The following is a 57671-nucleotide window of genomic DNA, read 5'->3' on the forward strand; positions in this document are numbered from 1 at the left end:
CACCACTTTACAACTTTTCTGATTGAAAAAAATATCGCGCAAATCACTCCTTTAGTGTAAGATGAAATTACCACACCCCATCTACGCAAAGGAGGTTCGCGCGATGAAGTCATTATACAGCAATCTCAACCTGATGTCTATGGTATCTGCCTTGAATGAGCATTTTGCGGCATACTTCCATGAAGCTACCCGCCCCATGCGTAGCCTGCTTTGTGGCATCGTACTTGCCATGCTTGCATTTGAATCCATCCCCTCGATACGCTGGATGCATAGAAGGTTCCATCTTTCGCTGATGCCAGGTTCTCTGAACAGCTACTATCGAGCCTTAAAGACATGCACGGTGGATGACTCTTCCTGGGTCAGTCATACTATCCGCAGGGCTCTGTCAGCCATACCTTCCGACTTGGCAGATGCGCCGCTGTTCCTGAGCGTTGACGATACCATCGTTGCCAAAGCTGGGCAGTGCTTTGATTTTGTCTCAAAGTTGTTCGACCATGCCATGCATACAGGCAGTGCCTACGTCAATGGCCATTGCTTCGTAAGTCTTATGCTCAGTGTTCCGGTAGACAAAGATATGAAGGGTGGATGCTCCGGCGGCATACATTATCTTCATGTGCCTGTCGTCTACTGTCTGTGGACAAAGGAGAAGACCAAACTTGAAATGGCTGCCGATGCCATAGATGCAGTAATGAGGGATCTTGAAGGCAAGCACATAGTCGTGCTCTGTGATAGCTGGTACCCGAAAAAGAAATTCATCAGCAGAATCCTTTCGCATGAGAACGCCGACATAATATGCAACGTACGGGTTGATACGGCCATTTACGATTTGCCACCAGCACGCACAGGGAAAAGAGGACGCCCCTGCAAGAGAGGTGCCCAGTTATCGCTGGATGACTTCGCTTGCACATACTCCAGGGGCAAGTTCAAGGTGGGGCATCGCTGTGTCAAGACCAAAATTTTGGGTGACATCACAGTACATGCATATGTGACAGTTTCTGAATCTGGTGCCAGGCGCTTATTTATCTGCACGGCAGAGCCATCCGAAATAAGGTTTGGGTGTGCCTCACATACTGATGACCCAAATACCACTGTCGGAGATACGGACAGGGAATTTCTGCCTTTGAGCCTTTATAGCATTCGTTGGAACATAGAGGTGGGTTACTACGAACACAAGACGTTCTGGTCATTGGGGCGGTACATGCTGCGCCGCAGATGTGGCATTGAGCGCCTGCTGAATTTGATTTGTATGGCTCATGCCTCCATGCGGCTGCTGCCGTATGTAGACACTCGATTTGCAAGGTTCAAGGAATGCAGCCCGCAAGAGGTACGAATGGCCATCAGCAAACAAATTCAGGATGAGCTATTTTTGAGCAGGTTAGCTGATGAGGCATCAAATACCATAAATTCAGCCGATGTTCTTAGCGTATTGCGTGATGTGGTCAAGCATTGGAATAATGCGGCTTAAAGTTGTAAACTGGTGATGATAGATAGGAGGGTGAGTTATCCTATAATATAGTTTTATAAGAATAGTATACTTATCAAGGAGTGAATATAATGGTCTTTGGTAAAATTAAAAAGAAGTTGGGGGATCTAAATGGCATTGAAATACCTCTTGAGATTATTAAAGGGGTTTTAGATGAAAACACATTAAGAGAAATAAGAGATGGTAAGATATATGTATCGGATGAAATCGTAAACAAAGAAATATCAAGAAGAGTCATGATGACGGAAGATAATAAGATATCTTCAATACAAGTTATATCTACCAAAGAAGGGAAGTTGAACATTACTGTTCGAATGAATGATGATAAAAAAATATTGTTCTATGGTGTTGTGAAGATGTTGTCTTTTAATAATGGTGTAGGCTTGCTTCGTTATAATGTAGAAAACCATGAAATGACAGGCAATGTTATGTTATCATGGATTTTTTCTAGTCTAACATTAGGGATTATGAAAAAAATTATCGGACTAAATGGGGTTCCTGATTCTGTTGATGTAAAAATGGATGGCAATGATGTTATGGTTGACTTTTCACGACTTTTAGTTGAATCTGATTTTGGTAAAGCTGAATTCAAAGGGATACATATAATTGATTTATTAGAAATCCAAAGTGCTACTTCAGTTGAGGGTGGAACGGAGATTATGGTACAATGGAAGGGAAAAGAAATTGCTAGGAAAAAATTAAAAACGTTGTGGGAAAATGAAAAATAGTGCGAATGGTTATTTGAGTGTGTGGTTTATTATACTTATACAATTGGCGAGGGATGTGAGGAATAAACATGAGTGAAAAACGGATAAATTATATTTGTGTCTATTGTGGAAAAAGAGCGAGAAGGCGTGTTTCACATGGTGAGCCATTAGAAGAAATATGCTCCAAAAGAGATGATAATGGTTTGCATGTATGGATTAACAGTCAAGAGGTTAACAAAGAGTGTCGTATTAAAATGCAGGAAGCTAAATACCCTATTGCGGAATATATGTATTACAAGGCAGGTTCTTATGTGGAAAATGCCAATTTGCAGAATATAGAGAAAGCTATATCATTATATCATAAGGCAGCTGAACTAGGACACGTGGAATCTATGTTTGCCTTGGGGAAAATCTTTAACTGCCATGGGGATAAGGGTAACATGGAAGAGTCATTTTTTTGGTATAAGAAATCTGCAGAGCAAGGTCTTGTGAAAGCTATGTTTGCTTTGGGGGGTATGTATGAAAATGGTATAGGCGTACAGCAAGATAAGGAAGAGGCAGAGCGTTGGTATGCCATGGGCGCTGATAAAGGAGATAATAATTGTAAATTAAAATTAGGCCGTATTTACGAACTTAATAATGAGAAAGAAAAGGCAAGAATTATATATGAAGAAATTGCGAGAAGCGTAGCTGTACCGCCGTTTTTCCTTCCTGTTTTGCTTTTTGGGCGTGCTGGTTTTCCCCTATACGGTTTTATGACTGATGTTATGAAATATACGGATGATAATAAGGCATCGGATATGGGACGACGTGCTTATGCGTATGAAAAGGGGATTGGTGGTGTAAAAAGAGATATGCAAAAATCCATAGAATGGTATAAAAAGGCGGCTCAGGCTGGAGACACGTATTCGTTGTTTTATCTAGGAAATATGTATTCTCAAGGAGATTATCATGATGATGAGAAGGCTTTTGAATGTTTTCGCAAAGCAGCAATAATTGGATGTCGTAAAAAACAAAATTAGTATATTGATATTAACAAGACAAAGATAGTAGGTTGCTTCCGCATCTTATATGGAACCAAGGATTATGCCAGGATGAATTGTGTTCTAAGTACCATTAAGAAGCACAGCCTGAATGTTTACAAATCGGTGGTGGCAATGATTAAGCAGCCAGGCTATATCCATTGGACACCAGCTGGTGAATAGTTACGGAAAAAACTAAAAACTTTGTGGAAGAAATGAAAAAGTGAGGATGGTAATTGAGGTGCAAAAATATGAGCCGGGAAAATGATGGATTTCCAGAAGATATAATAAATGATTATGGGAATCGTGTTGAAGCTGCCACGGTTGTAAAAAATAGATATTATCTCTTTGTTGATATGCGACCTGCTAGTGTTTTTGCAAGTACTGCGGCTAAATTTAAGAGTAAGATACAGGTTAAAGTTGATGGGGAAACTGTTGATGCTAAAAGTATTTTAATGCTTTGGTGTATAAGCAATCATTTGACTAGAGGAAAGTCTTTTACCATAATAGCTGAGGGGATAGATGCGGCGGAGGCAGTTGATAGTTTGCTTGAAATGGTTGCTTTTCGATTTGGTGAGGAATAACAATTTCATCATTTGAAGTGGAAAAAGTAATAGGAGAGGGGATGTTTTCAAATACGATTGGAGTGTATAGTTGTGGAATATACTTTTAACACATTCATCATAGGTAAATCCAATCGGTTAGCATATACGGCAGCTATGGAAGTTGTGGCCAATCTTGGTAATGTCTACAATCCTTTGTTCATATACGGCGGCGTAGGCACTGGGAAAACACATCTTTTGCATGCCATTGGTCATGATGTTTTGTCGAAAAATCCACAAATGTGTGTGTTATATGTTACCAGTGAAATGTTTGTCAGTGAGCTTATTGAGGCTGTGATGAAAGGTAGCCTGGATGACTTTAGGGCGAAGTATCATGAAGCGGATGTCCTTATGATAGATGATATCCAGTTTTTATCTGGAAAGGCATCGAGCCAGGAGGAACTTCTTTACTTACTTGATGTATTCAAGAGTGTCAACAAGCAGGTTGTTCTTTCGTCAGATAGGCTGCCTAAGAAAATACCAAAGATGAATGAGCATCTTCTAGCTAGAATTGAAGGTGGAATCATCGCTGACATACAACCACCAGATTTAGAAATGCGCATTGCTATCTTGCGTAAAGTTGCACAGGCGGACGGCATAGTCATACCTGATGATGTGATAAATTACATCGCTGAAAATATCAAGAGCAATATTTACAAATTAAAAGGTGCTTTGTCCCGTGTTGCGCTATATGCTTCTGCCTCTGCTGAACCGATTACGGAGGAAACTGCAATTGAGGCCTTGAAAAATATTTACATTGAAGAAGAGAGATGAACAGGCAGGTGATAGAAAACGCAAGTCTACGACATATACAACTTGATTCGCTCCCCGGAAATACGTGACTATTTCCGCAAGACCTGGCAGATGGGGATAAGGGAGCAGGTGCAGTTGGTATCTCTCAGTTATGAGGATATCCGGGAAAAGGTGAAAATTCTGCGCTGGGTGGCGGATAATGTTCCTGGGAGTGCTGAAGATAAGAAACTGGCCAGAGGTGTGGCGGAGTATCTGGAGTTTTGCTATGATGCCGCTACAAAGCCTGTTGATGGCAACACAGGGGATAATGAGGAGTGGGATATCTATTCAGCTATGATTCATGGCCAGCAGGTCACTTATCGTATCGAGGGGGATGAAGATTGGCTGCTGGCCCAGGGCTTTGCCCAAGATACTTTGGATATGGTGAATTACTGGGTACATTCCAGCATGTTCGACCATCATTTCACCCTGCCTTTTGAGAGGGGGAGCAGGCTGCGGCTTCAGACGCCTGACATGGAAGAGCCGTATGTGGGACTCTTTGACCCGTATTATATGGATTTTGAGCACCGCTTTCATTATTGTTCCTGTGAGAATCATATGTATCTTTGCCAGGAGGATTCTTTTCCAGTGGAGAAGTCATGGGATAATGTGCCAGAGGCGGAACGGGTGAAGAGCAATTATCTGATTATATCCTATCATATGGTGTGGGATAGTGGATTCTCACTTTTTGACTGGCTGGAACGAGCATAGTGAAATTCGTTTTTTATTTTTAGGTCGCATGTCCTTTCTATTTTCTTGACAATCCCATAGAATAATATCAAACAATTAAAACAAAGACAGAGGGGATTGCATGAGACAGTTGGGAAAGGCTATTCTTGGTATCAATCAGACGGATTTCGTAGTGGCGGGCGTTTCGGCGCTGGCTTGCCTGGGGACTTTGGCAGGGATGCCGGTGTGGGCGCTTTTCATTGGCTGGGCTTGGTATCTTGCCATTGGGGCAAATAAAACGGCCATCAGGGAAGGTTCTGTCACCTGCGTGGCGGCGGCAGTCCTGGCCCTGACGGCTGTGGTTCTGACGGATGCGTTCGCTGTGTTCATGCCCGGGATGCAGGCTTCCATGCTGGCGGTGTTCCTGATGATCATGGCCTTGATGGTAGCCCTGAAGCTGCCCTGTATCAAGCATTCACTGGTGGGTTTCAATTCCTTTTCCTGCATCTTTGCAGGCTATTACCTGGGCGCTTTTCCCGCTCAGTCTGACTATATTTTGAACCTGGTTGTTGCTTTCGTCTACATCACCGGCGCCAACATCCTGGGCCTTTTTGTAGGCTGGGCCAGCCAGCAACTGGCAGGTTTTTCCTTCCGCAGGCGTGACCAGCAGGGGGATTTGGAAATATCGTAAAAACAGCCCGCCAAGGCTTTGCGTAGCCTTGGCGGGCCATTTTTATCCTTTTATGTTGTTCTTACACCAGCCCGTGTGCCAGCATGACGTTGGCCACCTTCAGGAAGGCGGTGATGTTGGCGCCAGCTACGAGATCGTCGGGATCTGCGTATGCTTCAGCGTTCTTCTTGGACTGTTCGTAGATGTTCTTCATGATGCCCTGGAGGCGGCCGTCAACTTCTTCGAAGGTCCACTGGAGACGTTCGGAGTTCTGGGCCATTTCAAGGGCGGAGACTGCCACGCCGCCGGCGTTGGCTGCCTTGGCGGGGGCGAAGAGGACGCCGTGGCTCTGGAAGTAATCGATGGCTTCGATGACGGAAGGCATGTTGGCGCCTTCGCCTACGGCCTTGACCCCGTTCTCCACCAGGATCTTGGCGGATTCCAGGCTGATTTCGCCCTGGGTAGCGCAGGGGAGAGCCACATCGCACTTCACTGTCCAGACACCGGAGCAGCCTTCATGGTACTCGGCCTCGGGATGAGTCTCCACATACTCTTTGATGCGGCCGCGGCGCACCTGCTTGATTTCCTTCACAGCATCCAGGTCGATGCCGTTCTTGTCGTATACATAGCCGTTGGAGTCGGAGCAGGTGACGACCTTGGCGCCGAAGGACTGGGCCTTCTCGATGGCATAAGTGGCCACATTGCCGGAGCCGGAGACCACCAGCACCTTGTCCTTCAGGTCGATACCCTTGGCATCCAGCATGTTCTTCACGAAGTAGAGAAGACCATAGCCCGTAGCCTCGGGACGGGCCAGGCTGCCCCAGTAGTCCACGCGCTTGCCCGTGAGGACGCCTGCGTCGTAGGAGTTCCTGATGCGCTTGTACTGGCCGAAGAGATAGCCTACCTCGCGGCCGCCTACGCCGATATCACCTGCCGGTACATCCACATCCGGTCCGATATGGCGGTAAAGCTCAGTCATGAAGCTCTGGCAGAAGCGCATGACCTCTGCATCGCTCTTGCCGTGGGGGTCAAAGTCGGAGCCGCCCTTGGCACCGCCGATGGGCAGGCCCGTGAGGGCGTTCTTGTAAACCTGTTCGAAGGCCAGGAATTTCAGGATATCCAGGTTCACGCTGGGGTGGAAGCGCAGACCGCCCTTATAGGGGCCGATGGCAGAGGACATCTGCACGCGGAAGCCGCGGTTGATCTGTATCTCGCCCTTGTCATCTGTCCAGGGAACGCGGAAGGAAATGACGCGCTCCGGTTCTACCATGCGCTCGAGGATTTTGTTTGCCTGGTATTCGGGATGCTGCGAGAGCACCGGTTCAACGGATTCCAGGACTTTGCCTGCGGTGTGAAGGAACTGGGGCTGGTCAGGGTCACGCTTTGCCACCAGGTCCAAGACTTCTTTGACGTACGCTTTGCTGTCTGCCATTTGGATCTCTCCTTTGCCTGCGGCCTGCTGCCGTTTTTGTAATTTGACGGCATCTTTGGCCGGTTTACAATGTTATATATGTTTCACAAGTTACAGTATACTATATTATCAGAGAATTGTATACAGGGGAGGTGAAAGTATTCACAGGATAAATATCCTATCAGATGTGTCATGTTTCTTATTGATAAAGTTTATAATCAATCTTTTAATATTATTGTTGCAAAATTAGGAGGGTGCAGGTATAATACTAATATAGGACTATGTACCTATTTGAGTTGGTCAACCAAAGGAAATCAAGCAATGGAGTGAGCGCAAGTTCTAAGGAAAGTGGGGGATTACTATGGGCATGAGCATCAGCAATGTTCCAAGCTTCCCTGAGCTTAACAAGCAGGTAAGTGTTACAGGGCAGCAAAAAGCCGCAGAGGGGTTTGCCAAGGCGAGTTCTTATTATGAGTCTTCGAACCTGGGCAATGACACCAAGGTGGGTACGGGAGCTATTTCCCGGGAGAGCCGTACTATTGTGAGCATCGGTGAGCAAAAGACCGCCGAAATCATGGACAGGGCGAAAGCTATCTATTCGGTATCCAATTTTGGCAATCAGACCAAGATAGGTACCAGCAAATTCCAGCAAGGCAACAAGCAGACTACTGCGATTGGTGAACATCAGACCTCGAAGATTATGGATAAGACTCGTTCCTATTACGAGGTTTCTAACTTTGGCAATGAGACCAAGGTTGGCAAGAGCAGATTCCAGCAGCAGATTCGCCAGGATTACAACCAGGGCATGCAGAACATGGGCAAGGGCATGAGTGCTGCACGCAAGAACGGCAGTACCGGCTCGAATCTTGGCAACAGCACTAAGCTGGGCAGCAGCGCTTTTCAGCAGGTGAATGCCCAGATCAAGCAGCACAATGCACATGCGGCTTATGCCGCTCAGAAGAAGGCTGCCGGATCATCTATGGAAGTAGCAGCATAATTGTGTATGTAGACCGCACAGGTTTTGAAGAGACTGTGCGGTCTTTTCGTTTGCTTAAAAAGGAAAAGAGGGGGCGGATATAGAATAATTGCAACTTGATAGGTAATGGGGAGGTGTGCTCATGGCAGAAAAGTCCGGCTTTGACATAGAGGAATCCGGGCTTCTTTGGTTGAATACTCTTGTAAAAGAAAATAATGAAGTAGCCGAGCCTGTGGGGGATGCTGCGGAAGAAAGGACGGTAAATATGAGCAAGAGCAGCCGCAAGCTGAATAAAAAGAAGGAAAAGGCCAATAAGATGGAAAACAGCCACAGGGATGCGGGGCTGCGGGAGCAGATGAAGGAACAGATGGAGGCCGGTGAATACTCCGAGGCACTGGGCTCGTTGGCAGAACTTGTCAAGGATAACAGCTATGACCCGGATCTTCTGTATGACGGGGCCTACTGCTATTTTATGGTGGGGGATTACGAAAGGTCTGCCAAATGGGTGGATATGGTGATGGATCTGGCTCCTTACCATATCCCTGCCCGTATTCTGCTGGCCCGTCTCTGCATTCTCAATGAGCGTGAGGAAGGAGCTCTTTCTCTGTCAGATGTTCTTCTGGCCAGCAACAGGGAAATGCTTACGGAAGAACAGTCTAAGGATTTGAATGATATTTTGGAATATTATTATAGGTGCGAGCCTGAGCGCATCAGGGCTGAATATCCCCATGTGGCAGCTTTCGTGGCAGGAGAGTCCGAAGAAAAAACAACTGTAGCGGAGAAAACGGCTCCGGCAGTGGCGTCTGAAGCTCCTGAGTCGTCTGTGTTGCAGGAAGTATCGGCTTGTGAGGTTCCTGCACCGGCAGTACCAGTGACAGATATTGAAGCAGAGCTGAAGGCCATTGCGGAAAAGCCTGTGCCGCTGCAGGCGAAAATCCACCTTTACAATGTCTTTGCAGGCGGATATTTCTACCAGAAAAATTATGGAGAGGCACGCCGTTTCCTTGAGGAAGCCTTGAAGATTGATCCGCTGGACGGAGAAAGCCTGCGTAATATGGCTGTGCTCTGCCATGAGCAGGGGGAGAAGGAAAAGGCTCAGGAGTTTGCTTCCAGGCTTCTCCAGACGGATTTCCTGTTGCTGACTGTCCTGTGCTGAGGTTTTTATTATGAGTCTTATTGCAGTAGTTTCCATGGTCCGCAACGAAGCGGATGTAATAGAAAGTTTTGTGCGCCACAATCTGGGCTGGGCGGATAAGCTTTATGTGGCTGTGCACGAGAGCAGCGACGAGACCCTGTCCATCCTGCAGGCCCTCCAGCAGGATGGCTTGCCCATTGTCCTTTCTGAGGTGAAGGGAGCGGCCCAGCTCCAGTCCGAAGTGGTGACAGCGCTGATGCGGCAGGCGGTGGCTGAGGGGGCAGGCTTTGTGGTGCCCCTTGATGCTGATGAATTCCTGCTGCCGGATGGAAGCGGCAATGCAGGACAGAGCGTAGGCAATTATTGCCGCTCGGTCTTTGCCGCCATGGACGAGGGGAAGGTCTATGCCATCCCCTGGGTCAGGTATGTGCCCAGAAGCGGCCAGGGTTTCCTGCTGTCCCGGCGTGCTTACCGGGAGAAGTGGCCCGACAGCCTCACCAAGACCGTGTTGGGAGCCGGGGCGGTGAAGGAAGCCCAGCTGGAGATTTCCCAAGGGAGCCATCGGGCTCTGCTGCCCGGCAATGAGGGGGATAGGCAGGCCGTGGTGCCGGAGGTGGTAAAAGGAATCCACATCGCTCATTATCCCTGGCGCAGTGAGGAACAGGCTGCCAAGAAAGCCGCCGTGGGCTGGCTGGGGAATGTGGCCAAGTACACCCGCTACACCCGCACCGCCCATCAGTGGCGGGAGGGATACAGAGAGCTGATGAAGGGCAGGAGCCTGCAGCCTGAAACCCTCAGACAGCCGGTGAAGGCGCCCCGGCTGCCCGGCAGTGATGTGGTGAGGCTTTGCTATACGCCGGACTATGACAAGGAAAGCCTGCTGGAAGTTGTCATGCTGGCAGCAGAGCAGCTGGCAGAGGAATGTGCAGAACTCAGAGCCAGGCTCTTTGCCCAGCCTGTCAGCATTGTCATGCAGTACAGGGGAAATCTTGAGCTTTTTGCCAGGACCATGGCATCTGCCCTGTCTGACGACTATCCTTTCAAGGAATACATTGTGCTGGCTCCGGAAATTTCGCCAGAGGGAGAAGCTGCGCTGGTGGAGCTTTTGGAGCAGCAGCCAGTGGAGTGCATTTCCCTGTTGTCAGGGCCTGAGGCCTGGGAACTTCTGCCTGAGGGAATGAAGGGGGAGTTTGTGCAGTGGCTGCCTGAGGGCTTCATTATGCTGCCTGACAGGCTTATCAAGATGGTCTCTGCCCTTTCTGCCCAGGAAGAACTGAGCCTGATGGTGTCGGCGGTGGAGGAGGGGGAGTACCTCTCAGACAAGATCATGCGGCAGGAAGTTTTCGATATTGACACAGGCAAGGAAATCTTTATGCCCGGTGATGGCAGCCAGGCGGCCCAGAGCATCTGGGATGCCCGCCAGTGCTTTCCCGGGGGGCTGGCCGCCGCCATCTTCCGCAGGCGGCAGCTGGAGGCGCTGAAGTGGCCTCCAGGGAAGGAATGGCAGGAATATGAGGGCAGGGAGCTTTTGGCTTCCCTTTTGGCAGGTCATGCTTACGGCTACATAGCGGAACCGCTGCTTAGGGTTGAAAGATAGAAAAATTTTGCCGGGCAGCAGGTTTTTTTCCTTGCTTGTGGAATAAGAACAAAAGGAATTTATCAAGGGAAATGGACCCGAAGGGCATAATCAACAATATTCATGATTGAGGAGGAATATCTATGGCTGAGGAATTCAAGCAAAATGAGGAGGTAACCAACAAGCTGGCTGCTTCTATCGAGGAAATTGCAACATCCACACAGACGGTCTATGAGGCTGTTGAGCAGGTGGCGAAAAGCGCCAGCGCCCTCGCCAAGGCCGGGCAGGAGTCCGTGGAGCAGGCGAAATTCCTGCAGGAGAAGAATGCTGACACTATCAAGGTCATCGACTTCATCACGAATATTGCTGGTCAGACCAACCTTCTGGGCCTCAATGCCGCCATCGAGGCAGCCCGTGCCGGTGAGCAGGGCCGCGGCTTCGCTGTGGTGGCTGAGGAAGTGAGAAAGCTTGCCGAGCAGTCCCGTGAGGCAACTGAGAAAATCCAGTCCACTCTGACTGAAATGAACAAGGCAGTTGAAGGTATCTCCAAGTCCATTGAGAACACCGGCTCCATCAGTGAGGAGCAGGCTGCTTCCACTGAGGAAATCACGGCCAACCTCTCCCGCGTCACCAAGGCGGCAGAGGAACTCAAGCGCTATGTGGAGTCCTTGAAATAATAACAGACACAAAAGCAGGGCAGTCCCTCGGGGGGCTGCCCTTTTAGCGTCTGTATTGCAGGTATGATTTTAAGGTTCGTTTTTCCACACAGCTCTGAGACGGGCCTGCTGCTCACGGTTCAGGGTAATCTTGCCGTGGAGCAGGGCGAGGTCACCGTCATCCCGCATCTTGGTGACGCAGCGGTTGACGGTTTTGACGCTGGTGCCGATGTCGTCGGCTATCTGCTGGCGGCTGGTGTGGAGGATGAAGAGGTCTGTCTCGATATCGCCCAGGCGCTTGGCCAGGTATTCCTCGAAGCGCTCCTGGCTGGGCTGGAATTTTACCCGGCCAGCCTCGTTGGAAGTGGGGTACATCTTGGCAGCCAGCAGCTTTGCCACTGCTACGGCAAAGTCATTGTCGGTTTTCATCCAGTGCAGGAAGGTGTCAGCTGTCAGTGACAATACCTGGCACTCAGTGATGGCCTCATTAGTGGCGGCAAAGTGTTCCTGTTCTGCCAGGACTTCCAGATCTCCAATCATATCCGGCACTTCCAAAGAGGCGAATGTATAGCGCTGGCCGCTTTCAAATTCATTGCTGACCCGGAGCTTGCCTGCTGTCAGGATGTATACATGGTCGGCCTTTTCACCTTTCCTCACCACCACATCCCCTGGCTGGAAGGTGCGTTTGGTGGTATGCTGCCGGATATTTTCCGGTATATGATCCAGCATATAGTCCAGTTTCATATTTGTAGCCCTTTCTGTTGACAATAATCCTATGAGGAAATTATAACACATCGGTTATGCCTTGTGTAGCTACATAAATCTGAATATTTAATTTTGAAAGTAATTGGGACATTAACGGACGGATGTCCTTTTTTTGTGCGGAAGAAAGGAATAGAATATGGGAGCAATATGGATAAAAGACTCAGGGAGGCGTTAGCCATGGATAAGCTCTTTGGCGGAGCACTGAAAGACAAGAAAATTTTGCAGAGGGAAATACTGGCAGGCATTACCGCCTTTTTTGCCATTTCTTACATCATCATCGTCAACCCGTTGATTCTGGCAGATGCCGGCATCCCTGTGGGGATGAGCGTCTTTGCCACCATCTTTTCTTCGGTGATTGGCTGCCTCATCATGGCCTTTGTGGCAGATGCACCCATCATTCTCACCCCGGGTATGGGCATCAACGCCTTTTTCACCTATACGGTCTGCGCCCACATGGGACTTAGCTGGCAGGAAGCCATTGCCATTTCCCTGGTGTCCGGCCTTATCTTTGCCTATGTGGCCTGCACCAGATGGGCAAAGCGGCTTTCGGAGGCGGTGCCTCCTTCCATCAAATGTGCCATCACCGCAGGCATTGGCCTGTTCCTGGTGGAAATCGGGCTGGAGAAAGCGGAGCTTATCCGTCGCGGCAGCAGCTCCATCATCGAGCTGGGCAGCCTGACTAATCCTGTGGCTCTGCTTTCCATCTTCGGACTGGTGCTGAGCCTGGCCCTTTATCTCAGAAATGTGATGGGCAGCTTCTTCATCGCTATTATTGTTACCAGCGTAGTTGGCAATATCCTGGGCATTGGCATTGGCGCGCCTTTGGAAATCAGCGTGAGAGGGCTGGTGGATTATCCCTATATGCTGCTTCAGGCGGATTTCAGCCATATCCTGAGCATTCCTTTCCTGCTGTCTGTGTTTTCCATGTCCATGATCATGATCTTTGAGACCATGGGGCTCCTGCAGGGAATCTTGCCAGAGAAAGAGAAGTTCGGCAGGACTTACAAGGGGTCGGCTTTCACTACGCTCATTTCCAGTGTGCTGGGCACCAGCCCCACAGTGGCGGCGGCGGAAAGTGCCGCAGGCATTGCCAGCGGCGGGCGCACCGGGCTGATGGCTCTGGTGAGCGCTCTGCTTTTCAGCGTGTCAGTCTTCCTCATACCCTTCCTTTCCTATGTACCCCAGGCGGCCATTGCCCCGGTGATCATCATCACTGGCGCCATGATGATGCAGCAGCTGCAGTTCGTGGAGTTGCAGGATTTTGCTGAGTGGTTCCCGGCCTTTCTCATTGTGGTGCTGATTCCCCTGTCCGGCAGCATTTCCACGGGCCTGGCCTTTGGTTTCACTGCCTATCCCCTGCTGAAGCTGATGGATGGCAGCAGGAGGGAAGTATCCTCTTTGGGCTTCGGCCTGGGGGTCCTGTTCCTGATGAACCTGGTATTCCAGGCAGGGTTCTGATATAGCTTTCCCAAAAATCATCATATATACAAAAACACGTTGCTAGAATTGGCAACGTGTTTTTGCATGAGTGAGAGGGGGGCAATAGCCACCCTTTCAGAGGGAGGCGGCAGCCCGAAGGGCTGACGGAGGAAGTCTTCAGCTGAGTCTTCCTATAATCTGCAGCACAAAGTAGGTCACGCCCCCGGCAATCAGCGGTCCTACGGCCACTCCGTGGAAGAAGATGACCCCTGCCATAGTGCCGATGATGAGGGCCGGAATCACATCAGGAGTGCTCTTGAGTAACTCCACACCGCTACCCCCGGCCAGCGCCGCCAGGAGGCCTGCCACAATAGCTATGATGCCCGCATGGGTGCGGAAGGCGTCAATCATGGTGTGGATGGTGATGGTGCCGTTGGCAATGGGCACCAGTATGGCAGCGGTGAGGATGATGATGCCCCAGTTGAGGCCCTGGGTGCCCAGGGCTTCGAGGGCTGGGGTGAGGCCAAGCACCTTCAGCAGCAGCACAATGCCCGTCGCATAGACTACGGTCATATTGTGTCCGAAATAACTAAGCAGCAGGACAGCGATGAGGGTGATATATTCTATGTACATTTCTTTACCTCCTTGAATACGGTACGAAGATTATTGTATCATATTTTAAGGGAAACTTATTGCAAACCTTGCCTGACAAATAGAGGAACTTTAGCTGGTCTTGGCGAATGAAAAAACAGATAGGTGTACTATTTTGGGGGAAGTAGGCGATAAGATGGACAATAAACCGGTAATGCTCATTGTTGATGATGTGAATATCAACCGTACCGTGCTGGCCCAGTTCTTTCACGATGAATTCCGCATTGTAGAGGCGGAGGATGGCAAGGAAGCCTTGAAGATGCTGGAGCAGGAGGCGGCCCATATTGTCCTGGTGGATTTGATGATGCCGGTGATGGGCGGCCTGGAGTTCATGGGCGTGCTCAAGAGCAATGACCAGTATAAGGGAGTGCCCGTGGTGGCCATGACCACCAACGGCGACCAGGATGGCCAGACCTGGGCGGTGGAGCTGGGGGCGGCTGATTTTATCACCAAGCCTTTCAACCCCGCTATTGTCAGGAGCCGCATCAAGAATGTCATGGGCTCATCGGAGAACGAGTGGCGCCGGGTGGCCCAGCTGGCGGCAGACAAGCAGCTGGCTGAGGTGGCAAGTTATGTGGACAATGACAGTCTCACGGGGCTTTATAACAGGGAAGCCTTCTACAGAAAGGCCTCCCGCCTTATCAGGGACAATGTTGATGTCAAGTATGAGATCATCTATCTGGATGTGTACTGCTTCAAGGTCATCAATGATCTGTTCACCATGGAGACTGGCAATCTGGTCCTGAAGACAGCCGCTTACTATTTCAATGTGCTGACGAGCAGCGGAGGTCTCTGCGGCCGGGTGGAATCTGACCACTTCGTGCTCTGCGTGCCCAAGGGGCAGGTGCGTATTGAGCATTTGCTGGAAGGCATTGACAGCACAGTGGTGTCTTTGGGCATCAGCCACAATATCGTCTTCTATGCGGGCATCTATGAGGTGGAAAACACCTATATGGCAGTGGACCAGATGTGCGACAGGGCACGCCTGGCCATGAATACGGTGAAGGGCAGCTACCTGCACCGCTATGCTTACTATGATGAAAAGCTCAAGCAGCTCATGCTGGAAGAGCAGATGATTGTGCGGGATATGGAATTTGCCCTGCAGGAAAGGCAGTTCAGCATTTACTTACAGCCTGTGTACAATGCTGAAACAGGGAAAATCGTCAGCGCCGAAGCGCTGGTGCGCTGGCAGCACCCCTCCCAGGGGCTGATTTCCCCGGGCAGGTTCATTCCTGTCTTTGAACGCAATGGCTTTATCGTGCGCCTGGACCGCTATGTCTGGGAAATGGTCTGCGATTTCATGGCTGAGCTCAGGGATGCTACGGGGCTTTTGCTGCCGGTTTCCGTCAACGTTTCCCGGCTGAATCTCTACAATCTTGATTTGCTGGACTTCCTGATGGGACTTATCAGGAAGCACAATCTTTCCCCTGAGTACCTGCATCTGGAAATTACGGAGGAGGCCTATACCCAGGATTCCTATCAGCTCATAGAGGAAGTGGAGCTTTTCCGCCAGAACGGCTTCAAGGTTTCCCTGGATGATTTTGGCAAGGGCTATTCTCCCCTCAGCATGCTGAAGGAATTGCCGGTGGACACGCTGAAGCTGGACATGGGCTTTGCCAGGCGGGGAGCGCAGGCTGCCCGCGGCGCACGCATCATGGGCGGCCTGGTGGAAACGGCGAAGGACCTGGGGCTGAGGGTGGTAGTTGAAGGTGTGGAAACGAAGGAGGACCTGGAATTTGTCACCGGCATGGGGGCAAACCTCATCCAGGGATATTATTACGCCAAGCCCATGCCCCGGGAGAATTTTGTGGAGCTCTGCACCAAGGATTTCCTGGGAACAGATAAAATCTAGTTAGAATTTTTGATTACAGTGGTGAAGAAATTGAGTGAAAAGAAACTGCAAGCCTTTATTTTCGACATGGATGGTGTCATTATCGACAGCGAGCCTGTTCACAGCAGGGTGAAGATGGACACTTTCCGCCATTTTGGGCTGGATTTTGACGAGGCCCGGCTGAAGGATTATATGGGAGGCACCAGCGGCCTGATTTTCCGTGATGTGGTGGCAGAGAGCGGCCGTACGGACATTACTCCGGAAATGCTGACTGATTACAAGCATGAGCATTATCTTGAGGTGCTGAAAAGCGGCGGCATTGGACCAGTGGCCGGCACCAGGGAACTGATCCGCGCCCTGCACGAGGCGGGGGTGCCGCTGGGGCTGGCCACCTCCTCACACCCTCCGGTGATGAATACGATACTGGATAATTTTGATATCAGGAAGTATTTCACTTCCGTCATCTCTGGGGGAGAGCTGCCGGAGAGCAAGCCAAATCCCGCCATTTATCTGATTTCGGCAGAGCGGCTGGGAGCAGCGCCTGAGAGCTGCTGCGTGCTGGAAGATACGGCCAACGGTATCCTGGCTGCCAAGCGGGCGGGGATGTACTGCATCGCCTTCCACAATCCTAATTCCGGGGAGCAGGATTTGAGCCTTGCCGACCGGGTGGTGGAGAGCATAGAGGAGATAAAGGTGCCGGAGCTTCTGGCATACTTTGCAACTTGACTTGAAAAGATGGGATAGCTAGAATATGGAATGGGGGTAACTGTAGTGGAAAATCTGGAAAAGAAATTCACGGTATGGCTTCTGACCCGCAAATTTGCCCGCAATCTGGAGGAGGCCCAGGCCTTTGCCAAGGCTGTCGTGGAGGGGAACTGTTCTGAGGAAATAGCCTCACAGATGGCTGAGTCCAACAGGAGCAATATGGATGTGATGATGGAGATTGGCAAGGTTACCCCGGAAAAGATCGTGCCCTTCATGCAGGGGAAGCTTGAGCTTGCCCAAAAGTGCATCGTCTTTTGGGAGGAACACGTGAAGGACACCAATGCTATCTTTTTTCGTCGGAAGTATGAGGAAAATTACGGCAGTTACGATTAAGAAGGGAAGACAGAGGGAATGCAGGTAGTGGTGCTGGCCAGCGGCAGCAAAGGCAATGCGGTGATGGTGGAAATGGATGAGGTGAAGATCCTCATAGATGCCGGCATCAGCGCCACCCGCATCAGGAAGGGGCTGGCCTCCTTTGGCATCGGGCCTGAGGAACTTTCCGGCATTCTCATCACCCATGAACACCGTGATCATATAGCAGGGCTCACCACCCTGAGCAAGTGGTATCACTTGCCCATCTTTGCGCGGCGGGGCACCCTCGCCGCCCTTTCCTGTGCTGTAACGGTGCCCCGGGAGCTCCTGCATCCCGTGGCAGGGGATTTCGTTCTTGAGGGGCTGAAGGTAGAGAGTTTTGCCACCTCCCATGATGCGGCTGAATCTGTGGGCTGGCGCATCGGTGGCTCGGAGCAGTTTGTGCTGGCTACGGATTTGGGCTTTGTCACCAGCAATGTCCAGCAGGCGCTGGAGGGGGCGGATATCCTCGTGCTGGAGGCTAACTACGACCCCGATATGCTGCAGGATGGCTCCTATCCCTGGCCTCTCAAGCGGAGAATCATGTCCAACCGCGGGCATCTTGCCAATGCTGATGCTGCCTGGGCCCTGGCCAGATTGAAGGATCGTCCGGGACAAGTGGTGCTGGCCCATCTTTCTGAGGAAAATAACAGGCCGGAAATGGCGGAGGAAACCGTGAGGAAAATCCTGCACCGCCAGGGCATCGACCTGCCCCTCTCTGTAGCCAGCCAGACAGAGCCCCTGGTTCTGAGCACGGAGAATGTAATGTATCAGTGTTCTTAAAGAAAGATTATAAAGTTGATTCTTGCATTTATTTTTCAGAAATTAGATTTAAGATACAGACAGGAAAGCTTGATAAGAGAAACTATTTTTCCTGGCTATGTTTATAACTCGGAAGAAGATGTCCCCCTCTATAGGTGGGGGGAGGCTAATGTCATAACAGGCGGCGAGCTAATATCTCCCGCCTCGTTGAAAGGCCAATTGGAGATTTTGCCTTCGGCAAAATTTGAACAATGGCCTTATAAAGTGGAGGGATTCTCATGCAATCACTGATGTCACTTTTGAACCATAAGAAGAAAGCTGCTGTCGTAGCTTCTGTGCTGGCGCTGTCGGCTCTGACCTTTTCCGGGTGCGATGCCAGCAAGGAGGGCTCCGGGGCAGCTGCCAGTTCCGGCACGGCCGCAGCAGTCCAGACTGAGAACGCCCCTGCTGCCAAGGCAGATACAGCAGGCCTTTCTGCTGCCCGCAACACTCCTGCTGTGCGCGCCGCCAAGGTAGTAGGCCCGTCCGTGGTGGGTATCACTAATAAGGCAGTGGTCAGGGACTGGTTCAATAATCCCGTGGAAACCGAGGGGGCGGGTTCCGGCGTGATCTTCCGGGCTGACGGCTATATCGTCACCAACAACCATGTGATCAGCGGGGCCAAGGAAATCATTGTCTCCCTGGCAGATGGCCGCAGCCTCAAGGGCAAGCTCATCGGTGCCGATGAGGTGACAGACCTGGCCGTGGTGAAGGTGGAGGCAAGTGATCTGCCGGTAGCTGCCTTTGGCGATTCTGATGAGATCGTGGTGGGTGAGCCTGCCATTGCCATCGGCAACCCCCTGGGGCTGGAATTCCAGGGCAGTGTCACCAGCGGTGTCATCAGCGCCTTGAACAGGACTCTGGATATCAGCGACAAGCGGGTGAAGCTCCTGCAGACTGATGCAGCCATCAATCCCGGCAACTCTGGCGGCGCTCTGGTGAACGCTGACGGCCAGGTCATAGGCATCAACAGCGCAAAAGTGGCAGCCAACGGCGTAGAGGGCATGGGCTTCTCCATTCCCAGCAATACTGTCCAGGCTATCATCAAGGAACTGATGGAAAAGGGTTATGTGGCCCGTCCCTATCTTGGCGTCACCATCTTCGACCCCAATACTGCTGCCCGCTATGGCTATCAGCTGAACATTGACAAGGGCGTCTACATCTTCCGCCTGACCCTGGGCGGCCCCGCTGATAAGGCCGGCCTCCAGCGCGGGGACATCATATTGAAGATTGATGACAAGGAAGTGAATTCCGTCTCTGAGCTGCGCCAGCAGGTAGGCGAGCACAAGGTGGGCGACAGCGTGAAGATCACCTTTGACCGCAACGGCAGCACCCACACCGCTGATATCGTTCTGGAAGAGATGCCCCAGGAGGATAGATGAAGATAAATATAGTTTGCGCGGGCAAGCTCAAGGAAAAATACCTGACGGCAGGCATAAGCGAGTTCCTGAAGCGCCTGAAGCCCATGGCCCAGGTGGAAATCCTGGAAATACACGAGGAAAAGATGCCTGATAATCCTTCTGAGGCAGAGAAAGAACAGGTGCTCCATAAAGAAGGGGAAAAACTCCTGAAGCTGGTGCCATCTGGTTCGTACCTCTTCGTGCTGGATGTGTACGGGGAGGAGCTGTCCTCTGAGGAGCTGGCGGCCAAAATCGACAAGCTGGGCCTCAGCGGCAAGAGCAATCTGACCTTCCTGATCGGCGGTGCCTTTGGCCTTTCGCAGGAAGTGCGGCAGGCTGCGGATATGAAGCTCTCCTTCTCCCGCATGACCTTCACCCATCAGATGGTGAGGCTCCTGCTGGTGGAGCAGATTTACCGGGCCTTCAAGATCAACCGCGGCGAAAAGTATCACTGGTAAATGAAGTCCTGTCCCTGTGCAGAAAATGCGTGGGGACAGGGCTTTTTTGCCGGGCAAAATTGAGTTTGCACTATCCCTGTGATAATATTAGGATATATATATATATAGAACGGGGCGGTGATTGAGTGAACGGGGATTTTATCCGGGAGCACAGGCTCCTTTGGCTGATTATGGCGGCATCTTTTCTCACGCCTTTTACGGGCAGCGCCCTGTCCCTTTCTCTGCCGGATATAGGCAGGCAGTATGGTCAGGGACCTGAGTCACTGTCCTGGGTACTGGGGAGTTTCCTCATTTCCGCCTTTGTGTTCCTGCTGCCCATGGGGCGGCTGGCAGAGAGGTGGGGGAAGGCCCGATTGTTTATGCTGGGAGCGGGGATTTTCGCACTGACTTCCTTCACCTGTGTTTTTGCCGACTCCCTCTCTTTCCTCATCGGGGTGCGGGTAGTGCAGGGCATGGGTTCGGCCATGAACTTTGCCACCAACAATGCCTTGCTGATGCTGGCTTATCCTAAGGAAAAGCGGGGGAGCGCCATGGGCTGGATGATTGCCATGGTATATGTAGGGCTGTCCCTGGGCCCCGTGGTGGGGGGCGGCCTCAACCACTATCTGGGCTGGCAGAGCATCTTTGTCTTCATCGGCTTCATAGCCTTGGGCGTTTTCCTGGCGGCGCCTGTAGTGCTCAAGGAGGTGCCGGGAGCCGACGAGCGGGGAGACAGGGCTGGGCTGCTGCCTTTGGAAGCTTTCAAGGAACGCACCTTCACTTATTCTTCCCTGGCGGCACTGCTCAACTATATGGCTACTTTTGCCGTAGGCTTCCTGCTGTCTTTCTATTTGCAGGATATCCTGGGCTATCCTTCCCATGAGTCGGGGCTTTTCCTGCTGTTGCAGCCCGTGATGATGGCGCTTTTGTCTCCGGCCATGGGGGCATTATCCGACAGGATCCATCCCCAGACCTTGGCGGCTTGGGGCATGGCTCTGATTGCTGCCGGCTTGCTGGGGTTGGGGGCGTTGGTGCACTTCGGAGGCTTCTACGGACTCTTTCCCTGCCTGCTGCTGCTGGGAGTGGGCTTTGCCCTCTTTGCGGCACCCAACAACAACGCCATCATGGGCAGCGTGCCGAAGAAATTTTACAGCTTCGCTTCCTCCTGGCTGGGCATGGTGAGGCTTTTGGGCCAGGTGGTCAGCATCCTCATCGTGACGGCCCTGTTGTCTCTGGGCCATGGCAGTCTGGCAGGAGCAGAGCTCCTGTCCCTGAATATGCAGATATCTTTTGGAGTGCTGAGCTTTATCTGTCTGATGGGGGTATGGGCGGCCCGGGTGCGCTGAGGTGAAAGAGAAAGGAATAAGCGATGACGAAATCGAATCTCACTACCCTCTGCTATCTGGAAAAAGACGGCAAGTATCTGATGATGCACAGGGTGAAGAAGGAAAATGACATAAACAAGGATAAATGGGTGGGCATCGGCGGTCACTTTGAGGCTGACGAGTCCCCAGAGGAATGCCTTTTGCGGGAGGCCCGGGAGGAAACGGGCCTCACCCTTGCGAATTATAAACTAAGGGGCATTGTCACCTTTATCTCCGACAGGTGGCAGACGGAGTATATGTTTCTCTATACCGCAACCGAGTGGGAAGGTAAGTTATCGGAATGCAATGAGGGGACATTGGAGTGGATTGCCAAGGATAAGGTCTACGACCTGCCACTTTGGGAAGGAGACAAGATCTTCTTCCGTCTGCTGGAAGAGGAGCACCCTTATTTTTCACTGAAACTCAGGTATGTGGGAGAGGAACTGGTGGAAGCAGTACTGGATGGGGAGAAATTAAAGTAGGGCACGCTTTTTCTTTCCTCCTGCAATGTGATATGATATATATGTGAAATTATTCGTACAAAGGGATGCACGGCGTGGATTTTTTCTTTGAGGTGTTTGCGAATCTGATATTCTTGCTGGGGGTGGATTTGGTTGTGTTTTTGGTTGAGAATTATGAATGGATTATAGGAGGGGCCATGGCCATGGCGGCGGCTTCCTATGGCTATAAGCGCTACAAGCTGGGAAAGGACAAGGCGCCTGCTTTTGATTTGACGGCTCTGTCCGAGGAACAGCAGGCCCTGGCTGCGGAGCTTTTTGACAAGGCGGTGGCAGATTATAACGCTATCGAAGCCTTGCGGGATACGCTGAAGGACGAGGCCCTGGGCACCCAGCTGGCCACCATGCAGGTGACGGCTTACCGCCTCTTGAAATATCTGGAGGAGAACCCCATGAAGGTGATTCCTGCCAGGCGGTTTGTGGACTACTATCAGGACAGGGCCCTGACGCTCACAAAGCAGTTTTGCGACCTTGAGAAAACCGGCCTTGAAACAGCCCAGGTTATGGAAACCAAGCAGAAGGTGCGCCAGACCCTCATGACCTTTGACGAGGCCTATGAGGCAGAGTTCGAGAAGGTCCTGTCCGACCAGCTGATGGATATGGAAGCGGAGCTGGCGGTGCTCAGGCAGAACATGAAGGCCGAGGGCATACAGGATGTGGAGGGGGAGGTTATCTCCTCCGAGACGCTTTCGGCCATGGACGCGGCCAGAGCTGAGGCCAATGCAGGAAACCTGCCCGAGAAGCGGGAGCGCCCTGTGAACCGGGCAGGTCGTGGCAAGGCACGGCTCAGGAAGCGCGAGGATATTGAAAGGGAAAGAGCTGTAGCCAAATCCATGCGCATGCCTGAGGCTGTGAGGGGCGAGGTCATCAAACAGAAGGTCATCAATGCGGGACTGGCTGCTGTCCTGGGGACAGTAGGTGCTCATAAATTCTACCAGGGCAAGACTTTCCAGGGTGTCATGTATGCTGTTTTTTGCTGGACGGCCCTGCCCACGCTGATCAGCTGGGTGGAGGCTATCCGCTACGCGGTGATGCCCATGGATGATTTCTATAAGCAGTATTTTAGGGATTGACTATTAAGGTTGGCAGGGAAGAGGAGGCTTTATCATGGCAGAGATAAATCTTGATGATTTGCTGAAGGCAAAAAAGGCCCAGGAAGGGGCGGCATCTGCCGAAACGGGCAAGGAAATGGTGACGGTTGAGCAGGTGACTGCGGCCGTGGAGACCATCAGCCCAGAGGAGCGGGCCCAGATTGTGAAGATCAAGGACGAGCTGGACCTGACGGATTCCACGGCGGTGCTTTCCTATGGTGCGCCTGCCCAGAAGCGCATTGCAGAGTTTTCCAACAATGTGCTGTCCCAGGTGCGTACCAAGGACAGCGGCCAGGTAGGAGAGCTCCTGCAGGGACTGGTGGCCCAGGTGAAGGGCTACAATCCTGAAGGCGGCTCATCATCTGGCAGTTTCCTGAAGAAGATTCCTATTGTGGGCAGCCTGGTGGAAAAGGCTGAGGATGTGAAGGAAGGCTATACCAAGCTCTCCGTGCAGGTGGACCGCATTCAGGGGGGGCTGGAACAGGCCAAGCTGAAGATGATGAAGGATATCGCTCTTTTCGACAACCTCTATGAGCAGAATTTGGAGTATTTCAAGAACCTCCAGCTTTATATCCAGGCTGGTGAGGAAAAGCTCAAGGAGATGCAGGAAGTGACCTTGCCCAAGCTCCGGGCCCAGGCCCAGGCCAGCGGCGACCCCATGGCAGTGCAGGTGGTGGCAGATTTCGAGGGCAGCGTCCAGCGCTTTGAAAAGAAGGTCCATGACCTGAAGGTCAGCAAGACCATTGCCATTCAGACCGCACCCCAGATCCGCCTGATCCAGAACAATGACAAGGCTCTGGTGGACAGGGTGCAGACGGCTATTTACAACACCATTCCCCTGTGGAAGAACCAGATGGTCATTGCCCTGGGGCTCAAGGCCCAGCAGGATACCCTGCGGCTGCAGCAGGCGGTTACCAATACTACCAACGAACTTCTGAAGCGCAATGCAGAACTTCTGAAGCAGAATACGGTGGAAGTAGCCAAGGAAAATGAACGCAGCATCGTGGATGTTGAAACCGTGCGCGAGGTGAACGACAAGCTCATCTCCACCATCGAGGAAACCCTGCGCATTCAGCAGGAGGGACGTCAGAAGCGTGCCGCTGCCGAGCAGGAGCTGGTGCAGATTGAGGGCAGGCTGAGAGATACGCTTTTGAAGCACAGCGGACGCACGGAGTGAATTTGGGGGCATTTAAGCAATGAAGATGGATAGGCATAAGGCCCAAAGGAATATTGGTTTGTTGGGCCTTGCCATGCTGGGGGTACTGGCCCTGGTAGTTTTCCGCTATGCCTGGCTCCAATTGGTGCAGGGCAGTGAACTTTCCGAACGCATGAAGGCCCAGGTGGGGCAGAGCTATCTGGCCCAGTCCACCCGGGGGGCTATCCTGGACAGGAGCGGCAGGGAACTGGCTGTGAGCACCATGACCAAGTCCCTCTATGTGGACCCCAATCATGTGAAGGAACCGGAGGTGCTGGCCAGCGAGCTGGCACCCCTGATTGGCCTCTCTGAGCAGCAGATCCTGGATGATATTGCTGAGGGGGGCGGCTTCCAGTGGGTGAAGCATCACCTGGCGCAGGATGAGTACGAGGCTGTGCGCCACCTTATGAAGGAAAAAGAGTATACGGACTGCCTGAACTTCGTTGATGAAGCAAAACGATATTATCCCAATGATGTGCTGGCAGCCAATGTGCTGGGTTTTGTTGGTACTGAAGACAAGGGCCTGGACGGGGTGGAACAGGCCTTGGACGGACTGCTCAAAGGAGAAGTGGAGGAGGAATACCTTCAGACAGACCGCAGCTCACGTCCCATACTTAGTTCTATCTTCAGCCGTCAGAAGCGCTACAAGGGGGACTATTGCAAGACTGTTACCCTGACCATTGACAGCTCCATTCAGTTCATGGTGGAGCAGGAGCTGGACAGGGCTATGGCAGAAAATGGCCCTCAGGCCATCACCTGCATAGTCATGGACCCCAAGAATGGGGAAGTGCTGGCTATGGCGGGACGCCCCTCTTACAATCCCAACAAGTTCTGGGATTATTCGCCGGAGAGCTGGAAGAACCGGGCTGTGTCCTTCATCTATGAGCCGGGCTCTACCTTCAAGGCCATGGTGGCTGGGGCGGCCCTGCAGGAAAATGTAGTGAGCCCCAACCAGGTCTTCGTGGACCCGGGCTATGTCATGGTGTCCGGACGCCGCATTCAGAACTGGAGCGGTGAGAGCTTTGGTACCGTCACCTTCACCGATGTGGTGAAGCAGTCCCTGAATACGGGCTTTGCCCAGGTGGGGCTGTCTTTGGGGGCGGAAAAGCTTACGGATTATGCCAAGCGCTTCGGCTTTGGCGAGCAGACGGGCATTGACCTGCCCGGCGAGGAGTACGGCATACTCTTCAATCCAGATGACATGAGGGATTCTGATATCGCCACCATGTCCATCGGCCAGAGTATTGCTGTGACTCCCCTGCAGCTGGTGACAGCCATGTCGGCGGTGGCCAATGACGGGGTGCTCTTGAAGCCCTATATCGTCAAGGAGATTCGCAATGCCGATGGCTCCGTGTATCTGGAGAATCAGCGCACGGAGGTGCGGCGGGTCATTGAGTCCTCCACGGACAAGACTCTCATGGGCCTCCTGGAGCAGGTGGTTGCCACCGGCGGCGGTCACAAGGCGGCAGTGAAGGGCTACCGCATTGCGGGCAAGACCGGTACTGCCCAGAAGATCCGGGAGGACGGGGCCGGCTATATGGATGGGCGTTATATCGCTTCCTTCTGCGGCTTTGCCCCTGTGGAAGACCCCCAGGTGACTGTGTTGGTAATCATCGACGACCCCACTTTGGGCAGTTACTATGGCGGCCAGATTGCAGCCCCTGTGGCGGGCAGGATTTTTGCCCAGCTCATGCGTTATCTGCACATCGAACCTACCAGCGAAACCCTGCTGGATGTGGAGACTGTTCCCCATGCTCAGGAGCGTCCCAAGCCAAAGAAGGTCTTCCAGGGTGAGGTGCCCAACGGCAAGGTGGTCGTGCCTGACTTCATAGGGCTGAGTCTCCGTGAGGCTGCCCGCAAGGCGGCAGAAAGCGGCCTCACTTTTGAGGGAGAAGGTTCTGGTGTGGCTGCATATCAGAGCATAGAGCCCAATACGCTGGTGGATGCAGGTACGGCGATTACCGTACACTTCCAGCCCTAAATCATATCAAGCAGGATTTTTTCCTTTTGTGTTGTATAAATAACACATAGAAGCGAGGTGCATGTATATATGTCAGATTGTATTTTTTGCAAAATAGCTGCCAAGGAGATTCCCTCCACCGTGGTCTATGAAGATGAGCAGGTAGTGGCTTTCAAGGATTTGGAGCCTCAGGCGCCGGTGCATGTGCTGGTGATTCCCAAGAAGCATGTGGAAAGCGTGGCGGCGCTCAAGGCAGAGGACAAGGAGCTGGCAGCTCATATCCTGGTGGATGTGATCCCGCAGCTGGCCCAGGAACTGGGGGTAGCTGAGAAGGGCTTCCGGGTGGTGGCCAATACGGGTGACGAAGGCGGGCAGACCGTGAAGCATCTGCATTTCCATTTGCTGGGAGGACGCTCCATGCAGTGGCCGCCGGGCTGATTCTGTCCTGAAGGCATTTGATGGGGCGTGAAAGTTTCCATCTTTCCCAGAATGACATGTTGACATGGGGCAAGACCCTTACTGTATGTCGAGGCCTTGGCCTCGACGAAACGCTAAAAGGAGATTTTGTCTGTTGACAAAATCTGAACAATGGCGTTATAATATCATGGTGTGATTGTGAAAATCATGATTATACAGTACGAAACTCCCAAGTCAAGTGGAGGGGGGGAAAATAGATGGCAAACGAAATCAAAGTTGGTAAAAACGAATCAATCGATAGTGCTCTCCGCCGCTTCAAGCGTATGTCCCAGAAGGCTGGTACTCTGGCTGAAGTAAGGAAACGTGAACATTACGAGAAACCGAGCGTTCGCCGCAAGAAGAAGTCTGAGGCAGCTCGTAAGCGCAAGTTCAGATAATGAATGAGCGAGGCGTCTGTGAGTCTATGGATTCACAGGCGTCTTTTTTTACAAGTAAGTGCCCTCAAGGGCTTTAGATATAAAGGAGGCGGCATACATGAGCCAGCGTCCCAAGGACCCGCAGCGGTCCCAGGAGGATTACTGGGACTCCCTGTGGGATAAGATGATACTGAAAGATCAGCTCACCACGAATCAGGGCTATGTGAGTGCCACGCCCCAGGAAGGTCTGGTGGGCAAGACCGGCAAGACTACCACGGATCTCAGACCTGCGGGCACTGCCTGGATAGAGGGGCGGCCTGTGGATGTGGTGGCCGAAGGGGTTTTCCTGAAAAAGGGGGAGATGGTCAGGGTAATCGCCGTGGAAGGCATGAGAGTTGTGGTTCGCAGGATTGATGAGAACTGATAGCATGCTAAGGCGTTCGGGGCACAGGCATAGCAACGCTCCACTCGGTATTTTACCAAGGAATCTAAGTTCATCTGCGCCCTTGAGGGCTTGATTCACTAAGATTCTTGGAAAAATCCCGAACGTTCCGCTTATGCTATGCCTGTACCCCTCACTTAATGGTTGAATACTAAGGAGGCATCATCATGGAAGCAATTTTTGGTTCTGGCATTTTGTTTCTGGTTGTACTGATTTTTGCGGGCATCTTCCTGCACTTCGTACCCATAGGGCTGTGGATTTCTGCTATGGCGGCTGATGTGCGGGTGAGTATCATCACGCTGGTGGGCATGGGCATGCGCCGGGTTACGCCCTCCAAGATTATCCTGCCCCTTATCAAAGCCAACAAGGCAGGTCTTGATGTGAATGTCAACCAGCTGGAGGCCCATTATCTTGCTGGCGGCAACGTGGACAAGGTGGTGGATGCCCTGATAGCTGCCCACCGCGCCCAGATTCCCCTGCCCTTCGAGCGCTCCGCTGCCATCGATCTGGCAGGCCGCAATGTGCTGGAAGCTGTGCAGATGAGCGTCAACCCCAAGGTCATTGAGACCCCCGTGGTTTCTGCTGTGGCCAAGAACGGCATTGAGTTGAAGATCAAGGCCCGTGTCACTGTTCGGGCCAATATTGACCGGCTGGTGGGCGGTGCCGGTGAGCCTACCATCATTGCCCGCGTTGGCGAGGGTATTGTCACTACCGTGGGTTCTTCCGAGAGCCACAATGACGTGCTGGCTAACCCTGATGACATTTCCAAGACTGTGCTGGGCAAGGGGCTGGATGCAGGTACTGCCTTTGAGATCCTTTCCATTGATATTGCAGACGTGGATGTGGGACGCAATATCGGCGCCGAGTTGCAGACTGACCAGGCAGAGGCTGACAAGCGCATTGCCCAGGCCAAGGCTGAGGAGCGCCGTGCCATGGCTGTGGCCAAGGAGCAGGAAATGAAGGCCTATACCCAGGAGATGGAGGCCAAGGTGGTGGAAGCTCAGGCAGAGGTTCCTCATGCCATGGCAGATGCCCTGCGTCAGGGCCGTCTGGGTGTGATGGATTACTATAACCTCAATAATGTGCAGGCCGATACGGAGATGCGCAAGGCCATCAGCACTGCAGGGGAAGCCGGCCAGCTGACTGCGCCCAAAGCTCCCCGGGCACCTCAGGGAGAGGCGTAAGGAGGGATTCGCATGGATTCCTTTTGGTCAATACTCGTTCTGGTAGCCATCGTTGTCATCTCTGACCAGCTGGGGGGCAAGAAGAAAAAAGTCCCCCAAAGGCCTCTGCCCCAGCCGGGGCAGAGGCCGGGCAGGCAGAAACTGCCCATGCCCTGGCCGGATATCAAGCCGCCTGTGCCAGAGACACAGGAGCCTGAAATCTATGCTGAGCCGGAGCCTGAGCTGCCGGTGCTGAAGCAGCCTGTGCTCAGAAGGGCAGAGACTGCAGAGAGGGAGCAGGAGCACAGGACAGAAGAACGGCTGGCTCCGATTCAGGCTAAGACCTCTAATCTGGGCCTGACGCCAGAGCATGCCATTTCTGCCTTGGCCTGGTCAGAGATATTGGGCAAGCCCAAGGCTTATAAGAATGGCCCGTTTCGCAAGTAAGCACAATTAAGTGAAAGCACCCCTGGCGGGTGCTTTTTTGCTGGACTGAATTTGCACAATGTAGTAAACTTACTGGACACCTTCGGTGTCCACACGCCCTTACATGAATTCTAATCTCACGCCGCGCTCAGCTTGCGTTCAATAAGAATTCATAGTAAAATAATAGAATGTGTCAAGCAATTATGATTGTTGTAGGTGATGGATTTGCCAAACGCTATGTTTGATGTGATAAAAAAGGATTTGGAGGTACTGGAAGAGGAGCTTTTGCAGGCTGTTTCTTCTGAGGAGGAACTGGTCAATGAGGTGGGCACCCATCTGGTGACTTCCGGGGGCAAGCGGCTGCGGCCTGCTTTGTGCCTGCTGTCTGCCCGGGGGGGGAAGGAATTTGACCTCAAGCGCACTTTGCCCCTGGCGGTGGCTTTGGAGCTTATCCATACGGCTTCCCTGGTGCATGATGATGTGATAGATTCTTCCGATACCCGCAGAGGAGAGCCTACTGCCAATGCCAAGTGGGGCAATCAGGTGGCAATTTTGTCCGGTGACTATATTTTCGCCCGGGCTTTCAGCCTCATCGCTGCTGCCGGCTACAGCAACAGGGTATCTGTGCGTCTGGCAGAGCTGGTGTGCAATCTCAGTGTAGGTGAGATCATTCAGGACAATGCAGTGTACCAGGCCTCCCGGGGCTATGAGGATTACTTCTGCCGCATCCAGAAAAAGACAGCTGACTTCCTGGAAATCTGCTGTGATTTGGGCGCAGAAGTGGGCGGCCTTACCCCCGAGGAAGGGGCAAAGCTGGCTGAATATGGCCACTGCATAGGCATGGCTTTCCAGATCACGGATGACCTTCTGGATATCCTCCAGACGGAAGAAACCATGGGCAAGCCTGCGGGCAATGACATTCGCCAGGGTATTGTGACCCTGCCGGTAATCCGTGCCCTTGAGGTCAGTCCAGAGTCTGAAGTCCTGAGGCATATTGTCACTGACCCGGAAATGAGTGCTGAAGATGTGGAAAGGGCTCTGAAAATCGTCAAGGCCACTGATGGCATCGACAAGGCCAAGGAAAAGGCTGACGAATATCTGGAGCGGGCCAAGGCAGTGTTGCCAGACACCCTGCCCCAAGAAGTGAAGGAAGCATATATCATGGTGGCAGATTTTATCGGTGACCGTGATTACTGAGTAAGAGCAAATGGAGTGAGTGCAGATGTTTGGTATCGGCGTACCAGAACTTATTCTTATACTGATAGTGGGACTCATAGTCTTTGGTCCCGGCAAGCTGCCGGAAGCAGGTCGTGCCTTGGGCAAGGGATTGCGTGAGTTCAAGAAGGCTTCTAATGCCCTGACCCAGGCCCTGAATGCCGAGCCTGCGCCTCAGCAGAGCCAGCCTCCTGTGCAGAGTGCGTCAGCTCAGCCCGTAGCTTCCCAGCCTGCCCCGGCAGCAACTGAGCAGGCTGCTCCTGCCCAGACGGCAGAGGCTGAAAAGCCGGCTGTACCTACCTATCAGCCTCCTACTCAGGAGTCCGTACGGGAGCAGATTGCCGCCAGCCAGGCAGCAGCTCAGGAGAAAATTGATAAGGCGTAGATAAATCTAGCGAGTCTTCTCCGGAGGAGAAGGCTTTTTTGATAGACGAATGGAGAGATTGGCCAATGGAAAATAATAATCCAGCAGCTAAAGCCATGGAAAATTTTTTGGATAATGTGGGCCTTGATTTGACAAGCTTGGGCATGGAAAAGACGCCGGAGCGGGTTGCCAAAATGTATGGGCAGTTGTTCAGCGGACTGGGACCGGTAGAGCAGGAAGAATGGGGGGAGCTCTTTGAGTCTGATGCCGCAGGGCTGGTGGCGGTAAGGCACATCCCCTTCTACTCCATGTGCGAGCATCATCTGGTACCCTTCTTCGGGGAAGTGGATATTGTCTACCAGCCTCATAAGGGACTGGTGGCAGGCTTCAGCAAGTTCACCAAGGTGGTGGAGCACCTGTCCCGCCGTCCCCAGCTGCAGGAGCGTTTCACCCGGCAGATTGCCGGGGCTGTGGCCGAGGGAGTAGGCGCGGAAGGTGTGCTGGTTACGGTGGAAGCCCAGCAGCTCTGCATGATGATGCGGGGTGATCTGGCACCTGGTGCACGTACTGTCACCACAGAGTGCACCGGCAACTTCCTGAAGGACAAGGGGCTTTATCAGCAGGCCTGGCTGCTGCTGGGAGGAGAGAAGAAATAGGGGGCGTTCTGATGAAAAGAAGGACTTTGGTGGAAAGGCATTATGACCTGCGCAAGGGAAAAAAACTGGAACTAGGCAAGCGCACGCTCATCATGGGCATCCTGAACGTTACTCCCGATTCTTTTTCCGACGGAGGTAAGTGGGTGGCAGTGGAGGATGCTCTGGCCCATGCCCGTCAGATGGTTGCAGAAGGGGCAGATATTATTGATATCGGTGCCGAGTCCAGCCGTCCCGGCTTCGTGCCCATGCCTGCTGAGGAAGAGATAGCAAGGCTGGCTCCTTATCTGAAAGCTTTGTCTGCCGAGTGCAGGCTGCCCATTTCCGTCGATACCTTCAAGGCGGAGACTGCCGAGGCGGCGCTGGAAATGGGGGCGGATATCCTCAATGATATCTGGGGGCTTCAGTATATGGAAGAGCCCGGGGAAATGGCGAAAGTGGCGGCCCAGTATCAGGTGTCTGTCATCGCCATGCACAACCAGAAAGGCACGGATTACAATGCCTATGAAGGTGATGTTATAGCGGCGGAGCGTGATTTCTTCCGCCGTACTATAGGTATAGCCCAGGCAGCGGGACTGCCCAGGGAAATGCTGATTCTTGACCCCGGGGTAGGCTTTGGCAAGACGGTGGAGGATAACCTCATGGTCATGAACCGTCAGGAGGAACTGACGGAGATAGATGGTTTTGCCTATCCCTTGCTTTTGGGCACCAGCCGCAAGAGCGTGATTGGCAAGACCCTTGACCTGCCTGTGGACGAACGTTTGGAGGGAACTCTGGCCACTTCGGTGATAGGCGCCCTGAAGGGGGCGGATATTGTGCGTGTGCATGATGTGAAGGAAAATCTGCGGGCCATCAGAATGGCGGAGGCGATCATCAATGGATAAGATTGTGCTGACGGGGATGGAATTCATTGGCTATCATGGCTGCCTGCCGGAGGAGAGGCAGATGGGACAGCCCTTTATCGTGGATGCGGCGATGTACCTTTCCCTGCAGGAGGCGGGGCAAAGCGATGATTTGTCCAAGACTGTGAACTATGCCGCGGTCTTTGCCAAAGTGCAGGAAATCGTGGAGGGAGAGCCGATGAATCTCATCGAGACGGTGGCAGAGCGCATTGCTGCCGCTATCCTGCAGGACTTTTCCCTGGTGGAAAAGGTGGAGATCACCCTGCACAAGCCGGAAGCTCCCATCAAGGGCCTCTTCAAGGATGCGGCAGTGTCCATTGAAAGGTCACGGGCATGAGGAAGGTCTGCCTGAGCCTGGGAGCCAATCTGGGAGAGCGGGGCGAGACTATCCGTGAGGCCCTGCGCCGGCTGGCTTTGGCTGAGGGGACAGAACTCCTGCAGGTGGCGCCCTTTTATGAAACTGCTCCCTGGGGCAAGACTGACCAGCCGGGGTTCATCAATACCTGCGCGGAAGTCTGTACTGAGTTGGAGCCGTTGCAGTTCCTGCACTTTTGCCAAAAGATAGAGCGGGACCTGGGGCGGGTGCGTCATGAGCATTGGGGGGCCCGCACCATAGATATAGACATGCTCTGCATGGAGGGCGTGGAGTCCCGCACTGAGGAACTGTGCCTGCCGCACCCTTATCTGACAGAGCGGGCCTTTGTGCTGGTGCCCCTGGCAGATATCGTGCCTGAACTGGTGCTCAAGGGGCGTTCCGTGGGGGAGTGGCTGAAGCTTCTTCCCAGGGAAGGCCAGGAAGTTTCTCCCGCAGCAGAGTGCTCTGCGCCCTTTCCCTTGAAGCTTATTGCCTGCATTGATGAAGAGCGGGGCCTGGGCCGGGAGGGCAGGCTTCTTGTCAGCCTGCCTGAGGATATGGCCCGCTTCCGCCAGCTGACCATGGGTGGCGTGCTCATCATGGGCAGGAAGACCATGGAGTCACTGCCGGGGCCTTTGCCAGGCAGGAGGAATCTTGTGCTGTCCCGATCTTTGGCGGGGGTGGACAGGAACGGATTTGAACTGACAGGAAGCCTTGAAGACCTGTGGCATCGTCTGGGGGAACTGCAGCTGCAGGGGGAGAAAGAGTTCTGGTGCATAGGCGGGGCGGAGGTTTACCAGCTTTTGCTGCCATACACGGGAGAAGCTTATATAACCAGAGTAACGGGAACTTACGGAGCAGATGCTTTCCTGCCGGCCTTGGAGGGCTTTGTACTGAAAGGACAGGAGACAGGGGAAGGCTGTACCTTCGAGCATTATGTCAGGGAAAAGTATATATGGTAAACCTTTAATGAAACACAAGGTTGACGCTTTGCTTGCAGTTGGGTATAATCGAACTGTAAGCAAAGCGTTTTTTATATTCAGGGAAGACCTTTCTATGGGGGTATCGGGATGGAATCTACGAAGAAGATAACTATGGTGGCCATGTGCGTGGCCTTTTGCTGCATTTCAGCTTATATCACGTTTCCGCTGCCTTTCACGCCGGGAATGGTTACAGCGGTGACTCTGGCCTTCGGTGTCACCGCTTTCGTGCTGCCGCCCAAGGAAACGGCTCTGGCCATCTGCCTCTATCTGGCCCTGGGTGCCATAGGCATACCCGTCCTGCCGGGAGGAACGGCAGGGCTGGGCAGGATATTGGGACCCACGGGAGGCTTTTATCTGGCCTGGCCTGTGGCCTACTATCTGGTGAGCCTGCTGAAGGGCAGGAGCATCAGCTTCAAGCGCTACGCTGTGATGAATATCGTCATAGGCATTCCCCTCACCTACCTTGGCGGCCTCATATCCATGATGATGCTGATGGATGTTGATCTCATGGCCGGTCTGGCCATGGCAGTGCTGCCCTTTATTCCCGGGGACATAATGAAGTCTCTGGGGGCAGCTTTTTTAGGCGTGAAAGTCAACAAGATGTTGGCAAAGCAGGGCGGTTATACTGTTTCTGTGAATAGGAATTGAGAAGATACAAGCTTCATTGTGGCAAAAAATCAGACGCAATGAGGCTTTTTTGTGTTAAACGGTTACTCCCTATGGCAAAATAGGAGAAAATGCGTTATACTGATAAAGGTTATAGAATGATAACTTGCAGATATGTTGTTTTGTGTTATATAAGCTAAGGAGTGTTGAGCAAGATGAGTTTGAAGCTGAAGTCTGGCTTTACTTTCGACTATGATAACCTGTACGGTGAAGGCAAGGTCACCGAGGCTGATCTGAAGAGCTATGAGGAAGACCTGAAGAAGGCTCATGAGGCCATGAAGGTCATGCGCGAGAAGGGCTTTATCCGCGCTCATCTTTCCAAGGACGGCGAACCGGAGAAGGTCCTTTTCTCCCAGCTTCCGTACATCGAAGAGGGCCATCTCAACAGCCCCAGCTCCTTGAAGCACCTGCAGGAGCTCACTGACCATGTGAAGGACAATGTGGACTTCGTTGTTTCTCTGGGTATCGGCGGTTCCTTCCTGGGTGACAAGGTTATCTTTGATGTGCACTGCGGCGAGTTCTGGAATGAGCTGCCGAAGGAGGAGCGCAAGGGCTTCCCGAAGATCATTTTCAGCGGTCAGAATATCGACCCCCGCCGCACCGGCGACATCATCCACTATCTGGAGAACAGCGCCAAGGTCACCACTTCCCATGAGAAGCGCAACCTGAAGGTGCTCCTGCTGGTCATCTCCAAGTCCGGCGGCACCCTGGACACTATGTCCAACTTCATGGTCATCTACGATGCTCTGCAGAAGTTCGACAATATCGATGTGGAAGTGGTGGCTGTCACCGACCCCAACATGGAAAAGCAGACCCTGCTGAAGAAGCTGGCCATCGAGAAAGGCTGGCCTCAGTATGCAGTACCCGATGGGGTGGGCGGACGCTTCTCCATCTTCTGCGAGGTGGGCCTCACCCTGGCTGCCTGTGTGGGCTTCGACATCGAGAAGTTCCTGGAAGGCGCCCGTGATATGGACAAGGCCTGCCAGAACGAGGACCTGTGGCAGAACCCGGCTATGCTGAACGCTGCCCTGAAGTTCGCTGCTTCCGAGAAGCACGGCCGTGATATCGAGGTCATGATGCCTTATGGCGATTACCTGAAGTCTGTGTCCGAGTGGTACATCCAGCTGCTGGCTGAGTCCCTGGGCAAGCAGTTCAACAAGGATGGCAAGGAAGTGTGCTACGGCCGTACTCCGCTGGTGGCTGTGGGTACCACGGATATGCACTCTCAGACCCAGCAGCATCAGGAAGGCAAGCTGAACAAGGTGGTGCAGTTCATCCGCCTGGAAAACTGGGAGAAAGACCTGACCATCCCGGATATCTTCCCGGATGTGAAGAAGCTTTCTGATATCTCTGGCGTGACCATGGGCCAGGCTTTGGAAGTGGCCCGCAAGTCCAACGAGGATGCATTGGCTTCCAACAAGCGCTACAACGCTTGCTTCACTCTGCCTACTCTCAATGCCTATCATTTGGGCGAGCTTCTTTACATGCTGGCTATGAGTGTTGCTTACGAGGGCGAGCTTGCCAATGTGGACGCATTCGACCAGCCCGGTGTTGAGGCCTACAAGCGCATCATGGGCCCGAAACTGGCTGAGGTCAAGACTGCCAACCAGAAGGGCTAAGGCGCTTTAGGGGAGACTGAAAAGCTTCATTAGTGCAGAAATCTCAAGGGATGCCTCTAAGCTGCCAAAAGGCTTAGGGACATCCCTTTTCCTATGCAGGAAATGGAGGTGGGGCTTTGCAAGATTGGAAAAAATCCGGATTGGCAGCCCTGCTGCTGATGATAGTTTTGGCAGGAGGCATCTTTGCTTCGGAGCCTGAGGAAGAAGCGTCCCTGGCATTGCCGGAAAAGGCGGCACTTCCAGAGGAAAGGCCAGCCCACCAGGTCATAAGGGGCAGTGAGCAGGCGGCAGCCTCAGAGGGACTGAAAGACCCCTTTACGCTGACTCATGAGACACGGGCGGAAAGGAGCAAGGCTGCGGAAGAAAAAAAGCCTGCTGTGCCAAGGGGCGGGCAGGAGACAAAGTCTGCTGCGCTGCCGGCCCCTCCACCTGTGCCGGCACTCAAACCGCCGTCAGTGCAGGAACCGAAACTTACGGGGATAATTTCAGGAGCTTCGGGACAGTTGGCGCTGGTGGAGTATGGGGGCAAGTCACTGACTCTGGCTGCAGGCGAGGGAGCAGGAGGGCTGACGGTGACAGCAATTGAAGCCAGACGGGTGCTGGTAAGCACTCCCCAGGGAGAAAAATGGCTGGAATTGCCATGACAAAGAGGGATGATGAAATATGGGAAGACCATTATGGAGATTAATGCTGGGCCTATTGCTGGTTCTTTCCTTTTGGTCAAGCGACATGAAGGTGGTGTCCGCCTCACCTATGACCATACAGGCCACCGAGGGCAATGTCCGCTCCCTGCTGCTGGGGGCGGCCCGCATGGGCGGGCTTGACCTGGTGATGGATGATGCTGTAGGGGGTACGGTTACCCTCTGCATCACTGCCGAGCCGGAGGAAATCATCGAGCACATCGCTGCTGCCAAGGGATTGGTGCTCCTGAAGGAGCAGGGGGTCTACCTCATCACCCTGCCTGGCAGGGGCAGCCGCAGCATTCATGTTTATACCCTGCGCCATGCCGACCCCAGGGTAATTGCCCGCATGGCAAAAATCTCTTTGGAAGAAAAAGGAGAAACGGCAAGTATAGCGAATGATAAAAATGAAGGCAAAGGAAAAAGTAGGCAAATAGACCCGGAACCTAAGGCAAATGATGCAGAAGGGCTGAGGGTCATGGCAGACCCGGCTACTAATTCTGTCGTGCTTTACGGCACTCCTGCCGAGGCACGGGCCATGGAGGAAATCCTGAAACGCCTTGATGTGCCTGCCAGACAGGTTTCTCTTGAGGCTAAGATTGTGGCTATCTCCAAGGACGCCTCCAGGGATTTGGGGGTGGAATGGAGCTGGCAGTCCCATCGCCAGCCTCTTGAGCGCAGCTGGCGTCAGCGCTGGGAGCAGGAAAGCTATATCAAGGACCCCGGTGGCAGCACCATCCGCTACGGCATAGGACCGGGAGTTTTGGGGTATAATGTTTATCTTGATGCCAAGATAGATGCCCTGGTCACTTCGGGCAAGGCGAAACTATTGTCCCGTCCCAATATCACCACCCTGCAGGGCCATGAAGCGGTGATTGAGATTGGCGGGGAAGTGCCGGTGCCGGAGCAGACCACTGCCAACGACATCACCACCAATTCCATCAAATACCGCAAAGCAGGCATTATCCTGCGCTACACGCCGCGGGTCAATGATGATGGCGATATCACGGCCTCTGTGCATACGGAGGTCAGCTCCCCATTATACGTGGAGGATATAAAGGCCTACCGCTTCCAGACCCGCAGTGCTGATACCAATGTGCGCCTGAAGGACGGGGAGACCATGGTCATAGGGGGACTCATTGGCAGCGAGGAAGCCCAAAGGCTTTCCAAGATACCTTTCCTGGGAGATTTGCCCGTGTTGGGACATTTTTTCAGGCATACTTCCAGAAGTCATACAGAATCGGAGTTGCTGATTTTCCTCAAAGCCCGTATACTGGATGATAAGGATATGATAGTAACTGATGCAGAAAGAATAGAGGAAGAAGCAAATGGCAATAAGAGTATTGATAGCAGATGACCATACCCTGTTCCGCCAGGGCATCAAGCGGGTACTTAGTTTCGAGGACGATCTGGAAATCGTGGGCGAGGCTGAGGATGGCCAGGAGACACTGGCCCGCACCTTGGCCCTGCAGCCGGATGTGTTGCTGCTGGACATCAATATGCCCGGCACCACGGGCCTGGAGGTCACCAAGCAGCTGCTGGAGCTGGGCAGCAAGACCAAGATCATCGCCCTGACCATCCACGACAGCGACAACTACGTGCTGGAAATGCTGAAGAACGGCGCCCTTGGCTACCTGCTGAAGGACGTGGAGCCCAGCGTATTGGTGCGGGCCATCCACGTGGTGAACGAAGGCAATGCCTTCATCTATCCCCAGCTTTCCGAGCGTCTGTTTGGGGACGTGCCCGAAGGAGAGGATTTCGGCACGCTGGCCAAGGAGATGTGGGACGCCGGTCACAAGGAACGCATCACTGCCCGCGAGATGGATGTGCTCCACTGCATGGTGAAGGGCCTGTCCAACCAGGATATTGCCAAGGCTTTGGGCATTTCCGAAAAGACAGTGAAAAATCACCTGTCAGGCCTGTTCCACAAGCTGAAGGTCAAGGACAGGACCCAGGCGCTTATTTATGTGCTGAAGAATAAGATTGTGTCCCTGGATTAGGAGGGATAGTGAGGGCTGTTGCATGTTCAGAATGACATGCAGCAGCCTTTTTTGGGGCATTTTTGATGTGGTGAAAGTTGGGGGGCGGCAACGAAAAACATCAATTGGTGGCCTTAAATAATCTCAAAATTGCAAAAAAGAAGAAAAACTGATTTAAGGAAAAAAATGTTTCTACGATAATATAAATAGAGTGAAATAACATGTACGTTTGTGCGACATATAGAAATCAGGGCAGTCTATGGATGGGCGGCCTGGGGAGGTATGGAATATGGCGATGACAGTGATCAACAATCCTTCGGCCATGATGAGCTTGGGCGAGCTCAACAAAAATGTCTCCAAGTTGGGCAAGCAACTTGCCAAGGTTTCCAGTGGTCAGAAAGTAGTAGGTGCTGGGGACGGAGCCTCGGAGTATGCCATATCTGAAAAGATGCGGGTGCGGACTAGGGCCTTGGACAGGGATGAGGCCAATGTGCAGACGGGCATTTCCATGCTGAACGTAGCGGCAGGGGGGATTCAACAGCAGATAGAGATTATGAAGAACATCAAGGCCAAGGTCATTGATGCTGATAACGATAGCAATACTGATCTTGACAGAATTACCATACAGAAAGAGATTTCGCAAGGATTTGAGCATATCAATGATATTGCTTATGAAACGAATTACAATGGGAAATTGTTGCTGGTGGGCAGCAAAGAGATTGAGAGGGTTAATTCCTGGGAAGGCTTCAACCAGCCCAATTTTGTATTGGGGAGCGGCTTGGAACTGATAGAAGATGAGTATGATACGCTGGATGGTATTGAAGGCCCCTTTGGCGTTCTGCCAGCATTTGAATCCACAGACGCTACAGCAGAGCCTTTGCTGGGAAGTGAAACTAGCGTGAATATGACGGGCGGTGGAGCCGGGTATCGTGATGATCCGCAGACGGGCAGCCCTGCTACCTTCACCATGGATTTCAGCGGTTATGCTGACGCTGCTGCTGCAGAGGGAGTAGGCTTCTACACTACCAAGGATGGTAATGAGAATACTAAAGAGTATTATGTCCTCACCAGTGACCCGGGCAACAAGAATTACCGTCATGGTGATGTGAAGTATGAGAATGTGACGGAAATAGACATCAGCGGATGCACCACCTCCGAGCAGATAGCAGAAAGAGCGGCTGCGGCCGTCAAAGATTGGGGCGGCGTGGGGGACACATCCGTCAGCGGTGCAGTGGTCACGCTGACGATGAAGGAGCCGGGAACAGCTTCCAATAGCGCTACAGCCGGTGGTTGGTCACAGTTGGGAGGCACGGCGGAAAAATCCAATGGTGATGGTGTGGCGGCAACATCGGGGCGCAGTGGCGCTTTTGCTACTGGCTTGATAGATCCAGTATCGTCGCCGTTGAGAGACCAAGGGGTAGCGCCCACTTCCGGCAGATGGGTGGAAGCAGAAAAGCGCAGAGTGATCGATCCTGACACGGATATGGAAATATGGGAAACAGTTACAGAGGGGCATTATGTCGGCGGCTCAGCTGGCAGCTATGCGACTATTGGGCTGGATATTGGTACGGTGTCTCCCGGTTCCGGCATTCGCATAACAGGCCAAGAAGGGACTGCGACTGCCTATGTGCGTTTTGTGGCGGGGAGTGCCGGGCTGACTCGCGATGACACGGGGGTATACTACATCGGCATCAATGGCACAGCCGATAAAGAAGCGCTTTACAAGTGGAATAATGGTGCCAACACCAACCGCACGGGCGTTTTGTTTTCTCTGAGCAATGGTCACATGATTTTGGATGCCTCGTCAAAAGGCACCGAAATCCGTGTGTATGATGGTTTTTATGATGCTTCTGTTGATGGCGGCATTGACGATGATCTGATTAATAAAGCGACAGGTGAGATAAAGGCTACTCCGGCTCAGGCACCTACCTACACTGAGGTAGCATTTCAGCCCGTAAAATCCTATAATGGCACTGTAGTCCAAAATAATGACGGAGTAGATGCAGGGGATTATCATGACGGAGCCAGGGCATCTTATACTATAGACCTCTCAGCCTATGACAACACTGATGCTGATGCTTTGGAGTCTTTTATAGATGAGTTGAAGGGAAAGATCCTCAATGCTTCTTATTATGGCAGCTATGAATTCATTGACAAGAAGGAGCCGAGGGCATTTGATGCGATGAAGCACGCCTCTACCTATGGAACGGTAGATTTGAATGATTTGCGAACTGCTGTGAATGGTGGAGCCTCTATCGCCGATGCTTTTATCGGCATCATGGTAGGACAGAATGGCAGATGCTTCGAGGATACTGGCAATAAGGAATTGAAGATAAACGCATACTTGTCGGAAGAAGCTGGTAACAATGAAACAGTCAGCATAACGGAAGGTATCATGAGTGCCTATACCATTGATTTCAGTGAAGTGGGCAGGTCTATACCAGAAGACTATTATGACAAGGGTTTTAGGGTATATTGCGCAACCTGCCCCAATCAGTGGATGAACTTCATCTTCATGAATGGCAATGATGAAGAGTATGCCAATCGTCCCGAGAGCGGAGGGTCAGGGGCGGATTTCAAGTCCGCGTTGATTGATATTTCCAATGTGACTGATGTGGAATCGCTGGTGGAGGCTATTTACGCTCAAGGCGGCGATGCGTTGGAACACATGAAAAATAATCATTCACATTTCCTGCATTTTGCAGCAGATCCCCAGAAAGGGCTTTTGACGGTTTATGATGATCGTATGTTCAATCTGTGGGAAAGAGATAAAAACTACTACAAGGTACAGGGCTTTCACCTTTATCCCGATTTGCAGGAAAAGGGGGCCAAGCTGGCTGATGGCATTTACGATGATGTGGAACGTCTGACGCGTAAAGTCTATGTCAACGACCTCATCATACATCATACGGATAAGGCCAGCATGAACATTCACCTGCAAATCCCCCAGACTTCCATGGATCACATTTTTGGCTACAATATGAGGCTGAAAAGCTACAAGGACTACGATGTCCTAACTGTAGCCCACCGCGAGGAACTCCTGGGCAATCAGGCAGGTCGCATGTCCCGGGATGGCACACGTATGGTCACCAAAGATGAGCCGGGGCTACTGGATAAGGCGATACAATATCTGGCAGATGCCGCCACCATGGTTGGCGCCCAGACCAGTCGTCTGGAAACCACCCATGACAACATCATTGTCCAGCAGGAAAGCACTGCTGCTTCTGAATCAACTATCCGTGATGCGGATATGGCCAAGGAATTCACGGAATACACCAAGAGCAACATCCTTACACAGGCCGCCCAGTCAATGTTGGCTCAGGCCAACCAGAATAGCAGCAGTGTCTTGTCGCTGTTGCAGTAAACGAAACCACCTCCATCAGCTATTCCGTTTTGCGGGGCTGATGGAGGTGGCTTTTATATAGCATGCTTTTCTGGGAATTTGCGCATGGCATTGGATAGAAAATTTTTGGGCAGGGATTTTAAGGCAAATGTAGAATAGAATCGAAGGATAATGATGCAAAAGGAGATGATTCAATGGATGGCGAACTGAAGAACTGTCCCTACTGCAATCGGGTCTATCTGGATTTGGGAGAGGGATGCTGCCTGGAGTGCAAAGTAAAGCGGGAAGAACAGCGGCAGGTCGTACGGGATTATCTTTTTGAGCATGCCGATGCGGACTTGGTTTCCATTGCACGTGGCACAGGCCTTTCTTTGAGGACCTTGATACGCATGAGGAAAGAAGGCTTCCTCGAGAAAAACAGGGCTATACATACGCATACATGCAAGCGATGTGGCACCCATATAGATGATGGCCTCTACTGTACGCAATGCGTGGCCGCTTTTGCCAGAAAGCGCGTTGAGCTGGCCAATCGCAGGATGCTGGACAGTCTCCAAGGACTCCGTGGAGGGAGAAGGGAGGCTGACACGAAATTCCTGTCGAAGACATATGTAAAGTTCGTTGACCCTCTGGTGAAGGTCACAGGTCGTAGACGCAGACGAAATTTTGAAGGCATACTGCGGGAGTATGAAGAGCAGTATGGTGAGAGAAGACGGTGACGGTGCTTTAGCGCCGGGGGAGTTAGGCAACTAAAATTTACTGATATTGAACAGAAAAAGCTGATGCGTACTCAGGTGAGCATGCATCAGCCTTTTTTGCGTTGCATCAATTTTTTCCTATTTGCTGTAGTTTAACTACAAATTCCTGGGCGAAGTCGAGGACCTGTGCGCGGGTTTCGGGAGGGAAGGAAAGGAAGGTCAGCAGCAGATGCTGCTCCCTGTCAGAGAGGGAGAGCTCGTCAGCCAGCTGCCGGACGAGTTTTGGCGTCTGATCGATGAACATGTCCCCGGTTCCGTGACGCAGGTATTCTTCATTTATATGAAATTCGCTGACCAACTGCGATATGACACGCTCCGTGATGGGGCGTGTTTCTTTTTCGTACTGGCCGATGGTAGTTTGGCTTAGATTTATACGGGCACCGAAGTCTGTTTGGTTAAGGGCAAGTGCCTTGCGTATAGACTTTAGTCGTATTCCTTTGCTCATCATATCCCTCCTTTGTATAACAGTATAGGTTATAGCATAGTGAAATACAATAAAAGGAAAAAATACGTTGTAATGTAAAGTGAAAAACACTATAATATCGATGACAATTAGTATGTATTAGAGAAAATCACTATTTGAGAATAGCTTGCATACAATATGCATATACTTGATGTAATACGGCGATTATATGCCAAAAGAAAGGGCGGTTAAATGCGATAATTATAATAGGCACAGTGTAGAGGAGTGGATAAAGTGGGAATTTGTCGGGATGTTTTCTATAGACAGATCGGAGCCAAAATAGCATATTATCGCACATTGCACGGCTGGGAGCAGAACCAGCTGGCAGAGAAGGTGCATATCAGCCAGAGTACATTGAGCCGTATTGAGCGGGGGAAGTACGGCGACAACATATCTATCGCCCTGCTTTTGGATATCGCAGAGGGACTTGATATAGACCCGTCCCTGCTGACGACTTTTTCCAGCATGGAGAAAAGTATGTGGGCGTAGCAGGCGTATCCTGATGGGTGGCGATGAAAAATAAGAGGAAAGCCCAGGGAGGGGCGGCCAAGGAGGTAAGGAACATGGCTATGACGGTGGTTAATAATCCTTCGGCGAATATGACATTGGGGGAACTTAATAAAAATGTGTCTAAGTTAGGCAAGCAACTATCCAAGGTAGCCAGTGGTCTAAAAATCGTGAGCGCAGGAGACGGAACTGCGGACTATAGTATTTCAGAAAGAATGCAGGCGCAAATAAGGAGCCTGCGGCAGGATATTGACAATACGCGTACAGGACGCTCTATGCTGAAGGTGGCAGAGGGGGGGATCCAGGGGATCGTAGATGAACTGAGAGAAATGAAGCAGCTGGCTATTAATGCAGCTAATGATAGTAATACGGATGCGGACAGGGCTACCATACAGAAAGAATTCGATGAGAAGCTGAAGCAGATTGATGATATTGTGGCGACTACGCACTATAATGGGAAGTTGCTGCTTAACGGCGAATACGGGCGTGGGTGGAGTTATACAGCGATTGACAATGCCGTTATAGATGGCGGTGTCAGTACCGGAGTGATTGAACCTAGCGGCACTCCCGTTACGCTTACCAGTGGAAACCACACTATAACCGCTTCTGGGGTATATGAGCTCGCTGAAGGATTTACTGGTGATATTACCATAGCTGATGGATTGGCTGGAGTAAAAATCACGCAGGCTACTTCGGAGAAACTGAAAAATGTATATATAAATGGACCTGCTTCTGGTAAGGCGAACCTTTGGCTTGAAGATTTAAATATTGAATATGATAGCAAATCTCCTATGGACAGTTCTTTTCTAAAATTTTTCGGTAGTGATAACGTATTGTCAATTAAAGGCAAGAATATAGTAGGCCTGAGTCAACCTCAGGCTGCTGCTTCGGCTATGATACATATAGGCAACGGACTTACAATAGAAGGCACTGGTTCTTTGGACATGTGCTGTAATAACTTCCTTGCTGCTATGATTGGCACAAACCAAACGGAAAATAGTAACGCAAATCTGACTATCAACAGCGGCAATTACACATTAACTGCTATCGAAAAAATGGCCAATTTTGGTGCTGCAATCGGATCTGGAATCAGTGGTGGAATAGGTGATATTACAATAAATGGTGGTAATTTTGACATTTCTTGCTCTGGAGATGGAACTAATATAGGATCTGGCAGAAGAGGCTCAGCCGGCAATATAACCATAAAAAATGCCAGTATTAAAGGATTGGCTTCTGGTGGTGCGTGCATAGGTAGTGGTGGTGGTGCTGGGAAATCAAGTGTGGGAAATATCACTATTGAAGAGTCGCTTATAAATATAAATACCATCGATATAGGGGATAGGAATAATCCTTCTCTATATGGTGGAGCAGGTATCGGTAGCGGCAGAAGAAGGTCTGATGCTGGAAATATTACCATAAGAGATTCTATTGTTAATATATCTGCTGAACTTGGTGCTGGGATAGGAAGTGGTTACGACAGTCATGCAGGTGTTATTACTATTGAAAATATGACTGGCAATGTAACAAGCAATCAAGGTGAGGCTATTGGTAGGGGGGTGCTGGGGTCTGTTGATGGAGTAAATGTGAGAACTAAATATAAGCCTCTCATAGTTCACACTGGAACCAAAGCCAATCAGCGTATTAACTGTTATATCGAAAATCTTGATACTAAAGCGCTTTTCAAAGTGAAGACTGATGAGGCGTTGGAAAAAGTAGCTAGTGTCAGAACCCGTGCCTCAGCCCAACGCCTGTTGGGGAGCCTCACTGACCCCAGCGTTGATGGCCCTCTGGACAAGGCTATCAACTACGCCCTTAATGAAATGACGCAGGTAGGCTCCTATATCAATCGCTTGGAGCAGACGGAGGATACCCTCACCATCAGCCATGAGAACACCACCAGTTCCGAGAGTACCATCCGTGATGCGGACATGGCAAAGGAAATGATGGAATACACCAAGAGCAACGTCCTCACCCAGGCCGCCCAGTCCATGCTGGCCCAGGCCAATCAGAATAGCAGCAGCGTCTTGTCGCTGCTGCAATAAACGAAACCACCTCCATCAGTTGTCCTTTAGCGGGGCTGATGGAGGTGGTTTTCATTTCATTAGGTAAGCAATGATATCCAGAAACTCTTGAGGACTCCAAACATTGATTTCCGCTTGATGAAAGTCATCTTTGTTGCGGGTGATAATGCCGTCCATTTCATAAGAGGAAGCAACGGCAAATTGGACTGCGTCCTCGAAGTCTTTACATGACAGGTGAAGTGCGTTTTTTATGTCATCTTCCGTTACAGCAGATATATGAATCGTTTTGAGCATTTGGTTGAGAAGATTGCGGGTGGCCTGCGCGTCCTTGATGTTTTTGCTGGTGATGTAGTAGATATCTGTTACGGTTGAGGCAGAGACGTATTCATCGAATTGCTCAAATTTTGACAAATCCATAATGGTTTTGCTGGCCTCGTAAAATGGCTGGCGTTTGAGGAATACATCTAGAACAATATTGGTATCAAGCAATAGTCTCATATTTTGCCAGCCTTTCCGCCCTGTATTCCTCCAAGCTCATACCGGTGTCTGGCACGGCTCCTGAAATTGCATTGAGCGCCTGCTCTATTTCATCATAGTTTTCTCTTTTGGTCAAATGGAGGGGGAATTGTGCAGAGGCATGAGGGATTTCCCGGGGGCGGGAAATTCTCTGTATATTTTCTAGAATGGCAAGAACATATGCAATATGTTCTTCCGGCAGTTCACTGATGATGTCCATAGCCTGATTTCTGAGGGCAGTCATTTTAACGTCACCATCCTTTGCAAAAATTCTGATTTCTACTCTCAATATACCACTAAAGCCCAGGCGTGGCAACTGTTGGAAATATTTATGTCCGTCTTGTGAAATCTCTTTAATTTCCTAGCAGGAAAGGTTATAATAAGTAGAGAATATAAAGAGTGAATCGGATTCGTAATTGACAGTCATTCATAAGGGTGTGTTGGAAAACAGAAACTGTGCGATACAGCGAGACATTTTTTCGTATGACAAGGAAGTGAGACCGCAGTCGTAGCAGAGCTACGTCAAGGTTTCGCTGACGCAGTCAGGCGGAAAAATGGCCGATGTAGCGTGCAGGTGGAGTTTTTCAACACGCCCCGATTCGAAAGTTGAGGCGTTGGAATTTTGTTTTATCCTATGAACCTGGACCTGACGGGCAGGCGCTGCATCGTGGTTGGGGGCGGCAGGGTGGCTGAGCGGAAGGTGATGGGGCTGCTGCAGGCGGCCGGGAAAGTTACCCTGGTGGCCCCGAAGCTTACGGAGCGGCTTTTGGAACTGGCCCATGCAGGACTGGTAGACTGGTATGAGCTTCGGTATATGAAGGGCATGCTGAAGGACATGAAGCCTCTTTTGGTCTTCTGCGCTACGGACAACAGAGACGTAAATGAGCAGGCGGCAGAAGAAGCCAGAGAGGTGGGGGCGCTGGTCAATGATGTGACCGAGCCTGAGCAGACGGACTTTACCGTGCCTTCCAGTTTCAGGCGGGGTGATTTGCTGGTGACCCTTTCTACGGAGGGAGCCAGCCCCGGTTTTTCCAGAGCCCTGCGGCGGGAGCTTGAGCAGGAGTTCCCGGAGAGCTTTGGACTTTGGCTTGAGCGGCTGAAGGAAATGCGCGCGGAGATGAAGGAGCGCTTGTCTGACAGCAGTGAGCGGCAGGATTTTTGGCGGCAGGCTTTGTCGCCCGGTGTATTGGCTTTAGTGAGAAGTGGGGAACTTGAGCAGGCGGAGGCTGAGATAAGAAATGCAATTACTGATGTTGGGGCTGAATCATAAGACGGCACCTGTGGAGGTGAGGGAGCGTTTTTCCCTTGCCAAGGGCGCAGTGCGTCAGGGTCTCATGAATTTGTCAGAATATGACGGTCTTCAGGAAATGGTGGTGCTTTCCACCTGCAACCGCAGCGAGATTTATGCGGTGGTGGACGATGCTGCCTCTGATGAGGTCACCCTCAAGCAGTTCCTCTTTGACCTCACGGGCAATGAGGAAGATATTGACGAGTATCTTTATAAATATGTGGACGAGGAGTGCATCAGGCATTTGTTCCTGGTGGCTTCCAGCCTTGACTCCCTGGTGTTGGGGGAGGGGCAGATCCTCTCCCAGGTGAAGGAAGCCTATGCCCTTGCCCGGGAGGCCGGCACCACCAGCACTGTCATCAATACCTTGTTCCACCGGGCCATCGCCACGGGCAAGCGGGTGAGGACGGAGACCCGCATTGCTTACAATTCCGTGTCTGTCAGCTATGCAGCTGTGGAGTTGGCCCGTCAGGAACTGGGGAATCTTGAGGGAGCCGGAGCCCTGATTTTCGGTGCAGGCAAGATGGCTGAGCTTACCGCCCAGCATCTGGTGGCCCGTGGGGTGAAGAAAATCATGGTGGCCAACCGCCATCTGGACAAGGCTGAGACTTTGGCCGCGGAGTTTGGCGGGGAAGCAGTTCCCTGGGATCAGGCTATGCGCAGGGCTGTGGAGGCAGATGTGATTGTCACTTCCACCGGCGCGCCCCACTATGTGGTGAAGCCCTGGGAGACCCAGCAGCTTATGGCAAAGAGGAAGGGAAGGCCCCTGTTCTTCATCGATATTGCTGTGCCCCGGGATGTGGATCCGGAGGTGGCGGATATCAAGGGGGTTACCCTCTACAATATAGACTCACTGGAAGCAGTAGTTGATGAGCATGTGGAGGAGCGCCGCCGGGAGGCCAAGGCCGCCTATGCTATTGTGGAGGAGGAAGCAGCCGCCATCGAGAAGCGGTTCCAGTACCTTTCCTTCCAGCCCATTATGGCCCTGCTGTCCAATCGCTGCGAGCGCATACGCGCCCGGGAGGTGCGCCGTGCGTCCTCCAAGCTGCCGGAGCTCAATGAAGCCCAGTGGCGGCAGGTGGAGCACATGAGCCGCATGATAGTGCGCAAGATCCTGCGCATGCCCATGATGAAGCTTACAGCCGCTGCGGGCACTGAGCAGGAGGAATTCTACATTGAGGCCATGAGGGCCCTCTTTAAGCTGGACACCATAGGAGAGACCAAGAGTGAGGAAAAAGATTGTTATCGGTACGCGCAGCAGTAAGCTGGCCCTTTGGCAGGCTGATTATGTGGCGGAGTGCCTGAGAAAAGAATATCCCGGCCTGCAGGTGGAGAAGAAACTCATGACCACCAAGGGTGACAAAATCCTTGATGCCCCCCTGGCCAAGATTGGGGGCAAGGGGCTCTTTACCAAGGAACTGGAGCAGGAAATGCTGGACGGGGGCATAGACCTGGCTGTACACAGCCTCAAGGATATGCCCACGGAAGTTCCTGAGGGTCTTGTCATTGCAGCCATTACCAAGAGGGCTGACCCCGGCGATGCCGTGGTCAGCCTTAAATACGGCCATTTTGAGGATTTGCCCAAGGGAGCCAAGGTGGGCACCTCCAGCCTGCGCCGCAAGGCACAGCTCCTGCATGCCCGTCCTGACCTGAATATTCAGGACCTCAGGGGCAATGTGAACACCCGCCTGCGGAAACTGGAAGAGGAGAACTTCGATGCCATCGTGCTGGCGGTGGCAGGGCTTACCAGGCTGGGCTTCAAGGACAGGATAGCCGAAGTGATGCCCAGGGAAATCATGTTGCCTGCCGTGGGGCAGGGAGCTTTGGCCATTGAGGCACGGGCAGAGGACAAGGAAATCCTTGAGATGATTGCTTTCCTCAATGATGGGGATATGGCAGCCTGCGCCAAGGGCGAGCGGGCCTTCCTTGCCAAAGTCGAGGGAGGCTGCCAGGTGCCTGTGGGTGTCTTTGGGTCTGTGGAAAATGAGGAATTGCAGCTGGAAGCAGTGATTGCTTCTCTGGATGGCGCCCGCTTATATCGTGACAAGCTGACCGGGGCCAAGAGTGAAGCTGAGCAGTTGGGCAGCCAACTGGCAGAGAAATTGCTGGCTGCCGGGGGACTGGAAATCATGCAGGAATTGGGGCTTTTGCTGGATAAGTAAGGAGTTTTGATTATGGCAGGAATGGTATATTTAGTAGGGGCAGGCCCGGGAGATTACCGGCTTATCAGCTTGAAGGCAGTGGATTGCCTGAAGATGGCAGAGGTTGTAGTCTACGACAGGCTGGCAGATCCCAGGATTCTTCAGTGGGCGCCGGAGGAAGCGGAGTACATCTATGTGGGCAAGGCTTCCAGTAACCACACCATGAAGCAGGAGGATATCAACCAGCTTTTGGTGGACAAGGCCAAAGAAGGCAAGGTCGTGGTGCGCCTGAAGGGCGGCGACCCCTTTGTCTTCGGACGGGGCGGGGAAGAAGCCCTGCTGCTCAGGGAGAACCATCTGCCCTTTGAAATCGTGCCGGGGATTACCTCTGCCATTTCCGTGCCCGCCTATGCGGGGATTCCCGTGACCCATCGGGCGGTAGCTACCTCCTTTGCGGTGGTGACGGGCCATGAAGACCCCACCAAGGGCGGCTCCAATATGCGCTGGGACAAGCTTTCCATGGGGGTGGACACGCTGGTGTTCCTCATGGGGGTGGCTAATCTGCCCCATATCACCGAGGAACTTATCAAGCATGGGCGCAGTGCTGATACTCCGGCGGCAGTGATCCGCTGGGGCACCAAGGCTGAGCAGCGGGTGCTGGAAACCACCGTGGGCACCGCAGCCGAGGATGTGAAGAAGGCCGGTTTGAAGCCGCCTGCTATCTTTATTGTGGGTGAGGTCGTGAAGCTCCGTGAAAGCCTCAAGTGGTTTGATGACCTGGAGTACCGCCCCCTCTTTGGCAAGACTGTGCTGGTTACCCGGGCAAGGAGCCAGGCTTCCAAGCTGACGGCGGCCTTGGAGGCTCTGGGGGCGGGAGTGATTGAGGCTCCTGCCATCGAGCTCAGGGCTCCGGAAGATGACTATAAAGCACTGGACGAGGCCCTTGCACATGTGCAGGATTACCACTGGCTGATTTTCACCAGCACCAACGGGGTGGAGCATTTCTTCTCCCGCCTGTTCGGTGCCGGGAAGGATACCCGGGCGCTGGGCTTTGCCAAGGCAGCAGCTATTGGTTCCGCTACGGCAGAGAAGCTCAGGGAATACGGCATCAGGGCAGATGTGGTTCCCCAGGAATTCAGGGCTGAGGGCATACTGGAAGCCTTGAAGGGCAAGCTGCCTCCCCATGCCAAGATCCTTCTTCCCCGGGCCCAGAAGGCCAGGGAAATCCTGCCCGAGAAGCTGCGGGAGCAGGGGCATACGGTGGATGTGGTGCCGGTTTATCAGACGGTGACTGCGGAAGATAGTGCCGAGGAATTGAAGGCGAAGCTGGCCGCAGGAGAGATTGACCTGGTGACCTTCACCAGTTCCTCCACGGTGACCAACCTGCTGAAGCTCTTGGGCAGCAAGGATTTGCTCAATGGCGTAAAGCTGGCCTGCATCGGTCCCGTTACGGCAGAGACCGCCAGGAATAACGGCCTGGAGCCGGATATGGAAGCGGCAGAATACACCATTAACGGCTTAGTTAAGGTTATAAGCGAACATTTTCAGGCATAAGTTAACATAATTGAAAGGAAGCCATACTATGCTCAATCAGGTACTGCGGCCACGCCGTATGCGCATTTCCAAGAACCTCCGCGCCATGGTGCGGGAGACGTCTCTTTCCGTGAAGGATTTCATCTATCCTCTGTTTCTTGTACCGGGCACCAATGTAAGGGAGGAGATTCCTTCCATGCCCGGCTGCTACCATCTGTCTGTGGACCAGGCAGTGGAGGAGGCCAAGCTGGTGGCTTCCCTGGGGATTCCTGCGGTGGAGGTCTTCGGCATTCCTGAGTACAAGGACGAGATCGGCTCTTCTGCCTGGGATATGAAGAGCCCTGTGCAGCGGGCCATCGTGGCCATCAAGCAGGAAGTGCCGGAACTGGTGATCATCGGCGATGTGTGCCTTTGCGAGTATACCAGCCACGGCCATTGCGGGGAGCTTTGCGGCCATTATGTGGACAATGATGCTACTCTGAAGCACCTGCAGAAGGTGGCGGTGAGCCAGGCTGAGGCCGGGGCTGATATCGTGGCGCCTTCTGACATGATGGACGGCAGGGTGGCGGCTATCCGTGAGGCTTTGGACGAAAAGGGTCATATCAACACCGCCATCATGAGCTATGCCATCAAGTATGCCTCCGGTTACTACGGCCCCTTCCGCGATGCGGCTGACAGCGCTCCCCAATTCGGTGACCGCCGCCAGTACCAGATGGATCCGGCCAACCGTCGTGAGGCCATGAAGGAACTGGCTCTGGATATGGCCGAGGGTGCAGACATGATTATCGTGAAGCCTGCTCTGGCGTATCTGGACATTGTGAAAGAGGCCAAGGAGAAGTGCGACCTGCCCTTGGTCACCTACAATGTCAGCGGCGAGTATGCCATGGTGAAGGCCGCTGCCGCCAACGGCTGGATTGACGAGCCACGCATTGTGCTGGAGTCCCTGAACTGCATGAAGCGGGCCGGGGCAGAAATGATCATCACCTATCATGCCCTTGATGCTGCCCGCTGGCTGGAGGAAGGAATTGTTTATTGAAGGATAATTGAAACAGGGCTGTAAATATGTTACAATACATGTAGAAAAAGCCTCCTGTGCTAACAGGAGGCAGGCTACTGGTAAACGGTTAGCCCTCAAAATTTCAGGTCAATACAAGATTAACCGCCAAAGTTGGGGAACTGGGGCGGTTATTTCTTTCTGCTGTTGACAGCGAGGATGATTAACAAAATCAGCAACAGCAGAAGCGTCGTATCATTCATGCTATCACCTCCCATCTGCCGATCGACCGCGCGCTTTTAACGCCAGCTTTGATGAGAGGGCTAACCGCCTACCGTTTTGTAGCTTGGTTAATGTATACCACAAGAACTATGAAGAGAGCAAATGTTCTACAACAAGGAGTGGCTTGTATATGCTGAATTTGTCTAAATCTCTTGAAGCCTTCAATGAAGCCAAAACCTTGATGCCCGGCGGGGTGAACAGTCCGGTGCGTTCCTACAGGAGCGTGGACTGCAACCCTCCTTTCATCGCCCGGGCTGAGGGGGACAAGATATACGATATTGACGGCAATGAGTATATAGATTATGTAGGCTCCTGGGGTCCCATGGTGGTGGGCCATGCCCATCCCCAGGTAGTGAAGGCCCTGCAGGAGGCTGCTGCCCGGGGCACCAGCTACGGTGCGCCCACGGTGATTGAGAGTGAGCTGGCGAAGCTTGTCCAGTCCGTCTATCCTTCCATGGAAATGCTCCGCATGGTGAATTCTGGCACGGAGGCCACCATGAGTGCCCTGCGCTTGGCCCGTGGCTATACGGGCAGGGAGAAAATCCTCAAGTTTATCGGCTGCTACCACGGCCACAGCGACAGCCTGCTGGTGAGCGCCGGCAGCGGCATGGCCACCTTCGGCGTGCCCAGCTCTCCCGGTGTCACCAAGGGAACGGCGGCAGATACCATCACCATTCCCTACAATGACGAAGAGGCTTTCAAGGAAATCATGGAAAAATGCGGTGACGAGCTTGCCGCCGTCATCGTGGAGCCGGTGGCTGGCAACATGGGCTGCATTCCTCCCAAACAGGGGTATCTGCGTCTGTTGCGGAAGCTCACGGAGGAACACGGCACCCTCCTTATTTTCGACGAGGTCATGTGCGGCTTCCGTGCCTCCCTGGGTGGGGCTCAAGCGGCCTACGGCATCGTCCCTGATCTCACCTGTCTGGGCAAGATCATCGGCGGCGGCCTGCCGGTGGCAGCTTACGGCGGCAAGCGGGAGATTATGTCAAAGGTTTCGCCTTCCGGTCCCGTGTACCAGGCAGGCACCCTCTCCGGCAATCCACTGGCCATGACGGCTGGGCTGGAGACTCTCAAAATCATCACCGCCGAGCCGGAGCATGGTGAGCCGGACTACAGCCGGAAGCTCACCTTGAAGACGAAAAAACTCCTGCTGGGCTGGCAGGAAAAGGCCAGGGAAGCGGGCGTCTCCATTCAGGCCCATCAGGCAGGCTCCATGTTTGGCATCTTCTTCAGCGAAAAGGAAGTCTATGACTACGCTGATGCAGAAGCCGCCGACCAAGAAGCCTTCAAGGTCTGGTTCAAGGCCATGCTGGAGCAGGGCATCTATCTGGCTCCTTCCCAGTTCGAGACATTGTTCATGAGCGGCGCCCACAGCGAGGAGGACATTGACCGCACTATAGAGGCGGCAGGCAGGGCCTTTGCTGCGGTGGCGGCGTTATGATAGGAAATGCGTCCAGTTTCCTGCTGACGAAGGAAACCTTTGGGAGCGAACAGGGCAAAATTGAAGAAAAGCTCGTGCAGATGGGCATAGAGCATGCGGCAGTCATACGCTCCAGCCTCTTGCTGGAAGAAATCTGCTACCGCCTTTTTGAGCATAAAAGCAAGGAAGTCAAAGTGGGCATACATCGCCGCTTTGGCGCGGTGAGCTTGCGTCTGACCTCAGAGGGCGAGGCGTATAATCCTTTGAGCGAAGAAAATTCCTGGACAGAGGAAGAGGTGGATTATTTCCGTCACATCATCCTGACCAGCAATCGCGAGTGGCTGGGGTATTCCCGCAGGAACGGCAAGAACTGCCTTTCCATCGAGGTGCGCAAGGACAAGAAGAAGCAGGTGCGCAATACCCTGATGGGTATGGCATTGGGCCTTCTGGTCGGTTCTGTGCTGGAGGAAGTGCTTTCGCCTGACCTTGTGAGCATGATTGATACTTACGCTCTGCGCAGCGCCCGCACCATGTTCCTGAATGCCATGAACATGATGCTGGCACCGGTGGTGCTCTTCTCCATCATGGCAGGAATCATGAATCTTTCCAATGTCTCAGAAGTTGGGAAAATGGGCAGGTACATGATGGGGCTGTACTTGGTGACCTCCCTTTGTGCTGCTGGTGGTGCCCTTTTCCTGGGCGTCCATATCTTTTCAGGGGAATTCGCGCAGATAGGGACAGCCGGGGATACTGCTGCTGCCCATATGTCACTGCTGGATATGATCGTGGGGATTGTACCGCATCAGTTTGCGGAGCCGGTGATTTCCGGCAATATGCTGCAGGTGATTTTTTTGGCGTTGCTCTTTGGCCTGACCATAAACAGCATGGGGGAAAAAGCGCGTCCTTTGATTGATATCGTGAATGCCATGGACACTCTCTGCCTGCGGGTGATAAGGACCATCGTGCGGCTGGTTCCCCTGGTGGCTTTCCTGTCTATGGCTTCCCTTGTCTTCCAGGTGGGGCTGGAGTCCCTTTGGGCTTTTATGGAGGCACTGCTGGCCCAAGGGCTGATGCTGGTTTTCATGCTGGTGGTGTACGGTGCTTTGGTGGCTGCGGCGGGACACCTGCCGCCTTGGATCTTTTTGAGAAAGTTGGCTGGCTTTCTGCCGCTGCCGGCCTCTCTGGGCAGCACCAACGCTGCTATGCCCTTTTCCATGGAGCTATGTGTCAAACAGCTGGGGGTACAGGAAAAGCTGGCTGGCTTTGCCATACCCATGGGGGCTTCTGTGAAGATGGACGGCAATTGCGCGTTCCTTATCCTGCAAAGCATCATGCTGGCCAAGCTGTACGGGATTGAGGTCAGCTCAGGCTTCCTGATGACGCTGGCGCTTACTTCTGTGGCCCTTTCCTTTGGCTCTCCAGGAGTGACGGGAGGGGCGGTCATCTGCCTGGCCTCGGTGGCTGTATCTGTGGGGATTCCCATAGAGGCCATCGGCATGGTGCTTTCCGTGGACCCGCTGGTTTCTATGCTGCGGACGCCCCTCAATTCTGCAGGGGGCATTACTGTTGCCTTGTTGCTGGCCAGGCATGAGCATGCTGTTGATGAGTCGGTCTATCGGGCAGAGTGAGGTTCGCCTGCGGTGCTGGAACAAAAATTGGCATGTTTTTTTAGAAGGAAATAAATGACTTTTGTAGAATAAGACAGGTAAGCTAGAAGAAAATGATGGTGCGTCAAGGGGGAATTGAGATGGAATTGAAGAAGGAAGTTTTTGGGGTATGGATTCTTTTTACGTTGAAGGGACGTCTGGATGCTCAGACTGCGCCGGATTTGGATAAAGAGATGTTGCCGGAGATTTCCAAGCGCCTTGATATCGTGCTGGATGTCAGTGAATTGGAATATATAAGCAGTATGGGGATTCGTTCGCTGGTGCAGGCAGCCAAGAAAACAGCTGAAGTGAACCATCATGTGGCAATCTGCGCCATGCGCCCGGAAGTAAAAGAGATAATCGAGGCTTCCGGTGTCAACGCATTCCTGGAGGTTTATGACAGTGTTTCAGATCTTCCCTTTGCAGCTGATATCCATAGGTCCAGAAGCTGACAGGGGTATAAGTCGTGTGAGAAGGCAGGCGGTTTTTCGCCTGCTTTTTGTTTGCAGATATTGTGTGAAAGTTTTAATTGCAATATCAAATTGACTTATGTCCACTTTCATGATACTCTAATCGTTGTCGTTATTACTGTATAAGCTCGCAGATAGGGTGCGGGCGTTTCTACCAGGCGGCCGTAAACCGCCCAAGGCTATAGGAGGAAATTTTTCGTATGCAAGCTGAAATGAAGCAGTCGGCAGGGCAGCCAAATTTCATTGAGAAGTTCTTTAAGATCAGGGAGAAGGGAAGCTCCATCAGGACGGAGATGATAGCGGGCTTCACCACCTTCATCGCCCTGGCCTACATCATGTTCGTCAACCCCAATATCCTGGCCGAGGCCGGGATTCCCAAGGAAGCAGCCATTGCCTCCACCATCTGGATTGCGGCTCTGGCCACTACCATGATGGGCGTCTTTGCCAACTATCCTGTGGCTCTGGCGCCGGGCATGGGCTTGAACGCCTTCTTTGCCTTCTATGTGGTAGGTGTGCTGCACCTGCACTGGACGGTAGCTTTGGGCGCTGTGTTCTTCTCCGGCGTGATTTTCTTTATCCTGACCCTGGGCGGCATTCGTCAGGCCATCATCAATGCTGTGCCTGCTGACCTGAAGGTTGCTATCGGTGTGGGTATCGGTACCTTTATCGCCTTTATCGGTCTCAAGGGTTCCGGCCTCATCGTGGCTGATGCTGCCACTTTCATCACTTTGGGTTCTGTGGTGGCTCCTACTACCATGCTTTCCCTGTTCAGCCTGTTGCTGACGGGCGCACTCATGGCCCGCAATGTGCAGGGCTCTATCCTTATCGGCATTGTGGTGACTACTGTGATTGCCATGGTGATGGGGTATACCCCGGCACCGCACAGCCTCACTGATGTCATCAGCACTAGCGTGCCCAGCATGAGCGCCACTTTTGGCCAGCTTGACCTGGCAGGTGCCTGGAACTACGGCATTGTTTCCATTATCTTCACCTTCACGGTGGTGGAACTTTTCGATAATATGGGTACCCTGATAGGTCTCACCAGCAAGGCCAAGATGGTGAAGCCGGACGGCCAGATCGAGAACATCGACCGGGCCCTCACTACGGATGCTGTGGGCACCATGGCTTCTGCTGTGTTCGGTACTTCCACGGTTACTTCCTATATAGAGAGCGCCGCAGGTATCGCTGCCGGCGGCAAGACGGGTCTCACAGCTGTGACGGTGGCTGTCCTCTTCTTGGTTTCTCTGGCCTTTGCACCCCTTATCGGTCTGGTGCCGGGCTTCGCCACCACTCCTGCCCTGATTCTGGTAGGTGCTATGATGATGGCTGATGTGGGCAAGATCAACTGGCAGGATTACACCGTGGCTCTGCCCGCTTTCCTCACCATTCTGATGATGCCCATGACTTCCTCCATTGCCAATGGCTTTGCCTTCGGCTTTGTGAGCTACGCAGTGCTCAAGACCTGCGCAGGCAAGCACAAGGATGTAAGCTGGATCATGTGGCTGGTGAGTATCGCCTTTGTGGTGAACCTGGTTATGAGGTCCTAAAAAATATATAAAAACTCAAGGCTCTGCTGTTGACAGCAGGGCCTTTTCTATGTTAAGCTTTGCTAGTGAATGCGCAGAGCATTCCAGAGGGCGCTCAGGCGTCCTTCCCCAACCGCGCAGTGCAGGTTTTGAAAGTGAAATCAGCCTTTGGCTGTACCGAAGCTGGCGAGTAACTATCAGGGAGGTGTTTTCATGTACGCAATTATCAAGACTGG

At 52.4% G+C, this 57671-nt stretch carries 58 protein-coding genes, 2 pseudogenes and 1 riboswitch (1 of these 61 running past the window's edge); of the genes and pseudogenes, 54 read left to right on the forward strand and 6 right to left on the reverse strand.

The features are described from left to right. Positions 1-103 precede the first annotated feature (103 nt). From BLW59_RS04545 to BLW59_RS04575, 7 genes are all read left to right on the forward strand, one after another. Entirely contained in the window at positions 104-1465 is a 1362-nt protein-coding gene (locus BLW59_RS04545) for a transposase (protein ID WP_074696597.1), read from the forward strand. An 89-nt stretch (positions 1466-1554) separates the two neighbouring features. Beyond that, positions 1555-2211 carry a hypothetical protein gene (locus tag BLW59_RS04550; RefSeq protein ID WP_074696599.1) on the forward strand — a complete coding sequence of 219 codons (657 nt, stop codon included), beginning with the start codon at positions 1555-1557 and terminating at the stop codon, positions 2209-2211. Between the two features lie 68 nt (positions 2212-2279). After that, entirely contained in the window at positions 2280-3212 is a 933-nt protein-coding gene (locus tag BLW59_RS04555; protein WP_081348385.1) for a tetratricopeptide repeat protein, read from the forward strand. A 356-nt stretch (positions 3213-3568) separates the two neighbouring features. Then, on the forward strand, positions 3569-3796 hold the full coding sequence (locus BLW59_RS04560) for an HPr family phosphocarrier protein (RefSeq protein WP_074696797.1): 228 nt from the start codon (positions 3569-3571) through the stop codon (positions 3794-3796). Between the two features lie 72 nt (positions 3797-3868). Continuing rightward, a complete protein-coding gene (locus BLW59_RS04565; protein ID WP_175463356.1) occupies positions 3869-4588 on the forward strand; it encodes a chromosomal replication initiator protein DnaA in 720 nt (239 codons plus the stop codon). Positions 4589-4630: 42 nt separating this feature from the next. Further along, positions 4631-5317, forward strand: coding sequence for a hypothetical protein (locus BLW59_RS04570; protein WP_074696607.1), 687 nt, complete (start codon positions 4631-4633; stop codon positions 5315-5317). A 100-nt stretch (positions 5318-5417) separates the two neighbouring features. After that, a complete protein-coding gene (locus tag BLW59_RS04575) occupies positions 5418-5966 on the forward strand; it encodes a DUF1097 domain-containing protein (RefSeq protein ID WP_074696609.1) in 549 nt (182 codons plus the stop codon). A 61-nt stretch (positions 5967-6027) separates the two neighbouring features. On the opposite strand, the gene gdhA is transcribed toward BLW59_RS04575, so the two are convergent. Then, complete coding sequence (gdhA, locus tag BLW59_RS04580) at positions 6028-7377, reverse strand: NADP-specific glutamate dehydrogenase (protein WP_074696611.1); 1350 nt, start codon at positions 7375-7377, stop codon at positions 6028-6030. 346 nt (positions 7378-7723) lie between these two features. Here gdhA and BLW59_RS04585 point away from each other — a divergent pair, with 346 nt between their 5' ends. The 4 genes from BLW59_RS04585 to BLW59_RS04600 all read left to right on the forward strand — a co-directional run bounded on the left by BLW59_RS04585 (position 7724) and on the right by BLW59_RS04600 (position 11720). Then, positions 7724-8353 (forward strand): hypothetical protein, encoded by a 630-nt coding sequence (locus BLW59_RS04585; protein WP_139283546.1) that lies wholly within the window; start codon positions 7724-7726, stop codon positions 8351-8353. A 121-nt stretch (positions 8354-8474) separates the two neighbouring features. Beyond that, a complete protein-coding gene (locus BLW59_RS04590) occupies positions 8475-9488 on the forward strand; it encodes a tetratricopeptide repeat protein (protein ID WP_074696615.1) in 1014 nt (337 codons plus the stop codon). Positions 9489-9498: 10 nt separating this feature from the next. Continuing rightward, positions 9499-11064: a glycosyltransferase family 2 protein gene (locus BLW59_RS04595; protein ID WP_074696618.1), complete on the forward strand. Its 1566-nt coding sequence runs from the start codon at positions 9499-9501 to the stop codon at positions 11062-11064. A 122-nt stretch (positions 11065-11186) separates the two neighbouring features. Continuing rightward, complete coding sequence (locus BLW59_RS04600) at positions 11187-11720, forward strand: methyl-accepting chemotaxis protein (RefSeq protein WP_029545841.1); 534 nt, start codon at positions 11187-11189, stop codon at positions 11718-11720. Between the two features lie 69 nt (positions 11721-11789). On the opposite strand, the gene BLW59_RS04605 is transcribed toward BLW59_RS04600, so the two are convergent. Further along, positions 11790-12443: a Crp/Fnr family transcriptional regulator gene (locus BLW59_RS04605; protein ID WP_074696620.1), complete on the reverse strand. Its 654-nt coding sequence runs from the start codon at positions 12441-12443 to the stop codon at positions 11790-11792. Between the two features lie 198 nt (positions 12444-12641). On the opposite strand from BLW59_RS04605, the gene BLW59_RS04610 reads away from it, so the two are divergent. After that, positions 12642-13922, forward strand: a complete 1281-nt coding sequence (locus BLW59_RS04610) for an NCS2 family permease (protein WP_217634605.1) — start codon at positions 12642-12644, stop codon at positions 13920-13922. Between the two features lie 138 nt (positions 13923-14060). Here BLW59_RS04610 and BLW59_RS04615 read toward each other — a convergent pair whose 3' ends face one another. Further along, positions 14061-14516: a DUF441 domain-containing protein gene (locus BLW59_RS04615; protein WP_029545835.1), complete on the reverse strand. Its 456-nt coding sequence runs from the start codon at positions 14514-14516 to the stop codon at positions 14061-14063. Positions 14517-14670: 154 nt separating this feature from the next. Between BLW59_RS04615 and BLW59_RS04620 the strand changes: the two genes are divergently transcribed. The 30 genes and pseudogenes from BLW59_RS04620 (at position 14671) to BLW59_RS04770 (ending at position 42586) form a co-directional block, all read left to right on the forward strand. Beyond that, complete coding sequence (locus BLW59_RS04620; protein ID WP_074696624.1) at positions 14671-16386, forward strand: EAL domain-containing protein; 1716 nt, start codon at positions 14671-14673, stop codon at positions 16384-16386. Positions 16387-16416: 30 nt separating this feature from the next. Continuing rightward, on the forward strand, positions 16417-17091 hold the full coding sequence (locus BLW59_RS04625; protein ID WP_318258328.1) for an HAD family phosphatase: 675 nt from the start codon (positions 16417-16419) through the stop codon (positions 17089-17091). Positions 17092-17136: 45 nt separating this feature from the next. Next, positions 17137-17463 (forward strand): hypothetical protein, encoded by a 327-nt coding sequence (locus BLW59_RS04630; RefSeq protein ID WP_074696626.1) that lies wholly within the window; start codon positions 17137-17139, stop codon positions 17461-17463. A gap of 18 nt (positions 17464-17481) precedes the next feature. After that, the gene (locus BLW59_RS04635; RefSeq protein WP_074696628.1) at positions 17482-18264 is read left to right on the forward strand and encodes an MBL fold metallo-hydrolase; all 783 of its coding nucleotides are present in this window, start codon (positions 17482-17484) and stop codon (positions 18262-18264) included. A gap of 269 nt (positions 18265-18533) precedes the next feature. Continuing rightward, a complete protein-coding gene (locus BLW59_RS04645) occupies positions 18534-19664 on the forward strand; it encodes a trypsin-like peptidase domain-containing protein (RefSeq protein WP_074696632.1) in 1131 nt (376 codons plus the stop codon). Beyond that, a complete protein-coding gene (gene rlmH / locus BLW59_RS04650; protein WP_074696634.1) occupies positions 19661-20140 on the forward strand; it encodes a 23S rRNA (pseudouridine(1915)-N(3))-methyltransferase RlmH in 480 nt (159 codons plus the stop codon). The genes BLW59_RS04645 and rlmH overlap by 4 nt, the downstream gene beginning before the upstream one ends. Before the next feature lie 125 nt (positions 20141-20265). Next, positions 20266-21465 (forward strand): MFS transporter, encoded by a 1200-nt coding sequence (locus BLW59_RS04655; RefSeq protein WP_318258329.1) that lies wholly within the window; start codon positions 20266-20268, stop codon positions 21463-21465. Between the two features lie 23 nt (positions 21466-21488). Continuing rightward, positions 21489-21965, forward strand: coding sequence for an NUDIX hydrolase (locus BLW59_RS04660; RefSeq protein ID WP_029545809.1), 477 nt, complete (start codon positions 21489-21491; stop codon positions 21963-21965). A gap of 74 nt (positions 21966-22039) precedes the next feature. Continuing rightward, entirely contained in the window at positions 22040-23074 is a 1035-nt protein-coding gene (locus BLW59_RS17060) for a 5-bromo-4-chloroindolyl phosphate hydrolysis family protein (protein ID WP_175463357.1), read from the forward strand. Positions 23075-23108: 34 nt separating this feature from the next. After that, complete coding sequence (locus BLW59_RS04675) at positions 23109-24269, forward strand: toxic anion resistance protein (RefSeq protein ID WP_029545807.1); 1161 nt, start codon at positions 23109-23111, stop codon at positions 24267-24269. Positions 24270-24288: 19 nt separating this feature from the next. After that, the gene (locus tag BLW59_RS04680; protein ID WP_074696636.1) at positions 24289-26268 is read left to right on the forward strand and encodes a penicillin-binding protein; all 1980 of its coding nucleotides are present in this window, start codon (positions 24289-24291) and stop codon (positions 26266-26268) included. A 69-nt stretch (positions 26269-26337) separates the two neighbouring features. Next, the gene (locus tag BLW59_RS04685) at positions 26338-26685 is read left to right on the forward strand and encodes a histidine triad nucleotide-binding protein (RefSeq protein WP_029545804.1); all 348 of its coding nucleotides are present in this window, start codon (positions 26338-26340) and stop codon (positions 26683-26685) included. Positions 26686-26921: 236 nt separating this feature from the next. After that, entirely contained in the window at positions 26922-27101 is a 180-nt protein-coding gene (gene rpsU / locus BLW59_RS04690) for a 30S ribosomal protein S21 (RefSeq protein ID WP_014425320.1), read from the forward strand. A 97-nt stretch (positions 27102-27198) separates the two neighbouring features. After that, the gene (locus BLW59_RS04695) at positions 27199-27504 is read left to right on the forward strand and encodes an NfeD family protein (RefSeq protein WP_029545802.1); all 306 of its coding nucleotides are present in this window, start codon (positions 27199-27201) and stop codon (positions 27502-27504) included. A 185-nt stretch (positions 27505-27689) separates the two neighbouring features. Continuing rightward, positions 27690-28706: a flotillin-like protein FloA gene (gene floA, locus BLW59_RS04700; protein ID WP_029545800.1), complete on the forward strand. Its 1017-nt coding sequence runs from the start codon at positions 27690-27692 to the stop codon at positions 28704-28706. Positions 28707-28718: 12 nt separating this feature from the next. Continuing rightward, on the forward strand, positions 28719-29132 hold the full coding sequence (locus tag BLW59_RS04705) for a hypothetical protein (protein WP_074696638.1): 414 nt from the start codon (positions 28719-28721) through the stop codon (positions 29130-29132). A 216-nt stretch (positions 29133-29348) separates the two neighbouring features. Further along, entirely contained in the window at positions 29349-30308 is a 960-nt protein-coding gene (locus tag BLW59_RS04710) for a polyprenyl synthetase family protein (RefSeq protein ID WP_074696640.1), read from the forward strand. Between the two features lie 25 nt (positions 30309-30333). Beyond that, complete coding sequence (gene tatA, locus BLW59_RS04715) at positions 30334-30711, forward strand: twin-arginine translocase TatA/TatE family subunit (protein WP_074696642.1); 378 nt, start codon at positions 30334-30336, stop codon at positions 30709-30711. 65 nt (positions 30712-30776) lie between these two features. Next, a complete protein-coding gene (gene folE / locus BLW59_RS04720; RefSeq protein WP_029545793.1) occupies positions 30777-31346 on the forward strand; it encodes a GTP cyclohydrolase I in 570 nt (189 codons plus the stop codon). Positions 31347-31357: 11 nt separating this feature from the next. Continuing rightward, positions 31358-32227 carry a dihydropteroate synthase gene (gene folP / locus BLW59_RS04725; protein ID WP_074696644.1) on the forward strand — a complete coding sequence of 290 codons (870 nt, stop codon included), beginning with the start codon at positions 31358-31360 and terminating at the stop codon, positions 32225-32227. Continuing rightward, positions 32220-32582, forward strand: a complete 363-nt coding sequence (gene folB / locus BLW59_RS04730) for a dihydroneopterin aldolase (RefSeq protein ID WP_074696646.1) — start codon at positions 32220-32222, stop codon at positions 32580-32582. Before folP ends, folB begins: the two co-directional genes overlap by 8 nt. Beyond that, positions 32579-33562: a 2-amino-4-hydroxy-6-hydroxymethyldihydropteridine diphosphokinase gene (folK, locus tag BLW59_RS04735; protein ID WP_074696648.1), complete on the forward strand. Its 984-nt coding sequence runs from the start codon at positions 32579-32581 to the stop codon at positions 33560-33562. The genes folB and folK overlap by 4 nt, the downstream gene beginning before the upstream one ends. Before the next feature lie 108 nt (positions 33563-33670). After that, positions 33671-34231: a biotin transporter BioY gene (locus BLW59_RS04740; RefSeq protein WP_074696650.1), complete on the forward strand. Its 561-nt coding sequence runs from the start codon at positions 33671-33673 to the stop codon at positions 34229-34231. A 173-nt stretch (positions 34232-34404) separates the two neighbouring features. Next, the gene (locus BLW59_RS04745) at positions 34405-35868 is read left to right on the forward strand and encodes a glucose-6-phosphate isomerase (RefSeq protein ID WP_074696652.1); all 1464 of its coding nucleotides are present in this window, start codon (positions 34405-34407) and stop codon (positions 35866-35868) included. Positions 35869-35984: 116 nt separating this feature from the next. Then, a complete protein-coding gene (locus BLW59_RS04750; RefSeq protein WP_074696654.1) occupies positions 35985-36512 on the forward strand; it encodes a hypothetical protein in 528 nt (175 codons plus the stop codon). 19 nt (positions 36513-36531) lie between these two features. Then, complete coding sequence (locus BLW59_RS04755) at positions 36532-37905, forward strand: secretin N-terminal domain-containing protein (RefSeq protein ID WP_081348389.1); 1374 nt, start codon at positions 36532-36534, stop codon at positions 37903-37905. Continuing rightward, positions 37877-38548, forward strand: a complete 672-nt coding sequence (locus BLW59_RS04760) for a response regulator (protein ID WP_074696658.1) — start codon at positions 37877-37879, stop codon at positions 38546-38548. The genes BLW59_RS04755 and BLW59_RS04760 overlap by 29 nt, the downstream gene beginning before the upstream one ends. 301 nt (positions 38549-38849) lie before the next feature. Further along, positions 38850-39230, forward strand: a pseudogene (locus BLW59_RS18095) (flagellin); the annotation flags it as partial. A 2406-nt stretch (positions 39231-41636) separates the two neighbouring features. After that, positions 41637-41891: pseudogene (locus BLW59_RS18100) on the forward strand (flagellin); the annotation flags it as partial. A gap of 173 nt (positions 41892-42064) precedes the next feature. Beyond that, a complete protein-coding gene (locus BLW59_RS04770) occupies positions 42065-42586 on the forward strand; it encodes a hypothetical protein (RefSeq protein WP_074696662.1) in 522 nt (173 codons plus the stop codon). Between the two features lie 106 nt (positions 42587-42692). Here BLW59_RS04770 and BLW59_RS04775 read toward each other — a convergent pair whose 3' ends face one another. Continuing rightward, positions 42693-43070, reverse strand: coding sequence for a helix-turn-helix domain-containing protein (locus tag BLW59_RS04775; RefSeq protein WP_074696665.1), 378 nt, complete (start codon positions 43068-43070; stop codon positions 42693-42695). 252 nt (positions 43071-43322) lie between these two features. Here BLW59_RS04775 and BLW59_RS04780 point away from each other — a divergent pair, with 252 nt between their 5' ends. Next, positions 43323-43577: a helix-turn-helix domain-containing protein gene (locus BLW59_RS04780; RefSeq protein WP_074696667.1), complete on the forward strand. Its 255-nt coding sequence runs from the start codon at positions 43323-43325 to the stop codon at positions 43575-43577. A gap of 74 nt (positions 43578-43651) precedes the next feature. Beyond that, a complete protein-coding gene (locus BLW59_RS04785) occupies positions 43652-45637 on the forward strand; it encodes a flagellin (RefSeq protein ID WP_074696669.1) in 1986 nt (661 codons plus the stop codon). A 51-nt stretch (positions 45638-45688) separates the two neighbouring features. Here the strand turns inward: BLW59_RS04785 and BLW59_RS04790 are convergent, their stop codons facing one another. Then, positions 45689-46114, reverse strand: a complete 426-nt coding sequence (locus BLW59_RS04790) for a PIN domain-containing protein (protein ID WP_074696672.1) — start codon at positions 46112-46114, stop codon at positions 45689-45691. Further along, a complete protein-coding gene (locus BLW59_RS04795; protein WP_139283548.1) occupies positions 46098-46421 on the reverse strand; it encodes a M20 family metallopeptidase in 324 nt (107 codons plus the stop codon). The genes BLW59_RS04790 and BLW59_RS04795 overlap by 17 nt, the downstream gene beginning before the upstream one ends. A gap of 333 nt (positions 46422-46754) precedes the next feature. On the opposite strand from BLW59_RS04795, the gene BLW59_RS04800 reads away from it, so the two are divergent. The 10 genes from BLW59_RS04800 to rplU all read left to right on the forward strand — a co-directional run. After that, the gene (locus BLW59_RS04800; protein ID WP_029545764.1) at positions 46755-47402 is read left to right on the forward strand and encodes a precorrin-2 dehydrogenase/sirohydrochlorin ferrochelatase family protein; all 648 of its coding nucleotides are present in this window, start codon (positions 46755-46757) and stop codon (positions 47400-47402) included. Continuing rightward, the gene (hemA, locus tag BLW59_RS04805; protein ID WP_074696674.1) at positions 47371-48684 is read left to right on the forward strand and encodes a glutamyl-tRNA reductase; all 1314 of its coding nucleotides are present in this window, start codon (positions 47371-47373) and stop codon (positions 48682-48684) included. The genes BLW59_RS04800 and hemA overlap by 32 nt, the downstream gene beginning before the upstream one ends. Next, the gene (gene hemC / locus BLW59_RS04810; protein ID WP_074696676.1) at positions 48647-49582 is read left to right on the forward strand and encodes a hydroxymethylbilane synthase; all 936 of its coding nucleotides are present in this window, start codon (positions 48647-48649) and stop codon (positions 49580-49582) included. The genes hemA and hemC overlap by 38 nt, the downstream gene beginning before the upstream one ends. Before the next feature lie 12 nt (positions 49583-49594). After that, positions 49595-51115: a uroporphyrinogen-III C-methyltransferase gene (cobA, locus tag BLW59_RS04815; RefSeq protein WP_074696679.1), complete on the forward strand. Its 1521-nt coding sequence runs from the start codon at positions 49595-49597 to the stop codon at positions 51113-51115. Positions 51116-51143: 28 nt separating this feature from the next. Continuing rightward, entirely contained in the window at positions 51144-52130 is a 987-nt protein-coding gene (gene hemB / locus BLW59_RS04820) for a porphobilinogen synthase (RefSeq protein WP_074696681.1), read from the forward strand. A gap of 370 nt (positions 52131-52500) precedes the next feature. Then, the gene (gene hemL / locus BLW59_RS04825) at positions 52501-53814 is read left to right on the forward strand and encodes a glutamate-1-semialdehyde 2,1-aminomutase (protein WP_074696683.1); all 1314 of its coding nucleotides are present in this window, start codon (positions 52501-52503) and stop codon (positions 53812-53814) included. Then, entirely contained in the window at positions 53811-55421 is a 1611-nt protein-coding gene (locus BLW59_RS04830) for a dicarboxylate/amino acid:cation symporter (protein ID WP_074696685.1), read from the forward strand. Before hemL ends, BLW59_RS04830 begins: the two co-directional genes overlap by 4 nt. Before the next feature lie 119 nt (positions 55422-55540). Next, positions 55541-55891, forward strand: coding sequence for an STAS domain-containing protein (locus BLW59_RS04835; RefSeq protein WP_051650425.1), 351 nt, complete (start codon positions 55541-55543; stop codon positions 55889-55891). A gap of 116 nt (positions 55892-56007) precedes the next feature. After that, a riboswitch (purine riboswitch) is annotated at positions 56008-56111 on the forward strand. Beyond that, entirely contained in the window at positions 56110-57456 is a 1347-nt protein-coding gene (locus BLW59_RS04840; protein WP_318253612.1) for an NCS2 family permease, read from the forward strand. It overlaps the preceding riboswitch by 2 nt. A gap of 192 nt (positions 57457-57648) precedes the next feature. Further along, a protein-coding gene (gene rplU, locus BLW59_RS04845; RefSeq protein WP_029545747.1) for a 50S ribosomal protein L21 crosses the window boundary here: on the forward strand, positions 57649-57671 show its beginning. The gene runs 289 nt beyond the window's last position; the window shows 23 of its 312 coding nt (coding positions 1-23); its start codon is at positions 57649-57651; its stop codon lies beyond the right edge, outside the window.

Source organism: Selenomonas sp. KH1T6, from assembly GCF_900108415.1.
GTDB classification, from domain to species: domain Bacteria; phylum Bacillota; class Negativicutes; order Selenomonadales; family Selenomonadaceae; genus Selenomonas_B; species Selenomonas_B ruminantium_A.

What these genes read in the sequence shown, in the direction of transcription:
- BLW59_RS04545 (WP_074696597.1), top strand. Translation starts at nt 104, where the DNA reads ATGAAGTCATTATACAGCAATCTCAACCTGATGTCTATGGTATCTGCC.
- BLW59_RS04550 (WP_074696599.1), top strand. Translation starts at nt 1,555, where the DNA reads ATGGTCTTTGGTAAAATTAAAAAGAAGTTGGGGGATCTAAATGGCATT.
- BLW59_RS04555 (WP_081348385.1), top strand. Translation starts at nt 2,280, where the DNA reads ATGAGTGAAAAACGGATAAATTATATTTGTGTCTATTGTGGAAAAAGA.
- BLW59_RS04560 (WP_074696797.1), top strand. Translation starts at nt 3,569, where the DNA reads ATGCGACCTGCTAGTGTTTTTGCAAGTACTGCGGCTAAATTTAAGAGT.
- BLW59_RS04575 (WP_074696609.1), top strand. Translation starts at nt 5,418, where the DNA reads ATGAGACAGTTGGGAAAGGCTATTCTTGGTATCAATCAGACGGATTTC.
- gdhA (WP_074696611.1), bottom strand. Translation starts at nt 7,377, where the DNA reads ATGGCAGACAGCAAAGCGTACGTCAAAGAAGTCTTGGACCTGGTGGCA.
- BLW59_RS04585 (WP_139283546.1), top strand. Translation starts at nt 7,724, where the DNA reads ATGAGCATCAGCAATGTTCCAAGCTTCCCTGAGCTTAACAAGCAGGTA.
- BLW59_RS04590 (WP_074696615.1), top strand. Translation starts at nt 8,475, where the DNA reads ATGGCAGAAAAGTCCGGCTTTGACATAGAGGAATCCGGGCTTCTTTGG.
- BLW59_RS04595 (WP_074696618.1), top strand. Translation starts at nt 9,499, where the DNA reads ATGAGTCTTATTGCAGTAGTTTCCATGGTCCGCAACGAAGCGGATGTA.
- BLW59_RS04600 (WP_029545841.1), top strand. Translation starts at nt 11,187, where the DNA reads ATGGCTGAGGAATTCAAGCAAAATGAGGAGGTAACCAACAAGCTGGCT.
- BLW59_RS04605 (WP_074696620.1), bottom strand. Translation starts at nt 12,443, where the DNA reads ATGAAACTGGACTATATGCTGGATCATATACCGGAAAATATCCGGCAG.
- BLW59_RS04610 (WP_217634605.1), top strand. Translation starts at nt 12,642, where the DNA reads ATGGATAAGCTCTTTGGCGGAGCACTGAAAGACAAGAAAATTTTGCAG.
- BLW59_RS04615 (WP_029545835.1), bottom strand. Translation starts at nt 14,516, where the DNA reads ATGTACATAGAATATATCACCCTCATCGCTGTCCTGCTGCTTAGTTAT.
- BLW59_RS04620 (WP_074696624.1), top strand. Translation starts at nt 14,671, where the DNA reads ATGGACAATAAACCGGTAATGCTCATTGTTGATGATGTGAATATCAAC.
- BLW59_RS04635 (WP_074696628.1), top strand. Translation starts at nt 17,482, where the DNA reads ATGCAGGTAGTGGTGCTGGCCAGCGGCAGCAAAGGCAATGCGGTGATG.
- BLW59_RS04645 (WP_074696632.1), top strand. Translation starts at nt 18,534, where the DNA reads ATGTCACTTTTGAACCATAAGAAGAAAGCTGCTGTCGTAGCTTCTGTG.
- rlmH (WP_074696634.1), top strand. Translation starts at nt 19,661, where the DNA reads ATGAAGATAAATATAGTTTGCGCGGGCAAGCTCAAGGAAAAATACCTG.
- BLW59_RS04660 (WP_029545809.1), top strand. Translation starts at nt 21,489, where the DNA reads ATGACGAAATCGAATCTCACTACCCTCTGCTATCTGGAAAAAGACGGC.
- BLW59_RS04675 (WP_029545807.1), top strand. Translation starts at nt 23,109, where the DNA reads ATGGCAGAGATAAATCTTGATGATTTGCTGAAGGCAAAAAAGGCCCAG.
- BLW59_RS04680 (WP_074696636.1), top strand. Translation starts at nt 24,289, where the DNA reads ATGAAGATGGATAGGCATAAGGCCCAAAGGAATATTGGTTTGTTGGGC.
- BLW59_RS04685 (WP_029545804.1), top strand. Translation starts at nt 26,338, where the DNA reads ATGTCAGATTGTATTTTTTGCAAAATAGCTGCCAAGGAGATTCCCTCC.
- rpsU (WP_014425320.1), top strand. Translation starts at nt 26,922, where the DNA reads ATGGCAAACGAAATCAAAGTTGGTAAAAACGAATCAATCGATAGTGCT.
- BLW59_RS04695 (WP_029545802.1), top strand. Translation starts at nt 27,199, where the DNA reads ATGAGCCAGCGTCCCAAGGACCCGCAGCGGTCCCAGGAGGATTACTGG.
- floA (WP_029545800.1), top strand. Translation starts at nt 27,690, where the DNA reads ATGGAAGCAATTTTTGGTTCTGGCATTTTGTTTCTGGTTGTACTGATT.
- BLW59_RS04705 (WP_074696638.1), top strand. Translation starts at nt 28,719, where the DNA reads ATGGATTCCTTTTGGTCAATACTCGTTCTGGTAGCCATCGTTGTCATC.
- BLW59_RS04710 (WP_074696640.1), top strand. Translation starts at nt 29,349, where the DNA reads ATGTTTGATGTGATAAAAAAGGATTTGGAGGTACTGGAAGAGGAGCTT.
- tatA (WP_074696642.1), top strand. Translation starts at nt 30,334, where the DNA reads ATGTTTGGTATCGGCGTACCAGAACTTATTCTTATACTGATAGTGGGA.
- folE (WP_029545793.1), top strand. Translation starts at nt 30,777, where the DNA reads ATGGAAAATAATAATCCAGCAGCTAAAGCCATGGAAAATTTTTTGGAT.
- folP (WP_074696644.1), top strand. Translation starts at nt 31,358, where the DNA reads ATGAAAAGAAGGACTTTGGTGGAAAGGCATTATGACCTGCGCAAGGGA.
- folB (WP_074696646.1), top strand. Translation starts at nt 32,220, where the DNA reads ATGGATAAGATTGTGCTGACGGGGATGGAATTCATTGGCTATCATGGC.
- folK (WP_074696648.1), top strand. Translation starts at nt 32,579, where the DNA reads ATGAGGAAGGTCTGCCTGAGCCTGGGAGCCAATCTGGGAGAGCGGGGC.
- BLW59_RS04740 (WP_074696650.1), top strand. Translation starts at nt 33,671, where the DNA reads ATGGAATCTACGAAGAAGATAACTATGGTGGCCATGTGCGTGGCCTTT.
- BLW59_RS04745 (WP_074696652.1), top strand. Translation starts at nt 34,405, where the DNA reads ATGAGTTTGAAGCTGAAGTCTGGCTTTACTTTCGACTATGATAACCTG.
- BLW59_RS04755 (WP_081348389.1), top strand. Translation starts at nt 36,532, where the DNA reads ATGGGAAGACCATTATGGAGATTAATGCTGGGCCTATTGCTGGTTCTT.
- BLW59_RS04760 (WP_074696658.1), top strand. Translation starts at nt 37,877, where the DNA reads ATGGCAATAAGAGTATTGATAGCAGATGACCATACCCTGTTCCGCCAG.
- BLW59_RS04770 (WP_074696662.1), top strand. Translation starts at nt 42,065, where the DNA reads ATGGATGGCGAACTGAAGAACTGTCCCTACTGCAATCGGGTCTATCTG.
- BLW59_RS04775 (WP_074696665.1), bottom strand. Translation starts at nt 43,070, where the DNA reads ATGAGCAAAGGAATACGACTAAAGTCTATACGCAAGGCACTTGCCCTT.
- BLW59_RS04785 (WP_074696669.1), top strand. Translation starts at nt 43,652, where the DNA reads ATGGCTATGACGGTGGTTAATAATCCTTCGGCGAATATGACATTGGGG.
- BLW59_RS04790 (WP_074696672.1), bottom strand. Translation starts at nt 46,114, where the DNA reads ATGAGACTATTGCTTGATACCAATATTGTTCTAGATGTATTCCTCAAA.
- hemA (WP_074696674.1), top strand. Translation starts at nt 47,371, where the DNA reads ATGCAATTACTGATGTTGGGGCTGAATCATAAGACGGCACCTGTGGAG.
- cobA (WP_074696679.1), top strand. Translation starts at nt 49,595, where the DNA reads ATGGCAGGAATGGTATATTTAGTAGGGGCAGGCCCGGGAGATTACCGG.
- hemB (WP_074696681.1), top strand. Translation starts at nt 51,144, where the DNA reads ATGCTCAATCAGGTACTGCGGCCACGCCGTATGCGCATTTCCAAGAAC.
- hemL (WP_074696683.1), top strand. Translation starts at nt 52,501, where the DNA reads ATGCTGAATTTGTCTAAATCTCTTGAAGCCTTCAATGAAGCCAAAACC.
- BLW59_RS04830 (WP_074696685.1), top strand. Translation starts at nt 53,811, where the DNA reads ATGATAGGAAATGCGTCCAGTTTCCTGCTGACGAAGGAAACCTTTGGG.
- BLW59_RS04835 (WP_051650425.1), top strand. Translation starts at nt 55,541, where the DNA reads ATGGAATTGAAGAAGGAAGTTTTTGGGGTATGGATTCTTTTTACGTTG.
- BLW59_RS04840 (WP_318253612.1), top strand. Translation starts at nt 56,110, where the DNA reads ATGCAAGCTGAAATGAAGCAGTCGGCAGGGCAGCCAAATTTCATTGAG.